General features: G+C 52.0%; 49 protein-coding genes and 1 pseudogene (1 of these 50 running past the window's edge). 15 read left to right on the forward strand and 35 right to left on the reverse strand.

Going from position 1 to position 57,671, the window contains the following annotated elements; translation table 11 throughout:
* Positions 1-226: 226 nt before the first annotated feature.
* The gene (locus F3J38_RS04635) at positions 227-1,306 is read left to right on the forward strand and encodes an alpha/beta hydrolase family protein (RefSeq protein ID WP_167135627.1); all 1,080 of its coding nucleotides are present in this window, start codon (positions 227-229) and stop codon (positions 1,304-1,306) included.
* On the opposite strand, the gene F3J38_RS04640 is transcribed toward F3J38_RS04635, so the two are convergent.
* From F3J38_RS04640 to F3J38_RS04675, 8 genes are all read right to left on the reverse strand, one after another.
* A complete protein-coding gene (locus F3J38_RS04640) occupies positions 1,218-2,237 on the reverse strand; it encodes a helix-turn-helix domain-containing protein (RefSeq protein ID WP_167135628.1) in 1,020 nt (339 codons plus the stop codon). The two genes, F3J38_RS04635 and F3J38_RS04640, sit on opposite strands and share 89 nt — an antisense overlap.
* Before the next feature lie 85 nt (positions 2,238-2,322).
* A complete protein-coding gene (locus F3J38_RS04645; protein WP_167135630.1) occupies positions 2,323-3,759 on the reverse strand; it encodes a YchO/YchP family invasin in 1,437 nt (478 codons plus the stop codon).
* A gap of 211 nt (positions 3,760-3,970) precedes the next feature.
* A complete protein-coding gene (locus tag F3J38_RS04650; protein WP_167135632.1) occupies positions 3,971-4,768 on the reverse strand; it encodes a glucose 1-dehydrogenase in 798 nt (265 codons plus the stop codon).
* A gap of 11 nt (positions 4,769-4,779) precedes the next feature.
* Complete coding sequence (locus F3J38_RS04655) at positions 4,780-5,847, reverse strand: ABC transporter permease (protein WP_167135634.1); 1,068 nt, start codon at positions 5,845-5,847, stop codon at positions 4,780-4,782.
* Between the two features lie 19 nt (positions 5,848-5,866).
* Positions 5,867-7,387, reverse strand: a complete 1,521-nt coding sequence (locus tag F3J38_RS04660) for a sugar ABC transporter ATP-binding protein (RefSeq protein WP_167135636.1) — start codon at positions 7,385-7,387, stop codon at positions 5,867-5,869.
* 9 nt (positions 7,388-7,396) lie between these two features.
* Positions 7,397-8,008: a DUF2291 family protein gene (locus tag F3J38_RS04665; protein ID WP_167135637.1), complete on the reverse strand. Its 612-nt coding sequence runs from the start codon at positions 8,006-8,008 to the stop codon at positions 7,397-7,399.
* Between the two features lie 44 nt (positions 8,009-8,052).
* Positions 8,053-8,988 (reverse strand): D-ribose ABC transporter substrate-binding protein, encoded by a 936-nt coding sequence (locus F3J38_RS04670; protein WP_167135639.1) that lies wholly within the window; start codon positions 8,986-8,988, stop codon positions 8,053-8,055.
* 65 nt (positions 8,989-9,053) lie between these two features.
* Positions 9,054-9,851, reverse strand: coding sequence for a GolD/DthD family dehydrogenase (locus tag F3J38_RS04675; RefSeq protein ID WP_167135641.1), 798 nt, complete (start codon positions 9,849-9,851; stop codon positions 9,054-9,056).
* 376 nt (positions 9,852-10,227) lie between these two features.
* Between F3J38_RS04675 and F3J38_RS04680 the strand changes: the two genes are divergently transcribed.
* The gene (locus tag F3J38_RS04680; RefSeq protein ID WP_167135643.1) at positions 10,228-11,049 is read left to right on the forward strand and encodes a DeoR/GlpR family DNA-binding transcription regulator; all 822 of its coding nucleotides are present in this window, start codon (positions 10,228-10,230) and stop codon (positions 11,047-11,049) included.
* A gap of 45 nt (positions 11,050-11,094) precedes the next feature.
* On the opposite strand, the gene cheZ is transcribed toward F3J38_RS04680, so the two are convergent.
* The 15 genes and pseudogenes from cheZ to otsB form a co-directional block, all read right to left on the reverse strand.
* Positions 11,095-11,736 carry a protein phosphatase CheZ gene (cheZ, locus tag F3J38_RS04685; RefSeq protein WP_167135645.1) on the reverse strand — a complete coding sequence of 214 codons (642 nt, stop codon included), beginning with the start codon at positions 11,734-11,736 and terminating at the stop codon, positions 11,095-11,097.
* A gap of 9 nt (positions 11,737-11,745) precedes the next feature.
* Positions 11,746-12,135, reverse strand: a complete 390-nt coding sequence (gene cheY / locus F3J38_RS04690) for a chemotaxis response regulator CheY (protein WP_007892562.1) — start codon at positions 12,133-12,135, stop codon at positions 11,746-11,748.
* Between the two features lie 39 nt (positions 12,136-12,174).
* Positions 12,175-13,224 (reverse strand): protein-glutamate methylesterase/protein-glutamine glutaminase, encoded by a 1,050-nt coding sequence (locus F3J38_RS04695; protein ID WP_167135647.1) that lies wholly within the window; start codon positions 13,222-13,224, stop codon positions 12,175-12,177.
* Positions 13,221-14,096 carry a protein-glutamate O-methyltransferase CheR gene (cheR, locus tag F3J38_RS04700; RefSeq protein WP_167135650.1) on the reverse strand — a complete coding sequence of 292 codons (876 nt, stop codon included), beginning with the start codon at positions 14,094-14,096 and terminating at the stop codon, positions 13,221-13,223. The genes F3J38_RS04695 and cheR overlap by 4 nt, the downstream gene beginning before the upstream one ends.
* A 90-nt stretch (positions 14,097-14,186) precedes the next feature.
* The gene (locus F3J38_RS04705) at positions 14,187-15,866 is read right to left on the reverse strand and encodes a methyl-accepting chemotaxis protein (RefSeq protein WP_167135652.1); all 1,680 of its coding nucleotides are present in this window, start codon (positions 15,864-15,866) and stop codon (positions 14,187-14,189) included.
* Positions 15,867-16,110: 244 nt separating this feature from the next.
* Positions 16,111-17,781 carry a methyl-accepting chemotaxis protein gene (locus tag F3J38_RS04710; protein ID WP_167135654.1) on the reverse strand — a complete coding sequence of 557 codons (1,671 nt, stop codon included), beginning with the start codon at positions 17,779-17,781 and terminating at the stop codon, positions 16,111-16,113.
* A 247-nt stretch (positions 17,782-18,028) separates the two neighbouring features.
* Positions 18,029-19,705 (reverse strand): methyl-accepting chemotaxis protein, encoded by a 1,677-nt coding sequence (locus F3J38_RS04715; protein WP_167135656.1) that lies wholly within the window; start codon positions 19,703-19,705, stop codon positions 18,029-18,031.
* A gap of 169 nt (positions 19,706-19,874) precedes the next feature.
* Complete coding sequence (cheW, locus tag F3J38_RS04720; protein ID WP_039337364.1) at positions 19,875-20,372, reverse strand: chemotaxis protein CheW; 498 nt, start codon at positions 20,370-20,372, stop codon at positions 19,875-19,877.
* Positions 20,373-20,394: 22 nt separating this feature from the next.
* Positions 20,395-22,362, reverse strand: coding sequence for a chemotaxis protein CheA (gene cheA / locus F3J38_RS04725; RefSeq protein WP_205298151.1), 1,968 nt, complete (start codon positions 22,360-22,362; stop codon positions 20,395-20,397).
* A gap of 10 nt (positions 22,363-22,372) precedes the next feature.
* Entirely contained in the window at positions 22,373-23,404 is a 1,032-nt protein-coding gene (motB, locus tag F3J38_RS04730) for a flagellar motor protein MotB (protein ID WP_167135660.1), read from the reverse strand.
* The gene (motA, locus tag F3J38_RS04735) at positions 23,401-24,288 is read right to left on the reverse strand and encodes a flagellar motor stator protein MotA (RefSeq protein WP_084938206.1); all 888 of its coding nucleotides are present in this window, start codon (positions 24,286-24,288) and stop codon (positions 23,401-23,403) included. The genes motB and motA overlap by 4 nt, the downstream gene beginning before the upstream one ends.
* 132 nt (positions 24,289-24,420) lie before the next feature.
* Positions 24,421-24,999 (reverse strand): flagellar transcriptional regulator FlhC, encoded by a 579-nt coding sequence (gene flhC, locus F3J38_RS04740; protein ID WP_167135662.1) that lies wholly within the window; start codon positions 24,997-24,999, stop codon positions 24,421-24,423.
* Complete coding sequence (gene flhD, locus F3J38_RS04745) at positions 24,999-25,349, reverse strand: flagellar transcriptional regulator FlhD (RefSeq protein ID WP_167135664.1); 351 nt, start codon at positions 25,347-25,349, stop codon at positions 24,999-25,001. The genes flhC and flhD overlap by 1 nt, the downstream gene beginning before the upstream one ends.
* A gap of 953 nt (positions 25,350-26,302) precedes the next feature.
* Complete coding sequence (otsA, locus tag F3J38_RS04750) at positions 26,303-27,739, reverse strand: alpha,alpha-trehalose-phosphate synthase (protein ID WP_167135666.1); 1,437 nt, start codon at positions 27,737-27,739, stop codon at positions 26,303-26,305.
* Positions 27,736-28,525 (reverse strand): annotated as a pseudogene (gene otsB, locus F3J38_RS04755) (trehalose-phosphatase). Before otsB ends, otsA begins: the two are co-directional and overlap by 4 nt.
* 513 nt (positions 28,526-29,038) lie before the next feature.
* On the opposite strand from otsB, the gene F3J38_RS04760 reads away from it, so the two are divergent.
* From F3J38_RS04760 to F3J38_RS04770, 3 genes are all read left to right on the forward strand, one after another.
* Positions 29,039-29,332, forward strand: a complete 294-nt coding sequence (locus F3J38_RS04760; RefSeq protein ID WP_205298137.1) for a hypothetical protein — start codon at positions 29,039-29,041, stop codon at positions 29,330-29,332.
* A gap of 189 nt (positions 29,333-29,521) precedes the next feature.
* On the forward strand, positions 29,522-30,034 hold the full coding sequence (locus F3J38_RS04765) for a GNAT family N-acetyltransferase (RefSeq protein ID WP_167135670.1): 513 nt from the start codon (positions 29,522-29,524) through the stop codon (positions 30,032-30,034).
* 153 nt (positions 30,035-30,187) lie between these two features.
* Positions 30,188-31,246, forward strand: coding sequence for a YeiH family putative sulfate export transporter (locus tag F3J38_RS04770; protein WP_167135672.1), 1,059 nt, complete (start codon positions 30,188-30,190; stop codon positions 31,244-31,246).
* A gap of 33 nt (positions 31,247-31,279) precedes the next feature.
* Here F3J38_RS04770 and F3J38_RS04775 read toward each other — a convergent pair whose 3' ends face one another.
* The 4 genes from F3J38_RS04775 to umuD form a co-directional block, all read right to left on the reverse strand.
* Positions 31,280-31,591 (reverse strand): hypothetical protein, encoded by a 312-nt coding sequence (locus tag F3J38_RS04775; RefSeq protein ID WP_167135674.1) that lies wholly within the window; start codon positions 31,589-31,591, stop codon positions 31,280-31,282.
* 307 nt (positions 31,592-31,898) lie between these two features.
* Complete coding sequence (locus F3J38_RS04780; protein WP_167135676.1) at positions 31,899-32,159, reverse strand: hypothetical protein; 261 nt, start codon at positions 32,157-32,159, stop codon at positions 31,899-31,901.
* Between the two features lie 261 nt (positions 32,160-32,420).
* On the reverse strand, positions 32,421-33,683 hold the full coding sequence (gene umuC, locus F3J38_RS04785; protein WP_167135678.1) for a translesion error-prone DNA polymerase V subunit UmuC: 1,263 nt from the start codon (positions 33,681-33,683) through the stop codon (positions 32,421-32,423).
* A complete protein-coding gene (gene umuD, locus F3J38_RS04790; RefSeq protein ID WP_167135680.1) occupies positions 33,683-34,105 on the reverse strand; it encodes a translesion error-prone DNA polymerase V autoproteolytic subunit in 423 nt (140 codons plus the stop codon). The genes umuC and umuD overlap by 1 nt, the downstream gene beginning before the upstream one ends.
* A gap of 330 nt (positions 34,106-34,435) precedes the next feature.
* Between umuD and F3J38_RS04795 the strand changes: the two genes are divergently transcribed.
* On the forward strand, positions 34,436-34,951 hold the full coding sequence (locus F3J38_RS04795; protein ID WP_167135682.1) for a GNAT family N-acetyltransferase: 516 nt from the start codon (positions 34,436-34,438) through the stop codon (positions 34,949-34,951).
* A gap of 105 nt (positions 34,952-35,056) precedes the next feature.
* On the opposite strand, the gene F3J38_RS04800 is transcribed toward F3J38_RS04795, so the two are convergent.
* A complete protein-coding gene (locus F3J38_RS04800) occupies positions 35,057-35,845 on the reverse strand; it encodes a death domain-containing protein (protein ID WP_167135684.1) in 789 nt (262 codons plus the stop codon).
* A 294-nt stretch (positions 35,846-36,139) separates the two neighbouring features.
* A complete protein-coding gene (locus F3J38_RS04805) occupies positions 36,140-37,039 on the reverse strand; it encodes a LysR family transcriptional regulator (protein WP_167135686.1) in 900 nt (299 codons plus the stop codon).
* 105 nt (positions 37,040-37,144) lie between these two features.
* On the opposite strand from F3J38_RS04805, the gene F3J38_RS04810 reads away from it, so the two are divergent.
* The 3 genes from F3J38_RS04810 (at position 37,145) to proP (ending at position 41,887) form a co-directional block, all read left to right on the forward strand.
* Positions 37,145-38,305, forward strand: coding sequence for an L-talarate/galactarate dehydratase (locus F3J38_RS04810; RefSeq protein WP_167135688.1), 1,161 nt, complete (start codon positions 37,145-37,147; stop codon positions 38,303-38,305).
* Between the two features lie 188 nt (positions 38,306-38,493).
* Positions 38,494-39,822, forward strand: a complete 1,329-nt coding sequence (locus F3J38_RS04815; RefSeq protein ID WP_167135690.1) for an MFS transporter — start codon at positions 38,494-38,496, stop codon at positions 39,820-39,822.
* A gap of 556 nt (positions 39,823-40,378) precedes the next feature.
* On the forward strand, positions 40,379-41,887 hold the full coding sequence (gene proP, locus F3J38_RS04820; RefSeq protein WP_167135692.1) for a glycine betaine/L-proline transporter ProP: 1,509 nt from the start codon (positions 40,379-40,381) through the stop codon (positions 41,885-41,887).
* Between the two features lie 955 nt (positions 41,888-42,842).
* On the opposite strand, the gene F3J38_RS04825 is transcribed toward proP, so the two are convergent.
* Entirely contained in the window at positions 42,843-43,346 is a 504-nt protein-coding gene (locus F3J38_RS04825) for a P-loop nucleotide/nucleoside kinase family protein (protein WP_167135694.1), read from the reverse strand.
* 104 nt (positions 43,347-43,450) lie between these two features.
* Here F3J38_RS04825 and F3J38_RS04830 point away from each other — a divergent pair, with 104 nt between their 5' ends.
* The 4 genes from F3J38_RS04830 to dcuR all read left to right on the forward strand — a co-directional run bounded on the left by F3J38_RS04830 (position 43,451) and on the right by dcuR (position 47,195).
* Entirely contained in the window at positions 43,451-44,017 is a 567-nt protein-coding gene (locus F3J38_RS04830; protein ID WP_205298154.1) for a flavin reductase family protein, read from the forward strand.
* 64 nt (positions 44,018-44,081) lie between these two features.
* Positions 44,082-44,618, forward strand: coding sequence for a peptide-methionine (S)-S-oxide reductase MsrA (gene msrA / locus F3J38_RS04835; protein ID WP_167135696.1), 537 nt, complete (start codon positions 44,082-44,084; stop codon positions 44,616-44,618).
* Between the two features lie 229 nt (positions 44,619-44,847).
* A complete protein-coding gene (locus F3J38_RS04840; protein ID WP_167137027.1) occupies positions 44,848-46,479 on the forward strand; it encodes a sensor histidine kinase in 1,632 nt (543 codons plus the stop codon).
* On the forward strand, positions 46,476-47,195 hold the full coding sequence (gene dcuR, locus F3J38_RS04845; RefSeq protein ID WP_167135698.1) for a two-component system response regulator DcuR: 720 nt from the start codon (positions 46,476-46,478) through the stop codon (positions 47,193-47,195). Before F3J38_RS04840 ends, dcuR begins: the two co-directional genes overlap by 4 nt.
* On the opposite strand, the gene F3J38_RS04850 is transcribed toward dcuR, so the two are convergent.
* Together F3J38_RS04850 and F3J38_RS04855 are read right to left on the reverse strand one after the other, a co-directional pair.
* Positions 47,189-48,148: an FAD:protein FMN transferase gene (locus tag F3J38_RS04850; protein WP_167137030.1), complete on the reverse strand. Its 960-nt coding sequence runs from the start codon at positions 48,146-48,148 to the stop codon at positions 47,189-47,191. The genes dcuR and F3J38_RS04850 overlap by 7 nt on opposite strands.
* 132 nt (positions 48,149-48,280) lie before the next feature.
* Positions 48,281-51,061, reverse strand: a complete 2,781-nt coding sequence (locus F3J38_RS04855; RefSeq protein ID WP_167135700.1) for a flavocytochrome c — start codon at positions 51,059-51,061, stop codon at positions 48,281-48,283.
* A gap of 607 nt (positions 51,062-51,668) precedes the next feature.
* Here F3J38_RS04855 and F3J38_RS04860 point away from each other — a divergent pair.
* Positions 51,669-53,180: an anion permease gene (locus F3J38_RS04860; protein WP_167135702.1), complete on the forward strand. Its 1,512-nt coding sequence runs from the start codon at positions 51,669-51,671 to the stop codon at positions 53,178-53,180.
* A 164-nt stretch (positions 53,181-53,344) separates the two neighbouring features.
* Positions 53,345-54,988 (forward strand): class I fumarate hydratase FumA, encoded by a 1,644-nt coding sequence (gene fumA, locus F3J38_RS04865; RefSeq protein ID WP_167135704.1) that lies wholly within the window; start codon positions 53,345-53,347, stop codon positions 54,986-54,988.
* 79 nt (positions 54,989-55,067) lie between these two features.
* Here fumA and F3J38_RS04870 read toward each other — a convergent pair whose 3' ends face one another.
* From F3J38_RS04870 to exaC, 3 genes are all read right to left on the reverse strand, one after another.
* Positions 55,068-55,232, reverse strand: coding sequence for a hypothetical protein (locus F3J38_RS04870; RefSeq protein ID WP_240155912.1), 165 nt, complete (start codon positions 55,230-55,232; stop codon positions 55,068-55,070).
* Between the two features lie 141 nt (positions 55,233-55,373).
* Positions 55,374-56,717, reverse strand: coding sequence for an aryl-sulfate sulfotransferase (locus F3J38_RS04875; protein ID WP_167135705.1), 1,344 nt, complete (start codon positions 56,715-56,717; stop codon positions 55,374-55,376).
* Between the two features lie 122 nt (positions 56,718-56,839).
* Positions 56,840-57,671 carry the 3' portion of an acetaldehyde dehydrogenase ExaC gene (gene exaC, locus F3J38_RS04880; RefSeq protein ID WP_160832521.1) on the reverse strand. It continues 689 nt past the right edge of the window, so 832 of the gene's 1,521 nt are visible here — the last part of the coding sequence; the start codon falls outside the window, past its right edge — the gene reads right to left on this strand; its stop codon occupies positions 56,840-56,842.

Here is a 57,671-nt window from a genome sequence, read left to right on the forward strand (position 1 = left end):
GGTTCCACAGGTGCGAACTTCATCGTGGCGCGGGACAATATCCCATCAGACGCCGTATAGATTTAAGCAAGCCTCTCGTCATTAATCAAAATCAGGGTTGCAAAAATGGAGGTGACCATAGATTTTTTATTGTCGTTATACAGGTACTCAATCGTGATTGAGGACGCGATAACTGACTGTTTCCGTTATTACTCTTCATGATTTTACACTCATGGAGACAACGCTAATGATTCGATTTTGTATTTGTGCACTTATGCTGATGATGTGTGCGTCGCTTGTACAGGCCGCAACGGGTTTTCGTCAGATAACACTTGATAGTCAGGGCAATCGTCCGCTCAATGTTGCGTTTTGGTATCCCACTGCCGGCACGGGCGTCTTTAAAGATGTGGGTGAGAACCCCGTGTTCTATGGTGAGTCGATGTTACGCAATGCAACGCCTCGTCCAGGACAGCATCCTTTAGTCCTTCTGTCTCACGGCTATGGCGGTAGCTGGCGTAACCTCAACTGGTTGGCGCATGCACTCACTGTGCGGGGATATATCGTCGCTGCTCCCAATCATCCCGGTACAACAACTGAGAATCGCGATCCTGCTACTGCCCGGAAACTTTGGCTGCGTCCAGATGATATCAGCCGGGTAGTGGATCGGTTATTGGCAGACGAACACCTGGCAGGAAAGGTCGATTCGTTGCGCATCGCCGCCATCGGCCACTCACTCGGAGGGTGGACAGTAATGGAGTTAATTGGTGCCCGGTTTTCGTCGAACAGATTTGTTCAGGATTGTCAGAACCACGCGCAACTAGCAGACTGTCAATTAATCGAGACTTTGGGTATCAGCAATACAAATACCGCTTCTTTATTAGATGCTCAATTACGTAATCCACGTATTAAAGCGGCCGTATCGCTTGATCTTGGTCTGGCGCGCGGATTCACACCTGAGAGCCTGGCAAGGGTTTCTGTGCCAGTGCTGGTGTTATCCGCAGAACAAGACAGTGTTGAACTTCCCGCCTCACTGGTATCCGGCTATCTGGCGCAGTATCTTCCGCCGCAACAGACATCGTTTTCACGTATAAGAGGCGCAACCCACTTTAGTTTTATGCAGCGCTGTAAACCCCATGGTGCTGAGTTAATCGAACAATCTTCCCCTGGTGAGGGCTTCGTTTGCCGGGATCAAGGCAGCCGCACCCGCGCCGATATTCATCAGGAGTTAATCGCCCGTATCACTCGCTTTCTGACAGCGGCATTGAACCCGCCTGCTGACGAAATGCACTCGGCGTCTGTCCGCAAATGCGTAAAAACTCGCGATTGAAATTTGATTTAGTGGTGAATCCTGACGCCAGCATCACCTCCGTAACCGGCAGTGAACTGCTTCGAAGCAACTGCTGCGCATGAGCGATGCGAAAACCATTTATCCACTGAGAAACATTGCAGTGGTAAGTCGCATTGATCGCACGTGAGATGTGACGCGAGGGAATACCGGATTTGCGTGCTAACAGATTCAACGTGAGTTGTGTATTAAGGAACAGGTCATCCTGCCGCAGTCGATTTTCCAGTTGCAGGCACAAGGCTGCCTGCTCAGGCGTCTGCAACGGAGAAGAATCGGACAGTACTGTCTCAATACTCACTTCCCGGGGCCGGGTCCGTGCTGCAAGTACAATCGCCAGACTAAGCAAAGGCAGCATTAAACTTTGCAGTATCGCGATGATTTGCGGCACAAGCTTGCCCTGATGCAAAGTGAATTCGAGCGCCACCAGCAAATCTGTCATACCAGAGAAGCAAAGAAAAACACCGGCGGTAAGAGCCATTCTTGCCGCCAGCCCGACTTCACCGATGCGCGCATCGCTAAATCGATCCCCACCGCTTAAGCCCATAAGAATCAATGTCGCCCCGTATCCGATATAAAGCACAAATAGCGCGCTATCAATGGCTTCTGGCCAGCACTGCATAATGATGATGGCCAGCGTGGGCGGGACGATTTTCCAGCGTGAATATTGATGAGTCGTATGCGGGCTGAAACAGTGCCAGGCCAGCGCCGGGATTAGCGTTGCTAATAACACGCGCAAAGCCATGAGTGGTGTTGACGGCCAGATCCAACGTAATGCTCCCACCGCCAGTAACAGTGAGCAGACGACCAGAAATAGCAGCGTGGTTTGGTGGCGTTGCTTATCGTTCGCCGCTAAGGTCACGATTAAAATTAGCAGCACCAGTAGCGTCACCAGCGGAACCGGAATTGAAGGCATGCAGTAAGAATCCATTCTTGACAATAAGCCGGTATCTTACCAGGTTCATGCACTGAAGTGGCGGGAATTTCTTCGATGGCCGTGACTAAGGCGCCATCAGATCGAAACGATTATCCTCACCGGAATCGATGCTAAAAGGTTCCTGAATTTGCAGCGTAATCCAGTTGGAGGTCACCCGACCGCCCTTGCTGTCTTCCAGTGTCACAGACAGACGGTAGCTGTTGGTGGCGTCAGATGCGCTATTCCACGCGGGCATGATGATGCTCCATCCTTGCGGATCGTTAGGATTCGCACCCGGCGTGAGGCTCAGGGCTTGGGTGTCGCCCTGCCAAACCACTTTGGTTATCGGATTCGCATTACGGATTTGCAATTTCAGCGGCAGGCTTTCACCGCCGTTTAATTGCCATGGCGGTGTGGCGAGGAACACCGACAAGGTTTTGCGCTGACGATACTCCACCACCGGCGTATTGTTGCGCGTCACCATGTCGTAACGGCTGCCGCGCAGCGAACGCGCTTCGGCCACGTTATCGGCACTCAACTGCTGGCTCAACGGCACGCCGAAACGATAGTTGAGATGCAAACCCAGCTGATCCTGACTTTCACCTTCATTACTGGTTTTGTGGCTGGCAGAAAATGTTACCAGCGGTACCGGCGTGTAGGAGACACCAAAAGTCAGTGCCGAAGGATTGTGATAGGTATTGCCGCTGCTAAACAGATCGACATCATTACCAAGATACTGCTCCCAACTCACCGACATACCAAGCTGGCGATAAAACGGCAGATAGCCCTGAGTGGTAAAATCGTAGCCGCGTGCTAAACGCTGCTGCTGGAAGGGATCGTGGTTTTGCCAGCCCGATAGCGGCGTGTAGTAGTTAGCCGAAAAACGCAGGTAATCGCCCCAGGCTTCGGTGCCCACCGAAGCGCGCTGCAATCCGCTGTTGAACATACGATCGACAAAACCGTTGTAACCGAGCAGCCATTTGCCCGCCGTCCAGCGTTGTCCCAAGCCGATATTGCCCACCAGCCCATCATCCGTTTGATGGAAGCCCACCTCACTAAACGTCAGATATTGATAGCGATCGGCCCACGGCGTAAGCAGAGAAGCGCCACTGCCGGTGAAGTTACCATCCATATCGACGTTAAAATCGATCTGCGCTTTACCGTAGGGAGAAAGCAGAGATTGGCCCTCATCCACCACGCGGTTTGCCACTTCATCGCGGAAATGATTAAACGCCCAGATACCCGCCTGATGACCAAAAGTGTTGTCACTGGTGCTGTCCTGACTGGCTTCACCAATGCTCTTGGCGATGGTCGCCAGATTTTTGCTGAAGGCTGCGTTCTCGTCTTCATAGCCGAGTGCGGGGAGATCGCTGGCCATTTTCTGGAAACGTTCGGGATCGCTAAAGGGCGCATCAGCAACATGCGTGTCAGTCACCAGCGCGAGAGCAGGCGCGGTGAAAAGCAGCCCCGTTGCAGCGGGCAGCATGCGTAGTGATTTGAAAGCAGAGAAAACAGATGTCATAGCAAAAACAGGCTTTTATCCAGTTTAGAATTTGAAGTGGCTCACAAAACTGTACTGGAATACCCTAACACATTCTGCCGATTTTGCAGAAAAGGCCGGGCTGAATTAGGACATTGCCTGATTAGCAAAAGGCATCATTTTCTCTTGATCACCAAATCGCTCCGCAGAGCGCCCTGCGTACAGCCCCGCAAGACGCTCACGGCTGCTGCTATTAGGAGAATATCAGCCCACCATCCACATTGATGGTTTGACCGGTAATGTAGCGCGCATCATCCGAGGCGAGGAACGCCACCAACCCGGCGACATCCTGCGGCTGTCCGGCGCGTTTCAGCGGGATATTTTCCACCCATTCCGCCATCAACTCGCCTTTGCCATACTGCTTTTTATCGCTGCTGAGGATTTCTCCCCACACGCGATCGTTGTAATCCCACATCTCACTTTCGATGATACCCGGACAGAAAGCGTTAACGGTGATGTGCCACGGCGCCAGCTCCAGAGCAAGACTCTGAGTAATACCGATAACACCCATTTTACTGGCCGCATAGTGTGGCGTGTAAATAAAGCCCTGCCGCCCTTGCCCCGAAGAGGTGTTAATCAGGCTGCCGCTGCCCTGCTTCACCATATATTTCGCCGCCTCGCGGCAGCACAGCCACACGGCCGTGGTGTTGACCGCCAAAATTTTTTCAAAGTCGCTCTTTGGCATTGAATCAAAGCGATCAATAGTGATCACCCCGGCATTTTGGATCGACACATCGATGGTGCCGAAGCGCTCCGCCGCCTGCTGGTATAGCTGCTGTACCGCCGTCTCATCGGTCACATCCACCTGCAGCGCCAGAATCTCGCTGCCATGCTGTTCTTCCAGCGCCCGCGCCGTGGTGAATACCCGGTCCGAATTGGACACCATCACTAACCGCGCACCATCGCGAGCAAATCGTGCAGCGATACCCGCACCAATACCCCGGCATGCGCCGGTAATCACCACCGTCTTACCACTAAAATCGCGTGTCATATTGCCTCCTGTTATCCATGTGTCGCTTCAGGCAGGGCGGCCGATTGCTGCTTTTTTTCATGTCTGCGCAGCAGCACCACCTTACTTTGTAATTTTTGCTGGAACTGGTCGATGACCACGGCGGTGACGATCACCAGCCCTTTAATCACCATTTGCCAGAAATCGCTGACGCCCATCATCACCATGCCATCGGCGAGGAACACGATGACAAAGGCACCGATGATCGAACCTGATACGCGCCCGCGCCCGCCCGCCAAGGCGGTCCCGCCCAACACCGTGGCACCGATAGCGTCCATCTCGAACATGTTGCCGGTCATCGGGTGTGCGGTTTGCAGTTGGGAGGCGACAATCAACCCCACCAGCGCGGCACATAAACCGGAGAAGGCATATACAAACACTTTGACCTTGATGATGGGCACCCCCGCCAGGCGCGCCGCCGATTCATTACCGCCGGTGGCATAGATATAGCGGCCTAACGGTGTTTTGCGTGTCAGGTAGAGCCCCAACAGCAAGAAGCCCACCATCAGCCAGATCGGGATATAAACGCCCAACAAGCTACCGGAGCCAAGAAACGCAAATCCGGTATTCCCGAGCGCTGGCATGCCGACCAGGTTGGCGTAAGTGCTGCCATCGTTGAACAGCAGTGCCGCGCCACGCGCTACATACATCATGCCGAGCGTGCAGATGAAAGGTGCCACACCCAGGCGCGTCACCACTGCGCCATTGACCAAGCCCAGCACAATGCCAAACAACGCCACCACCAGAATCACTTCAGGCACGTTAAAGAACAGCGTATTGCCCCCCCACAACGGCACACCGTTGGTCAGCAGCGCACCGGCCACCATGCCGCAAATCCCCGCCACCGCGCCCACCGACAGGTCAATGCCGCCAGTCAGAATCACCAGCGTCATACCAATCGCCAGTAATCCCGTGATGGCCACATGTTGCGTCATAATCAGCAAGTTTGAGGTGGTCAGGAAGTTCGGCACCATGAAGCTAAAAAAGCCCACCACAATCAATAAAGCGATAAAGGTGCGCGCCTTCAGCAAGTACATATAGAGCAGATATTTTTGATTCATTTATTTCTCTCCTGCGGGCTCAATCATGTGGTGTTGAGGCGCTGATCAACGCTTCACGTGTTGCCGCACTGCGCGGTAAATCAGCGGTAATACGGCCATCTGCCATCACCAAAATACGATCGGCCAGTGCCATTACCTCATCCAGTTCAGATGACGAGAACATCACCGCCAGGCCTTGTTGTGCCAAGTTACCAATTAGGTGATAGACATCCGTTTTTGCGCCCACATCGATGCCGCGCGTCGGCTCATCCAGCAGCACCACTTGCGGGCCGGTCATGAGTGCTTTACCTAACACCACCTTTTGCTGGTTACCGCCACTTAATGAGGTGATAGGCAATTCAGGATCGCTGACTTTAATCGCGAGATGACCAATCATTTCATCTACCCGGCGTTGCTCTTTTTGTGGATTGAGCAAACGTAAGGCACGGCGGAAACCGCGCAGACTAAGATCGCTTAAGGTCATGTTGGCGGTGATCGACATCAGCTGCACCACGCCTTCGGTTTGGCGGTCTTCCGGCACCAGCGCAATGCCCTTTTTGAGCCGTTGCTGGAAGCTGCTTTTATCCAGCACTTCGCCATTCAAACTGACGCTGCCAGACTGACAATGCATCATGCCAATTAGCCCTTTGAACAACTCCGTACGACCGGCCCCTAGCAGGCCATAAATGCCGATCACCTCGCCCTTACGTAATGAAAAGGAGACATCATTGAGTTTGTAACCGCCATTCTGATGCAACGCCGTTAATCCGTTGACGTTCAACACCGTTTCCCCTTGCGATGCCGGTTGGTAATCGAAATGTTTTTTCTTATCCCCCACCATCTGTTCGATGATCCACGGCACAGAAGCATCACGTACTTCGCGTTCGCTGATAAAGCGCCCGTCACGAAAAATGGTGATGTGATCCCCGATTTCCATCAGCTCTTCCAGCCGATGGGAGATATAGATGATAGTGACACCACGCCGTTTGAGCTGTTCGATCACGTTGAATAACACTTTCACTTCCGACTGGCTCAGGGCGCTGGTGGGTTCATCCATGATGAGTACACGCGTGTCTTTCGACAGAGCACGGGCGATCTCCACCAGCTGCTGATGACCAATACCCAACTCCCCCAAAGGGGCATAAGGGTCAACGTCCAACTCCAGTCGCTCGAGTAACGATTTCGCCAGCGCATACTGATATTTTTCGTTGATCACACCGCGCTGGAAAAACTCATTGGCGATGAAGATGTTGTCCATCACATTCATGTTGGGAAACAGGTTCAGCTCCTGGAAGATAATGCTGATCCCATGTTTCTCCGCCTGATGGGTGGAGTTGAGCGATACGACTTCGCCGTCCAGCAGAATTTCACCCGATGATGGCGTCTCGACGCCCGCCAGCATCTTCATCATGGTGGATTTGCCCGCGCCGTTTTCACCGATCAACACGTTGACTTGGTTACGGTAGACGCGGTAATTCACCTGATCGAGCGCCGTCACGCCGGGATAGATACGCGACACATTACGCGTTTCGATGATCACGTCACTTTGCGGATTTGCCATGTTCGCTCCTTATTGCCGCGTGATGGCAGCGGGCGTCACATTTGGCACCTGCTGTGGAATATCGAAACTGCTGAACACCCCTGAAAGCTGGACTTTATCGCCCACCTTCGGCTTGAAGGTGCTCATCATAGTGGCAGCCTGCTGGTTAATTGCGCGGCTGTAATCACCAAACAGCACCTGATCGTTGAAGTCTTGATAGCTGGCCCCTTTGTAGGCGTCACGCAATACCGTGCCGGGGAAGATCGGGCCAATCTGAATGATCACATCATCGCCGGAAACGTCTTTCACCGTCATGCGCCCGTTACGAGAATTGGTGTTCACTGCGGTGACTTCCCCACTCACCTTGACGCTGAAGACACAGGGATTTTCTTCCTGCGAACGGTATCCGTAGGTTTTGCAGGCACTGTCAAAATCCTTGGCAGATTTCAGGGCGTTAAGCAGTTCTGCTACCGGCTTCGCATCATGCTGGATTTGCGGCACCAGTTTTTGCTGCCAGGTCTGCGTGATATTGGCCATTTTCGGGTTGGGGGGATTTTTCAGGTCGGCGAGCTCCTGCTGCGACACAATGCGGCAACCGCTGAGGATCACGATAGGAAGCAGTAACCAGAGTCGTTTGTGCATCTCTTTCTCCTGGGCGCCCGTCACACGGGCGCACCGATTATCGATTACGACTTGAAGTTAAAGTCCTGCACACCTTTCGCATTGTCTGGCGTGATCAAAATGCCGCGGAACATCACGCGCTGTTTCTCCGGCTTCACCCCTTTCTGAATAAAGTTGTCGAGATCGGTCACCCCTTGGGCGGCAATCGCCTGCGCCTGCAGCATCACAGTGGCTTTCAGATCGCCTTTCTCAACCGCGTCACGTTCATCGTTACTGCCGTCGATACCCACCACAGTGACATCGGTACGCCCTGCGGCTTTCAACGCAGCAATCGCACCCAGCGCGACCGGGCCGTTACCACAGATCACGCCTTTCACATCAGGATGGGCCTGCAGGATGCTGTCCATGATGCGTTTACCGTCGATCAACGTGCCTTTGGCATCCTGGCGCGCCACGCTTTTCATGTCAGGGTATTGATCCAGTACCTGATGGAAGGATTTTGAGCGCGTCACGCAGTTATTGTCAGCGAGGTTACAGGTCAGTTCGGCATAGCTGCCCTTCTCACCCATTTTCTCCACAAACACGTTGGCGACATCGGAACCGGCCTGGAAGTTGTTATGGGTGATCTGCACCAGTGCCACGTCATCAACGGGAATTTCACGGTTGATCAGCACCACGGGAATACCGGCGGCTTTAGCTTTTTTAATGGCGGCGACGCTGGCGGTGGAGTCGGCGTTATCCAGCACGATGCCCTGTACTTTTTTACCGATAGCGGCATCAATCAGCTCGCTCTGTTTTTTCACATCTTCACCGTGCGACAGGACGCTGGTTTTATAGCCCAACTCTTGTGCTTTGAGGTTGGCACCTTTGGCTTCTGAAGCGTAATAAGGGTTATCGAGCGAATTGACCAGAATCATGATGGTGCCTTTATCGGCGGCGAAACTGGATTGGGCGATCAGGCAACTGGCAATGGCAGTGAACAACAGGGTACGTTTTTTCATGTTCGTGCTCTCTCATTGTTTTGTCGTTATTGCAGGGTTGAGGCCGTACTGGTGCTGGCGCGGCGTTACCAGATGGTGAAGCCGCCATCGATCATTAAATCTGCACCGGTGATCATGTCGCTGCCGTTACTGGCGAAGAACAGTACAGCGGCAGCAATTTCATCGGTGTAAGCAAAACGTCCTAAAGGAATGAGCTTTTTCATCTGCTCCCCCTTCTCACCACGCCAGGCTTTTTCGCCCATGGGTGTCAGTACCACGGTTGGAGACAAGGTATTGACGTTGATGCGGTGCGGGGCGAACTCTTTTGCCATTACTTTGGTCATGCCAAGCAGACCGGCTTTGGCAGAGGTATAAGCCACGTGGTTATCAATCGCGATCGAGGCGGCTTGCGAGGCGATGTTGATGATTTTGCCTCCCCTACCCGCACGCACCATGCGTTTGCCCGCCGCTTGTGAACACAGAAAGGGTCCGGTGAGGTTCACGGCAATTTGCTTCTGCCATTCGGCAAAATCGGTTTCCAGTACCGGTTGTAACATCACGTACCCAGCACAGTTCACCAGGATGTCAATCTGTCCGTAATGCTGCTCAACCTGGGTAAATGCCGCCTCAACTGAGGCGGCATTGGTGACATCACAGCACACCAGCAGCACGCTATCCGCGGGGAATTGATCCTGAACGGCGCTCACTTTGTCACTTTCGAAAGGAGGATACAGCAGAGCCAGACGGGCCCCTTTTTCCAGCAACATCGTATTGCTGGCCATCGCAATACCGCCGAGCCCCCCGGTGACGACCGCCACTTTGCCGGTTAAATCCAGATCGGTGTTTACGCCGTAGCGCAGGTTGACATCGTATTCCCCACTCATCCTTTCTCTCCTGTGTGCTGATTCGGCGGCTCTGGTTTTAAATGGCCGGGTTATCGCTTAGCAATAATGATTTTCGAACAAAAATATAAGCTATCGTTTCGCAACGGTTTGTGGGTGAGATCAAATTTCATACAAATCACAAAAACATTTTTTAATTTGTTGTTTTTATTATAAATAATGATTTTATGGTTTTTCCTCTATAGAGAGAGCTGCTACGGGGTCGGTGTAAAATCAATCACGTGGCTTTATCTTATTTTCATTCGAAAATGCATCTTTGTGCGGGCTACCTCGCAAATCCTTAACTCGCAGAGTAAAATCATCCCGGGTTTTCTTATCGGCAGAATCAGACCGTGATTGGAAAGAGGGAGCATTTCGATTGAAAAGCAAAACTGAGCAGCTGGCGGATATGCAGCAGCGCCGCGAGAAGATCCTGGAGATGATCCGCGAAGACGGCACCGTCACGGTGAAAGCCCTGACCGATACCTTTGGCCTGACCGAAGCGACGATCCGTACTGATTTGCGTATGCTGCAAAAAGAGGGGCACGTTCAGCGTTATCACGGCGGTGCCACCTTGATGACCGGTAAGCAGAATACCGGTGCACTGCTGCTGGAACGTCAAACCCATTTAGAGGAGAAAGAAGCCATTGGTCGTCTGGCGGCACAGCATGTGGAAAACGGCGACACGGTGATTTTCGATTCCGGGACCACCACCACGGCAATTGCCGAGGCCATTGGTCACATTCGGCGCTTATCGGTGATTACCACTGCGGTGAATATTGCACTGAAACTGGGTGGAGAACCGGGGATCAATATTCTGCTGACCGGCGGAACCTTTAAGTTTCCCACCCTCTCCACATCGGGTGAAAAAGCGGCTTCTTTTTTTGAGAATGTCCTGGCCGAGAAACTGTTTCTGGCGACCGCCTGCATCTCGCCACGTCTGGGTTTAAGCTTCCCGAGTGAGACGGATATCAAAGTGAAGATGGCGATGATTAACTCAGCCAGTACGGTTTATGTGGTAGCCGACTCCAGTAAAATCGATAAAGTGTCGATGTTTGCCTTACCCTGCGAATGGAGCAAAATTCACTATTTGATCACCGACAGCGGGATTACTTCGGCGCAAATTACGGCCTTCGAAGCCTTAGGCGTACAGGTGTTGGTGGCAGGTGTTGAAGAAGTGAAAAAGCGGGCATTTATTTAATTAAAGCGTAAAAGGCGGCCCGAGGGCCGCTCTCTACTCAGCGTATTAGAAGCCGAGGCTATCTAACAGATCATCAACCTGATCCTGGTTCGCCACGACGCCCGGTGCATTAGCATGGATCTGCGGACCATTCAGCAGGCTGCTGCCCTCTTTACGTGCTGCAGCACTGGCTTCTGGCATATTTTCCAGCAATACCATCAGAAGCTGACGTTCGATCTCCTGGATCACATCCATCATGCGCTTGATCACCTGACCGGTGAGGTCCTGGAAATCCTGCGCCATCATGATTTCCAACAGTTGCTTGTTGGTGTAGGAAGTGTGCCCCGGTACGTCGCTCAAAAATTGACGCGTATCCGAAACCAACTCACGCGCATCAGTCAGTTCAATCGGATTTTCAAACCACGCATCCCAACGGCCTTTCAGTTGGTTGGCGCTGGATTCCATTTGGTCCTGGTGTGGCTGCGCGGCTTCCACGCAGTTCAGCGCGCGTTCTGCCGCTTGCGCCGTCATTTGCACTACGTAATCCAGACGATCTCGCGCGTCAGGAATCGCTTCCGCCGCTTCCGCAATCGCCTGGTCTAACCCCAATTCGCGCAGGCTGTCGCGCAACATACGCGTCAGCGAGCCGATACGGGTAATAATGTCGTGTGCCGAGGCTTCTTCGGTTGGTTTCGGAAGTTCGCTCATCACATCTCCTTACATACCCAGTTTTTCGAAAATTTTACCCAGTTTTTCTTCCAGAGTGGCGGCAGTGAACGGTTTCACCACGTAGCCGCTGGCACCGGCTTGTGCTGCTGCGATGATGTTCTCTTTCTTCGCTTCTGCAGTCACCATCAGCACGGGCAGTTTGCTCAAAGCAGCATCAGCACGAATAGTCTGCAGCAGTTCCAGGCCGTCCATGTTTGGCATGTTCCAGTCAGAAACCACGAAATCAAAGCCACCGGCGCGCAGTTTGGTCAGTGCATCGACACCGTCTTCTGCTTCTTCGACATTATTGAATCCCAACTCTTTCAGCAGGTTACGAACAATACGACGCATCGTGTTGAAATCGTCCACTACCAAAAAGCGCATGTTTTTATCAGCCATATCTACTCCTGTGTTGTCTCGTCCGGCAGGACGGGCTCGTTAAATTCGCAATGCCTGTCCGGCGCTAATTTTTGCCAGCATATGCTGGCTGATGTGTCCTAAATCGACCACTTCACTGGCACCGCCCATCGCGATAGCTTCGCGCGGCATACCAAAAACGACGCAGCTGGCTTCATCCTGGGCGATGGTCCAGGCCCCCGCGCGATGCATTTCCAGCATCCCGGCAGCACCGTCATTGCCCATGCCCGTTAAGATGACGCCAACCGCATTTCGTCCTGCGTGTACCGCCACGGAACGGAACAGCACGTCAACGGACGGCTTGTGTCGGTTCACAGGCGGTCCATCATTGAGTTTCACCACGTAGTTGGCGCCACTGCGGCCCAACTCCATGTGCATAGCACCCGGTGCGATATAAGCATGACCAGGCAAAATACGTTCGCCATCTTCCGCTTCTTTCACGGTAATCTGGCACAGCTTGTTCAGGCGCTCAGCGAAGGAGCGAGTGAAACCAGGCGGCATATGTTGCGTAATCAACAGCGCGGGGCTGGTCGCAGGTAACGGCTGCAAGACGTGACGAATCGCCTCCGTTCCCCCCGTCGAAGAACCAATAGCAATCAACTTCTCACTGCTCAGCAGTGGGCCCGCTTTCAACATGACAGGTGCAGAAGGCACCGCACGCGCGTGCAGCTTGGCGCGGGCAGCCGCGCGGATTTTATCGGCAATCATTTGGCTATACGCCAACATGCCTTCGCGAATACCTAACTGGGGTTTGGTGACAAAATCGACCGCACCTAACTCCAGTGCGCGCAGGGTAACTTCAGAACCCTTGCCGGTGAGCGATGAAACCATCACCACCGGCATCGGACGCAGTCGCATCAACTTCTCCAGGAAGTCGAGGCCATCCATACGCGGCATTTCCACATCCAGCGTGAGCACCTGTGGGTTGTATTGCTTGATTAAATCCCGCGCCACCAACGGATCCGGCGCAGTCGCGACCATCTCCATATCGGCGTGGCTATTGATGATTTCCGTCATCAACTGTCGCATCAGCGCAGAGTCATCCACGCACATCACGGTGATCTTGCTCATCGTCTTTCCTTGGTCAATCCATAGACTGTCTGTCCACGCAGCCAGAACTCTTTACTGATCTGACTGAAGTTCTCCGAATGCCCAGCAAACAACAGGCCGCCTGGCTTCAGCAGGGGAACGAAACGGCGCAGGATTTTTTCCTGTGTCTCTTTATCGAAGTAGATCATCACGTTGCGACAGAAAATCGCGTCGAACGGACCTGGCAACGCCCAGTCGTTGGCCAGTAGATTCAGCTGTGAGTAATTCACCATGCTGGCAAGTTCCGATCGCACTCGCACCATGCCCTCGTGCGGACCTGTGCCGCGCAGGAAGAAGCGCTGCAGCTGTGATTGCGATAAGGTGCGTAGCTCTTCCTGGCGATACACACCCGCCACGGCTTTTTCCAGCACCTGCGTATCAATGTCGCTGGCATGGACCTGGAACTTGCCCGGTCCGGTGCCCAAGGTTTCTGCCAGCGTCATGGCAATGGAGTAAGGCTCTTCCCCGGTCGAGGCGGCGGTACTCCAGACGCTATAACTGCCACTGCGCTTGCGCGCGTGATCCGCGAGGATAGGAAAATGGTGCGCCTCGCGGAAGAATGAGGTCAGGTTGGTGGTCAAGGCGTTAATAAACGCCTGCCACTCGGCACTGTTCTGGTCTTGCTCCAGCAACGCCAGATAGCGACCAAAATCATCAATATTCAGCGTGCGTAAACGGCGCACTAAGCGGTTGTAAACCATCTCCCGCTTATGATCGGCCAGCACGATCCCTGCACGCTGATAGATCAGCTGGCTGATACGACGAAAATGAGTATCTGAGAGCGGCAAGCGCTGCACCATTTGCGAAAGCAGCGTTGTCGCTTCACTTTGATCCAATAACGTCGTTTTCTTCATTTCAGGTCACCCGGCAACAAACTGATTAAATTGTGATACTGCGGTTACTGCTGTGCTGCCAGTTAGGCCGCCTTGCGGCGGCCACACGGATTAAAAGGTTTCCCAGTTATCATCCGAGCTACGTGCACCTGCCGGCTGCGCCAGCGCTTTTGGCGCGGCTGGGCGCAGAATTTTTGGCGCTGTAGTTACGTTAACGGCCTGAGCGACAAATTCTTTACCAATATTGAACACCGCAACCGACTGTTTCAGTCGACTGGCCTGATCCTCCAGCGCGGCCGCCGCCGTGGCTGACTCCTCGACCAGTGCGGCGTTCTGCTGTGTCACGCGATCCATTTCGTTGACGGCGAGGCCAACCTGGTCGATACCGCGACTCTGTTCATCCGACGCCGAGGCGATTTCGCCCATGATGTCGGTGACGCGCGTCACGGCATTTACGATATTGGTCATGGTTTCCCCGGCGCTCTCCACCAGCACAGAACCGGTGTTAACGCGGCTAACCGAATCCTCAATCAGACCTTTGATCTCTTTGGCGGCTTGGGCGCTGCGCTGGGCCAGACTGCGTACTTCACCTGCCACCACCGCAAAACCACGGCCCTGCTCACCGGCGCGTGCAGCTTCAACCGCCGCGTTCAGTGCCAGAATGTTGGTCTGGAAGGCAATGCCATCGATCACACTGATGATGTCGGCGATTTTCTTCGAGCTGCCAGTGATCTCTTTCATGGTCGTCACCACACCATCCACCACTTTGCCGCCGTGCTGCGCGGTTTCAGAGGCAGTCAATGCCAGCTGTGAAGCCTGGCGGGCGTTTTCGGCGTTTTGCTTCACCGTCGCGGTTAACTGCTCCATGCTGGCCGCCGTTTCCTCCAGCGACGCCGCCTGCTGCTCAGTACGCGATGAGAGATCGTTGTTACCCATGGCGATTTCGCTGGCACCGGTGTAGATCGCATCTGACCCATCGCGCACGGTACGCACGGTGTTGGCTAACTCCTGCTGCATATGCTGCAAGGTGCTGAGCAATTCACCCATTTCGTTACGCATGCTGACATCAATCTGCTGCGTGAGATCGCCGCGAGCAATATGACGGATGTGCTCAATACTCTGCTTCAGCGGACGGATCAGCACGTTACGCATGCCGTTCCATACCAGCAGAATCACCAGCAAGGTCACCAACAACGTACCGAGCACCAGCATAATCGAGTGTTGATAGGCACTCTCGTTGGCATCAACACCTTGCTTGGCCAAAACGATGTTGTAATTCAGCCACGCGGTGTAATCCTTCTCGAACTTATCCTGCATACCTTGCGTAGGTTGATCGACAAAGCCTTTGAAATTCCCGCTCCCCAGGAAGTCAATCAGCTCGGCCAGTCCGCTACGGAAAGTATTGTAGTTGGCTTGCAGGACCTTTACGTTTTCAGCACTTTTGCCTTTCTCAGACAAATTCGCGTTAAAATCTGCAAATGCCTGGTCAGCAGTTTTTAACTCCTCACCCGCCAGCGCCACCAGATCTTTCACGGTCGCGCCCGAGCCGGCCTGTTGGCTATCTAAGAGATAGCGAATCCCTGCGCGGTTCAGCGTGTTACGCGCCTGAACCAGCGATACCCAAGAGGTGCCCATCGCCCGTTGCAGCGTGCTAAGACGCTGGTTATAAGCAAAATTCTCTTTATCGGCTTTCACCGTGGTAAAAAACATCCCACCGGAAAACAGCTGCAGTAAGGCAAACAGCGCCAGTACACACAGCAGACCGGAAACGACACGAACACGACTAAACATAAACACCTCATTGGTTGGCGGATCGCTCCTGTTATCGGCGCTTGCGGGGGGATCTTTATGTGGAATCGTAGGGGTTGGACCAGCGGGAATTAATCAGGAACAGGGATAATTAGCGTCAGGATTTTCGTACAGCCGTCACACTCTGCTGCAGCGCGGTGCATCGCGCAAATCCGCAACAGCGCTGCTGCGACATGACGAGCCATGCACCGCGCCGCTGCGGATCTCTACGAAAGGTTAATAACGCTTAAAACGTTTCCCAGTGGCTATCGCTCACCGGTGCCGCTACGGCTTTACGCGCCGCGCTGACTTTTGGTGCACGAGTTTGTGGTTGACGGACCACCGCGTTGACCTGCTCCGCTCGTGGCACGCGGAATACCGCCACCGACTGACTGAGACGGCTGGCTTGCTCCTCCAGTGAAGCCGCTGCCGCAGCGGACTCTTCCACCAGTGACGCGTTTTGCTGCGTCACGCGGTCCATTTCAGTCACCGCCAGGCCGACCTGATCGATACCGCGACTCTGCTCATCTGACGCCGAGGCGATCTCGCCCATAATGTCGGTAACCCGCGTAACGGCTCCGACGATATCGTTCATGGTCTCACCGGCCGTACCGACTAATTGCGAACCACTGTTAACGCGATTAACGGAGTCTTCAATGAGTCCTTTGATCTCCTTCGCGGCCTGCGCGCTACGCTGTGCCAGGTTGCGTACTTCACCCGCCACCACGGCAAATCCGCGCCCCTGCTCGCCTGCGCGCGCGGCTTCCACCGCTGCGTTCAAAGCCAGGATATTGGTTTGGAAGGCAATACCGTCGATCACGCTGATAATATCGGCAATCTTCTTAGAACTGCCGGCAATGTCGTGCATGGTGCGCACCACGCCATCCACCACCTCGCCGCCTTTACTTGCGGTGTCGGAAGCCGTTAACGCCAGTTGTGATGCCTGACGGGCGTTTTCCGCATTCTGTTTCACGGTCGCAGTAAGCTGCTCCATGCTGGCCGCCGTCTGCTCAAGTGAAGCCGCTTGTTCTTCAGTACGCGCCGAGAGATCGTTATTACCTGCTGAGATTTCGCTGGCACCGGTGAAAATGGCATCCGATCCATCGCGGACATTGCTCACGGTTCGTACGAGCGACTGCTGCATCTCATGCAGGCTCGACGCCAATTGACTCATCTCATTGCGTCCCTCAACCGCAATATTCTGGGTGAGATCGCCAGAAGCAATGTGGCGGATGTGGGCCAACAACTGATGCAACGGTTGAATCAGTACGGCACGCAGGCCAAACCAGCAGCCCACAATCACCAACACCACCACCAGCGCAACCACCGCCAGCAGCCACATCATGGTGTGGAACGCCTGTTGATTTTGCGCCACACCTTCTGCCGCCAGCGCGCCCTGCGCGGTGCGCCACTCCGCATAAGTGGCCTTCATCTTCACCTGTTTCGCCTCAATGTTCTGCGCAAACATGCCCTGCAGATCGTTGGCTTTCAACCGCTCCAGCATGGCTTTAAGGCCATCGTTGAAGGCCGCATAATCGCTTTCCAGCCGGTCACGCAGTGCATCGGGTAATCCCGGCGTGCCAGGCAGATCGTAGTAACGCTGATAATGTCCTGCGGCAACGTCTAATTGCTTCTCCGTCTGTGCAATCAGCGCCTGTAGCTGACCACCGTTAGCCTGTGCGGCTGCGGTACCCTGCATACGTAACATCGCGCGGTTTAGCACGGTCCGCGTTTGGTTGAGTTCAATCCAGGCATCGGACATGGCACCAACGTTATTGGTCGACGTTTGTGCCACCGCAAACGCCTCTTTATCTTTTTGTAAGGCAGACCAGAACAGCCCACCGGATAGTAATTGTAAAGCTCCAAATACCAGCAGCACGGCGATCAGGCTGGTGACGACATTAATGCGTTTTAACATGGGTTCTCCAAAGAGTGATGCGTTTCGGCTCCCGCTGTTATCGACCGCAGTTGTTAAATTTTGAGGGGCTTTAACGGATTTTACGAAATATAATTCTGCCAATAACTTTCTTTACAGTGTTTTATAACTAAAGAAATTAACATTAAAAAAAATGCGCCTTTATCGATTCCGCGATAAAGGCGCATTAAGATCATTGAAATAATGGGATTTTAAGGTGCTGGGTGCTAAAACACACCCGTACTAACGATTAAAACGTTTCCCAGTTGCTGTCACTGACTGGTGCGGTGACGGCTTTACGCGGCGTACTCTGTACGGGTGGCGCAATCTGCGGATGCCGCACCACCGCACTGGTAACAGCAGGTTGTGCGTTACGCGCCACGCGGAACACCGCGACAGACTGGCTCAGACGGCTGGCCTGCTCTTCCAGCGATGCCGCCGCAGCGGCAGATTCTTCGACTAGTGAAGCGTTCTGTTGCGTGACACGATCCATCTCAGTGACCGCCTGACCGACCTGGTCGATACCTCGGCTCTGCTCATCCGATGCCGAGGCAATTTCGCCCATAATATCGGTTACGCGTGTCACTGCACTGACGATTTCGCTCATGGTTTCGCCAGCGGTTCCCACTAGCTCAGAACCACTGTTCACTCGGCTCACAGAGTCTTCAATCAGGCTTTTGATCTCTTTCGCAGCCTGGGCGCTACGCTGCGCCAGGCTGCGTACTTCTCCAGCCACGACGGCAAATCCACGCCCCTGTTCACCGGCACGTGCCGCTTCAACTGCCGCGTTAAGCGCCAGAATATTGGTCTGGAAAGCAATACCATCGATCACACTGATGATATCGGCGATCTTCTTTGAGCTTCCGGCAATATCGCTCATGGTGCGAACCACACCCTGCACGACGTCGCCACCCTTCTGTGCTGTTTCCGATGCACTCAACGCCAGTTGTGAAGCCTGACGTGCGTTCTCCGCGTTCTGCTTCACCGTGGCCGTCAATTGCTCCATGCTGGCCGCAGTCTGCTCCAGTGAAGCCGCTTGCTCTTCGGTACGTGCGGAAAGATCGTTATTACCGGCAGAAATTTCACTGGCACCCGTGAAGATGGCGTCAGAGCCATCACGCACGTTGCTGACAGTACGCACCAGTGACTGCTGCATATCATGCAGGCTACTCGCCAGTTGACTCATCTCATTGCGGCCTTCAATGGCAATGTTCTGCGTCAGATCGCCTTGGGCGATATGTTGGATATGCTGGATGTTGTCATTCAGCGGCTTGATCAACACCTTGCGCAGTCCAACCCAGCACAGCGCAATCACGGCAATCACTACTACCATGACCACACCCAGCAACCACATCATGCGCTCATAGGCCGCCACGTTGGCTGCCACACCCACTTCAGTCAAACGATCCTGGTCGCTACGCCACTGGCTGTAGTCCTTCAGGAAAGCACTCTGGCTCGGTGCAACGGGCAACTTACCCGCCTGGACCAGATCGTTCGCTTGTAACGCTGCTTGCATCTGGCTCAGCGCACTGGCATACGCGGTGTAGGTCGCATCCAGATGCTTATTCAGTTCGGCATCCTGCCCCGGTGTATCTGCAATCTCTTTAAACAGCTGATAGTGATCTGCGGCACTCTTTTGGAAGGCTTTGCTGTCGTCATACAAACCGGCAATGTCCGGTTCAGAGCCGGCCAGCTTGCTGGTTGCCATGCGCAGTTGAATACGGGTCAACACTACACGGCTCTGGTTGAGACTCATGTAGGCATCGTTGATGGCGGCGGTATTTTTACTCGCCAGTTGTGAAACGGTGAAACTGGTTTTGTCATCACTCAGCGCTTTGAAAAACAGCGACCCGGATGCCAGTTGCAGAAAACCAAAGACCAATAGCACCAGTAATAAACTGGTGACAACGCGGATTCTCGTAAACATAGTTTGCCCTGGAAAATGAAGAAAAATGATGCAGAGCAGTTATCGACTCATCGCGAGGAATATTGAGAGAGAATGTAGGGTTTTTGAGGATTTTCTTGTTAATTTACAAGCAATTGATTTACTTGAGTGATGATAACGGGCCGCTGTGATGCGGCCCGTTTAAAGGTTATTACGCGCTACGCAGGGTATCCACCAGTGCCATCTCTTCACTGCTTAACAGCTTCTCGATGTCGACCAGAATCAGCATACGCTCACCCAACGCACCCAGACCGGTCAGGTACTCGGTAGACATGGTGACAGCGAACTCAGGCGCCGGGCGAATCTGATCTTGTGTCAGTGACAGCACATCAGACACACCATCCACCACAATACCCACAACGCGATGTTCAAGATTCAGCACAATCACCACGGTGTTTTCGTTATATTCCACATCCTGCTGCGCGAATTTCACGCGCAGGTCGATGATCGGCACAATCACACCGCGCAGGTTGGTCACGCCCTTGATGAATTCTGGGGTGTTGGCGATGCGGGTGACCTGATCGTAGCCACGAATCTCCTGCACTTTCAGAATGTCGATGCCGTACTCTTCATCACCCAGAGTGAAAACTAAGAACTCCTGGCCCACGGTTTCGCCAGCGATTTTGGTCACGGTTGCCATGTCAGTCATTTTTTTGCCCTTTCATTATCTATTACGCTGCGGCACCGGCCACACGCTTTTCACGGTTCAACGATTGCAGTGCTGAGACATCCACAATCAGTGCCACGCTGCCATCGCCGAGGATGGTGGCAGCAGAAATACCCGGCACTTTGCGGTAGTTGCTTTCCAGATTCTTCACCACCACCTGATGCTGACCAATGAGCTGGTCCACCAACAGGGCATAACGACGGCCTGCACTTTGCAGAATCACCACGATGCCTTGTGTCGCATCAGTCTTGGCATTCTGGACCTCAAATACATTCCACAACTCGACCAGCGGCAGATATTCACCACGCACTTCTAATACCCGCTCGCCGCCGGCCAGCGGCTTCAGCTCTTCGGCAGTGGGTTGCAACGATTCCATGACCGCGTTCAGCGGCAGAATGAACACCTCGTCTGCCACACGGACGGACATGCCATCAAGGATCGCCAGCGTCAGCGGCAGCAGAATACGGATGGTGGTGCCTTTACCCTGCTTCGAAGAGATTTCAACGTGGCCACCCATCTCTTGGATGTTACGTTTCACCACGTCCATGCCTACGCCACGACCGGATACATCGGTAACCTGTTCAGCCGTGGAGAACCCTGGCGCGAAGATCAACATGCCGACTTCTTCATCGCTCATGCTGTCGCTGACAGGCAAGCCAGAGGACAAGGCTTTCGCCAGAATACGTTCACGGTTCAAACCTGCACCGTCATCAATGACTTCGATGCAGATGTTACCGCCCTGGTGCTCCGCCGACAGCGTCAGATTACCTACGCCTGTTTTGTTCGCCGCCAGACGTTTTTCTGGCGTTTCGATACCGTGGTCAAGGCTGTTACGCACCAGGTGCGTTAACGGATCGATGATGCGTTCAATCAGGCTCTTATCCAGCTCAGTTGAACTCCCCAGCAGTGTCAGCTCGACCTCTTTGCCCAGCTTGCTGGCCAAATCACGCACCAGACGCGGGAAGCGACTGAACACGTATTCCATCGGCATCATACGAATCGACATCACCGATTCTTGCAGGTCACGAGCGTTACGTTCTAACTGCCCCATGCTATTCAGCAAGTCGCCGTGTGCAACGGGATCCAGCGCACCGGAACGCTGTGCGAGCATGGATTGGGTGATAACTAACTCGCCTACCAGGTTGATCAGCTGATCGACCTTCTCCACCGCAACACGAATGCTGCTGGATTCACTGGCTTTTGCCGGTGCTGCGACACGCTTGGTCTCGCGCTTAGCAGGTGGTGTAATGTCGGTCACCGTGGCGGTTTGCATGGATGCCGTTTCGATTTCAGCCACTGCCGGGACGTCCACCGCTGCGGCTTCAGGGAAGTGAATCTGCGCTTCTTCAATAACAAAACAGAGCACCGCGACGATGTCGTCTTTCCCGACGCCATCAATGGTCACTTCCAGCGTATTCGCGCCTTTTACCACGTTGCTGACGGAGCCCAGATTGCCGAGCTCTTCGAGCATCAGCTCAGGCTCTTTCTCTTTCAGATCGACCAGTTGCACACGCAGGCCTGCTGCGGCAACCGGTGCGGCAATCTCTACCACTTCAGCAGCCTTTGGCGCTTCTGGGGCTATACCTTTGGCTTCCAGCGCCAACTGGCGCAGTGCTTCGCAGATATATTTAAAGCTTTCTGCGTTCGGTTCCTGCGCCGTTTTATAGGCATCGAGCTGTTCTTGCATAATATCTTTGGTTTCCAAAAACAGGTTGATGATGTCGGTGCTGAGCTGCATTTCGCCGCGGCGCGCACCATCCAGAATGTTTTCCAGGATGTGGGTGGTTTCCTGTAAAACCGTAAAGCCAAACGTACCGGCCCCGCCCTTAATAGAGTGGGCAGCGCGGAAAATGGCATTCAACTGCTCGGAATCGGGCTCCTGGGGATCCAATCCCAACAGGTGTTGCTCCATATCCGCTAACAGCTCATCGGCTTCATCGAAAAACGTCTGGTAAAAATCGCTGATGTCCATGCTCACGGGATCACCTCGGCTGTGAGGGTTGGTCTGGTGTCACCGCGCCTGCCGCTGGCTGCGCTGCTGGTGCAGGCGCCACCGCACTGGCCGGCGAGGCCGGAGTAGCGGTAGAACTTGCGGGTGCAGCAGATGCAGCAGGACCGGTCGGTGCGGTAATGTCGGGAATAATTTGTGCCGGGTCAGTTATCTGCGCGGCATCGCTCTCAGAGTTCTCTTTCTCTATCGCAGCCTGGGTGTCATGGTTCAACACCAGCAGACTGATACGACGGTTTACAGCATCGTTCGAACCACGATTTTTCAACTTCATGGTGTCAGCCATGCCGACTACGCGCAGCATTTTGCCCCCATCCAGCCCGCCAATTACCAGTTCACGACGTGAGGCATTGGCGCGGTCGGCTGAGAGTTCCCAGTTACTGTAGCCGCGATCGCCCGTCGCATACTGGAAGTCATCCGTATGGCCAGCCAGACTGATTTTGTTCGGAATATCATTCAGAACCGGCGCAATGGCGCGCAGAATGTCACGCATGTACGGTTCGACTTCGGCGCTACCGGTTTTGAACATCGGACGGTTCTGGCTATCAATAATCTGGATGCGCAGCCCCTCCTCTACCATGTTGATGATCAAGTGCGGACGCAGCGCTTTCAGGCGCGGATCGGCTTCAATCAACTGGTCGAGCTTTTCACGCAGACGATTCAACCGAATCTCCTCCAGTTTTTTCTTCTGCGCGTCCATATCCACCACTTTTTTCACTTCACCGTCTTTACGCGTGGGGTCGTCTCCCCCACCCGGAATCGGGCTTTCGCTATCGCTGCTACGCTGCCCGCCGGTTAACGCGACTTTAAGCGGCGTACGGAAGTACTCTGCAATCTGGATCAACTCTTTGGGGCTGGCGGTAGAGAGCAGCCACATCACCATAAAGAACGCCATCATTGCCGTCATAAAGTCGGCATAAGCAATCTTCCACGACCCGTGGCTGCCATGATGACCTTTATGTTTTCGCTTCTTAACCACCACAATGGGGCGATTACCCGCTTTCATGAAGTTTGATCCGACGTCTGTTTCGCTGGGTTTTTGGCGTTACGTACGTGTTCTTCCAGTTCAGAGAAGGACGGACGCTCGCTGGAGTAAAGCGTTTTACGGCCGAACTCAACGGCGATCTGCGGTGCGTAACCATTGAGGCTTGAGAGCAGCGTCACTTTCACGCACTGCATCATCTTGGTGGTTTCTGCACATTTCTGACGCAACACAGACGCCAGCGGCGAAATGAAACCGTAGGCCAACAAAATACCGAGGAAGGTTCCCACCATGGCGTGGGCAACCAGTGCGCCCAGTTCTGCCGCCGGACGGTCCGCAGAGGCCAGCGCATGGACCACACCCATCACCGCCGCAACGATACCGAAAGCCGGTAAACCATCACCCATGGCCGATAAACTTTGTGCTGGTACTTCACACTCGTGTTCGTAGGTCTCGATCTCTTCGTCCATTAGCGCTTCAATTTCAAACGCATTCATATTTCCGCTCACCATCAACCGCAAATAGTCGGTAATAAAATCAACCAACTGTTTATCGGACAAAATACGTGGATAGTTAGCGAAAATTTCACTCTGACTGGGATCTTCAATATCACGTTCTAATGACAACATCCCTTGCTGACGTGATTTCGCCATCAGGCGGTAAAGGAGTGCCATTAAATCCATGTATACAGATTTGTTATATTTCGAGCCGCGCATTAACAAAGGCAGCGCTTTTAACGTTTTCTTGATCGACTTGCCATTGTTGCCCACCAAAAATGCGCCAATACCGGCACCACCGATAATGATCAGTTCGGCAGGCTGATAAAGTGCTCCCAGATGGCCACCGACCATCATATAGCCGCCCAACACGGAGCCGACGACCACGATATAACCCAGAATAATCAGCACAAAAAATCCTTACGTCCGTAACGTGTTGGTGGAAGTTAAGCCAGAAAGCCGCAGGTGTTATTCGTAAATCGTGGATAAAAAAAAAGCAGCGGGATTAACCGCTGCTGGATGTATTCCACGATGCGAACAAACTTAAACGGCGCGTTTAACCTGTTCATCCAGCAGTTGTGGAAAGGTATCGGCAGAATCTGCAGAAAGTTTACGTCTTTTTACGGCACGTGATGGCGGCTGGCAAAGGCTACAAACAAAGCTGCCTACTGGCTGATGTGCGTGGTTAATAAAGCTTCCACCACAGCATTTGCACTCAGACAGTTCCAGCATCCCGCTTTCAACGAATCGCACCAGGGTCCATGCACGCGTCAGCGCCAACAGCGGGCCCTCGTCCGATTGCGGACACTGCTCAAGATATAAGCGATAGGCTTTAATAACGGCTTCCACACCATTGCTCAGCCCGGTTTTCAACAAGAACTGCCAGGCATTACAGAACATTGAGGAGTGGATATTTTGTTCCCAGGTCATGAACCAGTCCGTAGAGAATGGCAGCATGCCTTTCGGTGGTGGTGCACCACGCAGCTCTTTGTACAGCTTAATCAGGCGACCACGACTCAACTGGGTTTCGCTTTCCAGCATCTGCAGTCGTGCGCCCAATGAAATCAGCTCCATGGCCAGCTGAATATCGCGCGCTTCCTGAACAATACTTTTTTCAGTCATTACACCGCCCTCTTCTTCGCAGAGGCATCATCTTTTGACGCGTTCCGCAGTAAACGGCTGGATAATAAAATACCGGTGTGGATTTGCTGCAAGTCATCCACGCGTGATTCTTGGGTCAAACGGTTAATATGATTGTGGTCAGTAAAGCGGAACTGACAAACCAGCTGATTGGTTTCCGCTAATTTTACCATTTCAGGCAAGGTTAATTGCGACAATGCATCTGCCATCGGTTCATCGATGCCTAAACGAAACATTGCTGAAGCTTTTTCCTGGTTAATTAAACGCTGAGCAAGAAGCAAATATGACAGATTGATGTCATATATATGTTTTAGTAATTCTGATGTACCCATTTTTTCCATCCTGATAGACGCGACACATATACGGCCACAGAATTAAAATTTCTATGGTTCGGGTTGCTGGTTGGTAAATCTAAAGATGGCAAAAAATAATCAGGCAAAGCCAACGTGTACTGAACTGTTTCACTTCCCTCAGGGGACATTGATCAGTAGTAGTCAAAACTCCAGGCCATTCTTTTCTTGAGTTGTAACCATCTTCCGTGACGTCTGCTTACAGTTTTTTAAGACTAATCCGAAAACAAGGCAAATCTATATCGTCTGATTTCTACATACAACGTGAGTGGCGCGAAATTTTAGATAAAGTGTGATCCACATCACACTTTTAAGGCAAATTTTTTCCTGGAAGCTTCAGAATTGCTTTTCTGTTGTCTGTTTTTTGACCAATTTTGAATTGTTTCGCTAATATTTCACTGACTATGCGTTGGATTTACGCTCTGCGGCAGATTGTCATTACAATGCGATCTTTAATCTGAACTATTGCACTTAACTCACAACAACAAACCACTATTTTTCTCAAAGGCAGCATAAAACACCAAAACCTAGGTTTATTATTTGTATTTAAATTAATCACTTACAGGGAATATTGCTTACGGACATTAAACCCGTGCTGATAGAGAAGCGTGAATACTGGTGGGAGTGCGCTTGGGAACTGTCAGGTCTTTGTAGGAAGTGTTTAGCGAACAGCAGCGGATGTAACAGAGGGTTACATTAGAATTATGAATGAATTGCAGATTTTACGTATTGATGTGAGGAAACTATCGGCCTGACCACTCAAATCTTTAGGGTTAGCCCTAAAAAAAAGCTTTATGGACGTCTGAATGAGCAATTTTTAACCAAAATGTGCTTTTTTGATTGAGGTGTCAGGCAGTTACCACTTAACCAAATGAGAAGGATTTCATCGTGTAATGGAGGGTGTAAAACGGATGCGCCTCCCTGCGCACCGTTTATTAAGCCAGTTTTGGAAAAGTAGCGACCTTATGCGCCGTGCCGTGGTCATCGCTGCGGACAGGCAGCCCATTTAAATCCTGTAGAAAACATTCACGCCAGTGGGAAATATCCTGCTTACGCAGCACAGCCATCATGTCGTTATAACGCGAGATACGTTCAGTGCGCGGCATCGTAAGTGCACGATCAAGCGCCGCAGCCACTTCATCGCGATCGTAAGGATTAACGATCAAGGCAGATGTCAGTTCATTCGCCGCACCCGCAAAGCGCGAGAGCACTAAAACGCCGGGATCGTCTGGGTCTTGGGCGGCGACATACTCTTTCGCCACCAGATTCATGCCGTCGCGCAGCGGCGTAACCAAACCGACATCTGTCAGACGGAATATTTTCATCAACAGACGGCGATCAAAGTGCTGGTTCAGGTAGTAGAGTGGCGTCCAACCCAGGGTGCCATATTTTCCGTTGATTCGCCCAGCCTCTGTCTCTAGCTGATGTCGGATATCCTGATACGCTTGGACATCCCCTCTTGAGGTAGGCGCAATTTGCGAATAACGGATTTTGCCGCGATGCTGTGGGAAATTCTCCAGTAGCGCTTCATAGGCCAGAAAACGTTCAGGTAGGCCTTTAGAGTAATCGAGACGCTCACTGGCGATAATATTCTGTAAATCTCCCAGCTCACGTTTCATCGCCGCCATTTTCGGCGGTAAGTGCCCTTCCGCCATTTCTTTAATGCTGTCCGGCTCAATACCAATTGGATACACCTCTGTCATAAAGGTATTACCAAAGGCACGGTGTTTCTTCTCGCCTTTATTCTGCAACTGCGTCAACTGGCTCAGGCTGTCGAGAAAGGCCACACGATCGGATTCTGTCTGGAAACCCAGTAAGTCGTAATCGCAAAGCATTTCCAGCAGTTCCTGATGTGGCGGCAGGGCATTAAATATCTCTGGCGTCGGGAACGGGATATGCAGAAAGAATCCGATACGGTTATTAATACCCAGTTTGCGCAACTCGGCGGCAAACGGCAGCAGATGGTAATCATGGATCCATAAAATATCGTCTGGCTGTAATAACGGTTTTAAACGTTGAGCCAGCAAGGTATTTACACGGCGATAGCCTTCCCAGGCTTCACGCTGGTATTGGACCAAATCAAGACGATAATGGAAGGCAGGCCAGATTACCGTATTAGAAAACTGGCAGTAATATTGATCATAATCGTTCTGATTGAGAGGCAGTGACGCATAAGTGATACCGTCATGTTCAATCTGGGTGAGTTCTTCTTGCTCTTCGCCAGAGAACTCACTGATCTCTCCATTCCAGCCAAACCATAGCCCACCGGTATTTTGCAGCGCATCCAGAATCCCCACCGCGAGACCACCGGCGCTGGCCTTACTTCCATCCGGAATAGCAATGCGGTTAGATACGACGACTAAACGACTCATAACCTTGACTCCTTACCGACGATTGTCATGTTCTAATTGTAATAATAGTTGCTCAAGCCAGCGCCAGACCGCTTCAACGTCGCTAAGACGGTAGCGCGCATGGCTTGAACCTTCACCGACCTTCACTGAGATGCCTTGCATGGCATTGACGGCGAGAAATCCTTTTTCATCGGTGAGATCGTCACCCACAAATACCGGAATGCGACCGATAAAGGGTGCTTCTTGCATAAATTCACGCACGGCGGCACCTTTATCGATGCCTTGCGGTTTCAACTCCACCACGCACTTTCCGGGCTGTAACGCCAAAGCGGGAAAGCGCATGACGGCATCCTCAGCCAGTTGCATGATCGATGTTTCATACTCCGGTGCGTTGCGATAATGCAGCGCAAATGCCATCCCTTTGACTTCCAGCAGAGTGCCGGGCCATTGGTCCAGAGTTTGCTGCAACTCGGTTTGAAGGGTTTGCGCAACGTCACTCGGCAGCGTTTGCTTATGCATCAGCCCCCTCGCATCCCGCCGTTCCGCACCGTGTACACCTGCGGCTGGTGCTTCCATCGGATTCACTAGCGCATCAAGCTGCGCAATAGGGCGACCTGAAACCAGCGCTAGCGCACCATGACTTAGATTGGAGAGTTGTTGCAGATGCTGGCGCACCGTTGCGGGGATAGAAACCCATTCAGGTTGTGACTGGATGGTTGCCAGCGTGCCATCAACATCAAAAAAGAAGGCATAAAGCCCGCCGCTTAACGACGGCAAGGTGCTGTTCTCATTAACCGCAGGGGTCACATCTCCTCCTGTTATCCGGGTTAAAACTGCATAGGATGTTCGGAGGCAGATTGGTGCGAGGAGGTTTTGCCGTCAGGACAGCATTTCGTGGGGTAACGCTCCAAAAACAAACGACTTTTTCGTCAACACAGCAACCAGACTGCGAACATCGGCATCATTAAGTGTAGACAACAATTGACGTTTTGCCAGACGGGCGCAGATTAAGCCCCGCCAAGAGTGCCATTTTTAAGCCTTTGCAACCAAAAACAGAGAATCATTTCGTTTTTTCGACGCTTCGCTTGGTCGCAGCTTTATGCGTGTCGAGCCGTGCGAACTCTGCCGCTATTCCCAGATTTTCCTCACTTGCATACGCGCCACCGATTGGCTTATGGTGCGGTTACCGCTGCTTTTAAGGCGGGGATAAGGCCAGAAAAGGCCCATACCTGCGTCGTTTGACGCCTTCAGGCAGGCATTCAGGAAGATGAGAAACCGATCTAGTTCACACTTTAGCGATGTTATGGCAGGTGACTGCGCATGATCCCTCAAAGCTACAGTCAACGTGTTCACTTCTATTACTGCATTCTGGTCGCGTTGAAAATCAATGCTAAAACCCGCAAATCTGGCGGCATACGCGGCAAGAATAACTTTCTGCTCAAATGGTTGCGCAACGCGCAAAATAACACCATTTTCCACCCCGACATCACCAGTGAAATCGAGTGGTTGCGCGGCAAGATTATCAGCTCAGGTCCCGATGCAGATTTGGAACCTATGTTGCAGTACGTCTATGAAACCGCTAAGCGTGCCGAAACCATGCGTTTGGGATCCTGAATACCTGACGTACTCAAAGCGGGTGTTCGCTGTTCAACGGCTAGCACGAACGCCTCCCGTCACTATTCTGATTCCACACTTAGCATGTGTCAGAACATCATCTCCCTGTTAAAGTAACCTGCTGAAAAGTCAGCGAAGGAACGTTCGGCTGCTCGATCATTAACAAGGATGAATAACAGGATATCGGAAATGAATTTCACCATACGCAAGGCTCAGGCCGAGGATGCGGAATTGCTTCATCAACTGGGACGCATGACCTACAGCGCCCATTTCAAACATATGTGGGTGTCCACCGACGAGATGGATGCCTTTATCGACAAAGAGTATGGCTTAACAGTATTGCAAAGTAGCCTCGCCGCAGAGAATGAGAGCTGGTTAATTGCAGAGACCGATCACCCCGTGGGTTTTGCCAAAGTCACCTGGAATACCCCGGTGCCTGATTCCGGCATGACTGGGGCGATGCTCAACAAGCTTTACCTCAACCCAGACCAGACCGGTAAAAACTACGGCAAAATCATGTTTGAGAGCATCATTAATGAGGCCCGTGATAAGCGAGAAGGCTACATGTGGCTGGAAGTGATGGCTGAAAATGTGCGCGCTCGTAAGTTTTGGGAAGCCTTCGGGATGCAGCACATTAAAGACATTCCGTTTGTGACGGCCTCGCAGCGCAGCACGCTGCAAATTCTGGGTATGGTCATTTAATCGGCTTTTGGCGCAGCGACCGCTGTTCTCGCCGCGCCCGCTTTACCGGCACTTATCCGCGCTCTTACCACTTATTCAGATTTGATATAACGATATAATCAGTTTTTCTTTCGCGCCATCCCTCCGCATCATAGCTGCAACACAGGAGGCGTTATGGCTGATATCTCTCTTCAAAAACATTCACACCCCATCGCACACTTTGCGCCGGGTTTGCTGATGACGGCGGTTATCGCCCTGGCAACAGCCTGGCTGGGTAACGTGCCTTCAGTGGCACAACTGGGGCTGGGCGCACTGACGCTGGCGATTATCGGCGGGATTATTCTGGGAAACACGATCTATCCCAACCTGCAGGGCTACTGCGGCGCTGGCGTACACTTCGCAAAGCAGAAGCTGCTGCGCCTCGGTATCATTCTTTACGGTTTCCGACTGACCTTTCAGCAAGTGCTGGATGTCGGCGTGAGCGGCGTGGTCATTGATATCCTGATGCTGACCAGCACTTTCGCCCTCGCCTGCTGGCTAGGACATAAAATCTTAAAGCTGGATCGAGAAACCGCATGGTTGATTGGTGCTGGCAGTAGCATTTGTGGTGCCGCCGCCGTGCTTGCCACTGAGCCTGTCATCAAAGCAGAATCGTCCAAAGTCGCGGTTGCCGTCGCCACGGTGGTGATTTTCGGTACGGTAGCCATTTTCCTTTATCCCCTCATCTGGCACAGTGTTTCCCCTCTGTTACCGGGTGTTAGCCTGAGCGAGTTTGGTATTTACACGGGTTCAACCATGCATGAAGTTGCACAGGTTGTTGCTGCTGGACATGCCATCAGTGGGGAAACTGAAAACGCCGCCGTGATTGCTAAAATGCTGCGGGTGATGATGCTTGCACCCTTCCTCGTGGTGGTCGGCGTGATGATGCGCCGCAGTTCACCGGCAACAGGTAGTCAAAAGCAGCGTATTACGTTTCCATGGTTTGCGCTGGCGTTTATCCTGGTCGCGCTGTTCAACTCAGCACACCTTGTTCCCAGCGCAGCAATTGCGGTGATTAACCAATTGGATAGCGTCTTGCTGGCGATGGCGATGGCGGCTCTGGGTCTCACAACACATATCAGCCAACTTAAAAAAGCGGGCCTCCGTCCTCTGCTGCTGGGACTGATGCTGTTCATCTGGCTGATTGTGGGGGGTGGCGCGATTAACCTCACGATACATCATTTACTTGGTTGACGTGTTTGCCGCCCGACTGGGCGGCAACGCTGTTTAAGAACGGAAGTGTTTGCGGGCATAGACGGCAGTTTGCCGGCGGCTTTTAATCCGGAATTTGGCATGCGAAATCACCGTCATCCACCTTGGGTCAACCTTATTCGTCAGGTAAACATTTAACTCGCTGAGCAACTCTTCCCATTTTTCCGCTTGCCAGGTTTTATCACTCCCCAATGTTTCTTTCATCGATTGGATAAGAAGATCCACCTTCGCTTTAACCTCACCCAGTGGTTTCCCTGCCTGGTGAACAGCGGCTAATTTCCGAATTTCAGTGGCGTAATAATGGATATCGACCTCATTGTTGTGCAATCGCACCTCTGCTTATTATTGGCCCATTTCTTACAATACCCCAGGTTATAAGAAGGACATAATCGGAAAAACCTTATACCGTTTCGCTTTTATCACATCATTATCAATTTGGTTCTATCGCAGCGAGGTTATTTATTCAAAACAGAGAATAAAAATCACCGCCCATTGGCGGTGAAAACGATTTCACAGATTCGGTTTCACAATGAGGCTTGAATACCCTTTCGGTTTCTTTACTTATTTAAGTCTCAACGAAACTCACCGTATAGGCCGATTACTCCAGGAGGAAATAAGTCTATGCTCGGCCTGGTTAGCGTTTAATCACAAACTCTAACTCACTAAGTTTTTGATATTCCTTAGCCAATTTTTTAAGCTGCGTGGCTCGCATCTTATCAGCGCGCGCCAGCGCCTCTTCCTCTGTCAACTGGAACTCTTTCTTCTTAAAAAATTGTTCAAAGTTATACTCACGATCGCGCTGCTGGACAAATATTTCGCCGTCGTTTTTAAGCTCACCTTCCGCGATGTAGATTCCTCGGGTTAATGCATATTTTGTTATATAAGCTTTTATCATGCGTTCCTCTTACCTTGCTAAGTTCACCTATTAAAGCAAAATAAAGGTGATTTTTACAGCACTGAGTGATAAATGCGCTTATAACGGATTTTTATTCACCTTGATTTACTTCACATTTTCATAAAATACTGCATAGAGAACAATTCGATAAAGCACGGCGGCGATGTTGATAATTAAAAGCGAAGCGGGAAGTTTCGGATTTCACTATCCTGAATGATTCCATTCAAAACTTAAGGCCCAGCTGGAGTTGGAACAGCAGCATTACCTCGCAATCGGCAGGTCGGCATAGCGAGTGGTGTACGCTGGTGACAACATCTCACGCTTCATCGCCCATGGTTTCTGAATCCCTTGTCCGGCAAACCATAATTTTCCTTTCCCGCTTTGATTAATGCCATCCATCACCCGCATCAGGGATTCACTGTTCGCCTGCGGCTGGATCTCATCGAACAGATTCAGTTGCGCAACGCCTTGGCTAAAGAAGTCGCCTAACATCACACCTGCTTTCATATATCGACACTCTTCGCGCCAGATACGATCCAGAGCGACCGTGGCAACACGAATAATATCGCGCGTGTCGTTGGTCGGAGTCATCACTTGGATCATCGCCTGGTTACCGTAAAAAGGTTCTCCTTCAGCATGCGGGCTGGTGCGAATAAACACACCGATTTGTCGGCAATACTGCCGCTCGGCACGCAACTTTTCGGCAGCGCGAAAGGCATAGTTGCATACGGCCTCTCGCATGTCGGCATAGTCAGTGATGCGTCCCGCAAACGAGCGTGAGCAGATAATTTGCTGCTTCACTGGCGCAAACTCTTCCAGTTCGAGACAGGGTTCACCGCGCAACTCGCGCACGGTGCGTTCCAGCACCACATTGAAGTGCTTGCGGATCACCCAAGTGCTCTGCTCCGACAAATCCAGCGCGGTCGTGATACCCATGGCATTCAGCTTTTTGCTGATGCGTCGCCCTACGCCCCACACATCTGCCACATCGACTAACGCCATTAACTTCTTTTGTCGCTCAAGGTTGGAGAGATCCAGCACGCCGCCGGTCTTGCTCCATTTTTTGGCGGCATGGTTGGCCAGCTTGGCCAGTGTTTTGGTGGGCGCGATCCCCACCCCCACCGCCAAATGCGTTTCGCGTTTCACCCGCTGCTGGATGTCCCGTCCGAACTCTTCCAGCACGCGGCAGTTACGTACGCCCGTGAGGTTCATAAACGCCTCATCGATGGAGTAGATCTCAACGGAGGGCGCCATCTCTTCCAGTATCGTCATCACGCGCAGGCTCATGTCGGCGTAGAGCGCATAGTTAGAGCTGAACACATGCACGTTATGGCGTCGCAACTCATCTTTGATTTTGAAATAGGGGCCGCCCATGCCGATATCCAGCTTCTTGGCCTCAGCCGAACGCGCGATGACGCAGCCATCGTTGTTGCTTAACACAATCACCGGCTTACCTTTGAGATCGGGCCTGAACACCGTCTCGCACGAGGCATAAAATGAGTTCACATCCACCAGCGCAAACATCACTTTCTCAGCGTCTTGATGACATGTTTAACCACACCGAAGATCTCAAACTGATCCGGGTCGGGAATAGGAATGATGGCGTGCGCCGCATTCATCGGTTTGAGGTGCAGGCAGGGCTTCAGCATCAGCTGCTTCACTGTGAATTCCCCTGCGATGGCGGCCACCACCACATCACCCTGCTCGGGTTTCACTGCACTATCGACGATCAACATATCGCCATCGCTGATTCCACCTTCGATCATCGAGTCACCGCTGACTTTGATGAAGTAAGTGGCGCTGGGATGCGTGACGCAAAAATCATTGAGGTCAATGCGCTGCTCAATGTAGTCCTGAGCCGGTGACGGAAAACCACAGGGCACGCGACTGATAAACAAGGGCAAGCTGAGAATGGCACGGAGTTCCGCCGGTTGATAAAACACCATAATGATGGCCTATAAGAATACTGTATATAAACACAGTATCACCAATCCCCCTTGTTTGATCAAGCCCGCCCCTGAGCCGTTTTCCAAAATGACTGGAAGGAAAGGAGATTTAGTTTTGGCTATCTTTAACGGCAGAATGGATACGCTCATGATCTTCACTTTGGGTGCAATCCGCAGGCTGTTTAGCTTGCCGCCGTGTGGGGAAATTCGATGTCGCTGGGGGGTAGCAGGTGATATGTGCCAAGAGCGGATACGGCTTACGACATGGCAGGTTGATTTATGGAGATTTGCCCCCTAAAAGTTATACCCTCTCGTAAGAAGGAATGTCAGATGGATTTAGAAACCGAACGTTTACGGCTTGAACCCTTTCAAGACTCACACTACGAAGGTCTAAGAGTCATGGATAGCGATCCCGGCGTGATGCGCTATATCAACCAAGGGAGGGTTAAAACACCCGAAGAAACCAGGGAAAGTATCAGCCGTGTTCATGACCGCTGGGAGAAATACGGGTTCTCGTGGTGGGCGATCAAAGAGAAGACTTCCGCGGCCATCGTTGGCGCTGCGTGCCTCCAGTACCTGGCAAATGTGGAGGGTGCGCCATTAGAAATAGGCTGGCGGCTCATCCCCGGACATCATGGTAAAGGTTATGCGACGGAAGCCGCGAAAGCGATTATAACTTTTGCGGCCGAACGAATCGGTGCCACTTACTTAGTGGCTGTTGCCGATCCAGAAAATATCCCCTCACAGCGCGTGATGCAGCGCTTAGGCATGACTTACAAAGCAATAGAACAGCACTACGATGTGCCATGTGTCGTTTATGAACTTAGCATTTGTAGAGCTGATTGAGTGTTTGAGCTGGAGATGCGTGAATGATTTCCGCAGTGTGCTAACAGCTGACGTTGCTAATAAATTCACACCAATATGCTGTCCCGGCTTTGAAACATGAATTATCTAGTCAAACTGATGACTGAGTTCTGGAAAATGGATGATTTTATCGATATCACACTCTTTGCCAGACAGATTCGACAGGTTCAGATATGGGACCATCGTAGGCTCTTTGAGATTCGCCAGGAACCAGTCTTGCTGAAAGCGTTCCCCCTTCTGCATGGAGCTGTTACCACCTGTCGTCAGAGGCAGGATGAAGCTGATTTCATCCTCATCAAGATTGATTTTAAGCGTCATCCTGACGGCTGAATGAGGACCGTAACGATCAGCCATGATGGCATTCAGAGTCTGAATGTAGCCGGCATTCATAATGGTCATGGGCATCTGCGGCGCTGAATCGAAGACCACTATATTTTCAAACCCAGTGCCTGCGAGGGATTTAAGTAGCCCTTTAAATCTCAGCGCCATAGCTGCCGCCACCCATTTGGTCTGACCAGGATCAATTATCACAGGGGAACGGTTTGTATTCGGATCGGCTGCCAGCATGCAGTACCCTCCTCCTGTTGAGCCCCTGGTGGATATATCGTGGCTGTTTAAGAGCATGAGTTCAGCGGAGGTCAGCTGCACTGGCGACTTACCATAATTCCTCAGCTGCAATGCCACAAAGGCATCATTATCCATGGGTGTTGAAATATCAGCACGAGGGCGCACAGGCACGAGGCGCGCATTGACCGCAGATATCTTTAGGTCATTTGCGGAAAACAGACGATCATATATGCGACTAAAGAAGTCGGTCGCGCTGTTTAGGTTACTTAAAAAGGTTACACTTGCAGTAATGCCTACTGCCAGCGCCACAATTATTCTTTTCGAACTTCCTGCTCTCACGGTTCGCTTAATTCTCAGTTGGTTTATATTGTGGTCCACACTTCGCAAAGAAATATCCCTACAGCCATGGTATCTCTTCATTAAAACTTAACGCGAAGTCAGATGGAAATGTCGTGCTTTGTTTGGTGAGTGGGCACACGAGTGAAAAAGATAACGTTTCAGGTGCTTACTGTAATCTTCTCTGCACACAGTTACAGAATATAAGGCGTCTTTGTGCCAAAAGTGGACAGGATAGCATCGTTTTATGTTTTTATCGGTAGTATATCACTTCATCTTTGGAGCTAATGATAGCTTAATTAGCTCAAGCATCACTTTAAAGGCAGGATTATCATTGTCCTCGCGCCAGGCAAGATACAGCAGACTTTCAATCCCTGCGGGCAAGGTAATATGGCGATAGACGATATCATCAAACAAAATACGCGCAGCACTTTCCGGGACAAACGCCATACCCATACCGGCGTTTACAAGTGAGAGTATTGTCAGCGTTGAGCCAATATATTGCACATAATCCGGTTGAATATTATTCGAACGAAACATCCCTGTCAGCAGTTCATAAAATGGCTGCCAGGTGGATAATGCATACATAATAAACGGCTGCTTATCAAGATGGGTAATTGTAATATCCGACAGTGTCGCCAGTTCATGCTGACGTGGGACCGCCAGCACAAACGGCTCATTCACCAGAATTTCACTGTTCACGCCGGTCAAAGCTGAAGGTGCACGCACAAGGCCAATATCGCTTTGCCGCAGGCGCAGAGCTTCGAATTGTTCACCGGTTGTCATCTCCCTGAGCGAGATATCAATGTGGGGATAAATCTCTTTGCCTCTGGCAACGACCATCGGTAAAAACGCATAAACTGCGCTCGCCACAAAGCTGATATTTACCGAGCCGATATTTCCTTGCGACATCTTCTGCGTGTTCAGCATCGCCACATGCGCGCGCTGCAGTAAATCCTGCGCCTCGATAAAAAATCTCCTGCCAGCAGCCGTTAGCACCACTGTTCGAGTTGTACGTTCAAAAAGCTCAACCCCCAATTGATGTTCCAGCAGTTGGATCTGCCGGCTGAGTGGAGGTTGCGTCATATTTAACCGTTTTGCTGCGCGTGAAAAATTCAGCTCGGTAGCAACGGCAAGAAAAAACCTCAGTTGACTTAGCTCAAACATTTATACAATTCCGGCATGAATCAATTCTTTGATTGGATTAGACAGTATGAGTCCACAGGCGCAATCTGGTAAAGCCCTCAACAATATCAAATACAAGGTACGTCTATGCCTACACCAAATACTCTTGCCCAGACAGGCGATTTTGACCATATCAGCTGGATTAAACTCTCTTCTGTTAATGTCCCTCTGAGCACGGCGGTGAGTGATGCAAAAGTCCTGACCGGCCGCCAGAGTGCGCTGAAAGACGTGGCGCTGCTGATTGCGGAAATCGAAACCGAACAGGGTTATCGCGGCTTGGGTTTTTCCTACACACTGCGTAACGGCGGCCCGGCACAATTCAGCCACGCCAAAGAGATGGCACCACTGCTGATTGGCGAAGATCCGAACGACATTTCCCGCCTATGGAGCAAACTGGTTTGGGCAGGCGCATCTGTCGGCCGTAGCGGCCTGGCGACGCAAGCCATTGCCGCGTTCGATACAGCCCTGTGGGATCTGAAAGCCAAACGCGCCAACCTGTCGTTGGCAAAATTACTGGGCGCTCAGCGTAACGAAGTGCGTTGCTACAACACCTCCGGCGGATATCTGCAGGCATCAGTGGACGAAATCATCGACAAATCCAAAGATTCTTTGGCGCGTGGTATTGGCGGCATCAAAATGAAAGTCGGCCACCCGGATCGTCGTCAGGATCTTCAACGCGTTGATGCCATTCGCAAAGCGCTGGGCGACGACACGCCGCTGATGGTCGACGTTAACCAACAGTGGGACCGCACCACCGCACGGCGGATGGGCATGGCGATGGAACAGTACAACCTGCAATGGATTGAAGAGCCCCTGGATGCCTACGATGTGGAAGGCCACCGTATACTCTCTTCCAGTCTGGTGACGCCGGTTGGTACCGGTGAGATGCTCACCAGCGCGGGCGAAGTAGCTGAATACATCCGTCAGGGTGCGGTAGATTTGGTGATGCATGACGCTCCACGCGTTGGCGGTATCACTCCGTTCCTGAAAGTGCAGCAGATGGCAGAAGACCACGGTCTGATGATGGCACCGCACTTCGTCATGGAAATTCACTTACATCTGGCTGCCGCCTACGCCCACGAAACCTGGGTGGAACATTTCGAGTGGCTGGAGCCGGTCTTTAATGAGCGTCTGGAAATTCGCGATGGCCAGATGATAGTGCCGACACGCCCGGGTCTTGGCCTTTCGCTGCACGACCAAACCACCGCCTGGACGGTGGCAAGTTTTGAAACTGGCAAAGGTCATTAATAAAATTTCTGTGTAATAACCTGACGCTTTTATACAGATTGAACCTTATTGAGTACCTCAGGAATATTCCCTCGACAGGGCGCGCCTGAAAACGCGCTCTGTTTTTTCTTTTCGTCATTTTTTATCTGTATTGGCGCGGGATGTCTTAAAAAATAAATATAACACTGTACCCTGCAAAGAGGTTTTCAATGACCACTAATAAATCATCATTACGAAAACAAAAAAGTCACGTACGTTACATTATATTAGTCATCGTCTTTATCATAACCAGCGTCAACTATGCCGATCGCGCAACTTTATCCATTGCCGGAAGTTCCCTCGCCAAAGAATTAGGACTTGATCCTGCCGACATGGGCCTGATTTTCTCCGCCTTTGGTTGGGCATATTTGATTATGCAAATCCCCGGAGGTTGGCTACTGGATAGATATGGCTCGAAAAGGGTCTACACCTGGAGCCTGTTCTTCTGGTCATTTTTCACCTTCCTGCAGGGCTTTATTGAGTTTATGCCGCTCGCCTGGACAGTGGTCAGCCTGTGTTTCCTGCGCTTTATGCTGGGTTTCTCTGAAGCTCCATCTTTCCCGGCGAACGCCCGTATTGTTGCCGCTTGGTTCCCGAGCAATGAACGCGCCACCGCCACAGCCTGTTTTAACGCCGGTCAGTATTTCGCACTCGCGCTCTTTTCCCCACTGCTGGGTTGGCTGACCTTTGCCTGGGGTTGGCAGCATGTCTTCAGCGTGATGGGTATTATCGGCTTTATTCTCACCTTTATATGGGTTCGCTACGTTCATAACCCGAGCGAGCACCCGATGATTTCCCAGCAGGAGCTGGCATATATCACCGACGGTGGCGCCATTATTGATATGGACACCAAATCGGCAGCGAAGAAAACCTCCGGCGGATGGACTTCCGTTAAGCAGATGCTGACCAACCGCATGTTAATGGGCGTGTTCCTCGGGCAGTATTTTATAAACTCCATTACCTGGTTCTTCCTGACCTGGTTCCCGATTTATCTGGTTCAGCAGCGCGGGATGTCAATTCTGAACGTCGGGTTTATCGCCTCAATTCCAGCTATTTGTGGTTTCGCTGGGGGGATTCTGGGTGGCGTATGTTCAGACTGGCTGCTGAAAAAAGGAATGAGTCTCACCGCCTCGCGCAAAATTCCTATCGTTCTCGGCATGCTGCTGGCAACCTCGTTAATCCTGTGTAACTACACTGAAAGCCACGTGGTGGTAGTGTCTCTGATGGCGCTGGCCTTTTTCGGCAAGGGCTTCGGCGCGCTGGGCTGGACGGTGGTCTCCGATGTGGCCCCGAAAGAAGCGGCAGGCTTGTGTGGAGGTCTCTTTAACGCGTTCGGCAACGTGGCCTCCATCGTGACGCCACTGGTGATTGGCTATCTGGTTAAAGAGATGAATTCGTTCAACAGCGCCCTGATCTTCGTTGGCGCGTCGGCTATAGCTGCCATGCTCTGCTATCTACTGGTGGTAGGCAAAATCAGCAGAATGGAGTTGAAGATGTAAAATCATTCCGCCCGGTAAATTCTACTTACCGGGCATCTAATAAATTACAAGAAAAGAAAGATTGTTATGGTAGATAACTGCCTGTTGTTGCATTCATTGCATCAATCGAAGTTTAAAAGTCAGCGTTAACATTCATAGTTGACTGACCCCGAACTGATAGGTGATCCCGCCCTATAGTTGTTTAATTGATTGTCCGATTCTCGTTCACAGCGCTCCATAATGTACTTCCGCTTTGTGCTGTGAGTTCAATGGCTCGAGCACCGCTTTCATTATCCTGACTCCCGACGCATTTGCGCCTTCCGTCCCGTCATAACCGAAATCGACCAACGATAAAAACCACACGATGGGCAGCCACTCACCTTTATCCAGCATCCTTATCATCAGTGATCACCCCACCCAACAAGAAATAACGGCAACAATCCACGGTTCTCAGGCAGTTTGTAAATTTGTGTCTATCCTTAATCCGTTCAAACAGGTACAGAGGCAAGTAAGCACTCTGCAACCTGTTTTAATTGTTGGATTTTAACCAAGGGTCTTAGATTTCAAAGGAACAAAAATGCTAGGCATTAGACGTAAAAAAGTTAAACCCATGCGCCTGAAGGACGTCACCATTATTGATGACGCACGTTTAAAGAAAGCCATTACCGCCGCCGCGCTAGGCAATGCCATGGAGTGGTTTGATTTTGGTGTTTATGGCTATGTGGCAGCCGTACTGGGTAAGGTTTTCTTCCCCGATGCTTCACCGGGCATTCAGATCATCGCTGCATTAGGCACCTTCTCTGTTCCCTTCATCATTCGACCTTTAGGTGGCATGTTCTTTGGGGCGTTAGGTGACAAATATGGTCGCCAAAAAATTCTGGCCATCACCATTATTCTGATGACACTCAGCACTTTCTGCATTGGTCTTATCCCGTCTTATGCAACCATCGGCTTCTGGGCGCCGGTTCTGCTGCTCATCGCGAAAATGGTCCAGGGCTTTTCAGTCGGTGGAGAATATACCGGCGCTTCTATCTTCGTTGCGGAGTACTCTCCTGACAGGAAACGAGGCTTTTTGGGGAGCTGGTTGGATTTCGGCTCACTGGTCGGTTTCGTGTGTGGTGCTGGGATTGTTGTCTTACTGACGGCGATATTGGGCCAGGAAAACTTTAATGACTGGGGCTGGCGAATTCCCTTCTTTATGGCGCTGCCATTGGGATTAGTGGGGCTGTATCTGCGTCATGCGCTAGAAGAAACACCCGCGTTCCAAAAACATGTTGATTCACTTGAACAGGGATCCAAGCAAGGCCTTAGCGAAGGGCCTTCAGTTCCGTTTAAAGAGATTGCACGTAAACACTGGCGCAATCTGATCTCCTGCATCGGTATCGTGATCACCACCAATGTAGCTTATTACATGTTGCTCACTTATGTACCGAGTTACCTGACACATAACCTGCATTATTCTGAGGACCGCGGTGTCCTGATTATTGTGGTGATTATGCTGGCCATGCTATTTGTTCAACCCGTGATGGGGTTGCTCAGTGATAAATTTGGACGTCGTCCCTTTATCATTATTGGCAGCACGGCAATGGTTTTATTTTCAATTCCGTCGTTTATGCTAATAACCCATCACAGCATCGTGGCCCTTTTCTTCGGGTTGTTGATTCAGGCCGTTATTCTGAACTGCCTGATAGGTGTGATGGCTTCAACGCTACCGGCGCTGTTCCCTACCGAGGTACGTTACAGTGCATTAGCGAGCACTTATAACATTTCTATTTTGGTGGCAGGCATTACCCCGACATTTACAGCCTGGCTAGTTGAGGCAACAGGCAATCTGTACATGCCAGCCTGGTATCTGATGGTGGTGGGCGTGATTGGTGTCGTGACAGGTATCACAGTGAGAGAAACGGCGAATAAGCCTCTGTTTGGTGATACTCCTGCAGCCTCCTCTCTTGAAGAAGCGAAAGAGTTATTACAAGAGCATCATGATGGTATTGAACAGCGTATCGAGGACATTGATGAGGAAATTGAAGCGCTCAAAAATAAGCGCCGAGATTTAGTCGCTCAGCATCCTGATATCGTAAAGTAATAAAACTCACCGCTACCTCATAGGTAGCGGTTTTTCTCAGTCGTATAATCACAACTTTAAATGTGCCTGTTCAACCTAAAAAATCATCAAGGGAGTCCTCAATTCGAGGAGAACACACCCATAATCAAACACAGCAATAAAGACTTAAATTCTGCATGGATATAAAACCCATGCAGAATATCCCATTTTCATTATCGCCAAATAATGATACGTTTATGAGGAGAATAGGCTAGGCCATATGACTAAGGAGGGTAATTCCCATGCCGAAATTATCAAGTCGGGTAATCAAAATCATTGCTGCCTTTCCCATCTCTCTGTATGTCTGTAATGCGATTGTTCAGACATCCGATGTGCTCTCTAGCACAAAGCCTCACGCTTACTGGCACCTTGTCTCAGTTTATTTTCAAGCAGTCTTCTTCAGTTATCTCTTCTATAAGTATTTAGTGAAAAAATAGATTTAGAAACCATCGTTCGCGGGACACTCCAAGAGAATGTTTTGAAAGGAGTTCAAAATTGAAGCTCAACTATTCAATTCACAGACTTAACCTGAAAGCTCAATGGCAGAAAGATAGCTTTAGAGTTTTATTTTTTTATTCACCATGATGCTATTTTCAGTCATCATTAAATGGATTTTACCGCTATTTTTTCATGGTAATGTTACCGGCGGATTTTCTGGCATGATTAGCGGACTTCTCGTTAGCTTTTGGCTTACCAACATATCGGAACTCACCATTAAATCATCCATTCACACAGACGAATTAGTCACCGTCTTAAATAAATATAAGTACAGGCAAACGGACCATGGCTACTATGAGCTTCAGGGAGCGAAATTGACACGCTTTAAGTCTCAGCGCATTTATATCCGCAACAATGGCAATAACATGATTCTCGAAGGTCCTTACAACACCCTCAAGAAAATCATCAATCAACTCAATAAATAGCCAGCGCCATCCGCTTATCCGTGCACCACCACATTAAAGCCTTCATCCGCATGTGGTGCGACAAAGTAACTGCTGATCACTTCAAACTGCGCATCCGTCGCCGCGAAATCGTGACTGCACGAGGCATTGCGCGCATGCAAACGGCTCTTGCACACGGCATCTGGCACATCGAGGAAATGCAGTTGATGTTCAGCCTGAGCACTCTGGATCACCGCTGTCATCCACTGCCGTTGGTTGACGGTATTGGCTGGGAAGTCCAGCACCACGGACACGCCACGTTGCAATAAAGCGATTAAGTGTGGCGTCATCGCATTGCGCAGTTTACCCGCGCAGCGCACATAATCGCTGACATCCTGCATCTCTTCCGCAAACAAATGTGACAGCCAAGCGTCTTCGCTAATGATCACAGCTCCGGTTTGTTGCGCCAACTGATGTGCCAGCGTCGATTTTCCCGCGGCAATTTTGCCGCACAACAGATGCAAGACAGGACGAGATGTGGGCACAGACGCAGATTCCATTAGCCAGCTCCAGATAAAATGACGCTCTACCATGCCGTGAAATGCCGAATCAGTAAAGCCTGCATCTACACTTAATTATCACGGTAAAAATGAGGAGACGCATGATGAGCCAACGCCTGCACAAGATTGACTTTCCCGTGAGCAAGGCGCGGAAATATCTGGAGCCCGGCCCGGTGGTGTTACTAAGTTCTCACTTTGAAGATCACCACGACATCATGACCCTTGGCTGGCATACCGTACTGGAATTTTCACCCTCGCTGATCGGCTGTATGATCGCTGGCGGTAACTACAGCCATGAGCTGATTCGGCAAAGCGGACAGTGCGTGATTAACATTCCCTCGGCGGATTTAGTGGATCGCGTGGTGGCGATTGGTAACTGCCATGGCGATCGTATCGATAAGTTCGATGCCTTTAAACTCACGCCTGAACCCGCCAACGTAGTGAATGCGCCACTGATCGACGAATGCTTTGCCAGTTTTGAGTGCCAGCTGTATGACGATTCAATGGTGAACAACTACAGCTTCTTCATCTTCGAAATTGTTAAAGCACATGTTGCCGACCAACCGGAATTTCCGCCCACCCTGCACTACACTGGCGAAGGGCGCTTTACCGTTATGAGCAATAGCGTGCTCGATAAACATCAAGACTTTAAGCCAGAAATGTTAATTTGAGCGGCTTGAATTCGCCTTCGAGTGCCCTCACAGTAACGCTTTCGACCTGACAGGAGTAATAACAATGGCAACCGAATATGCGGTGATCGCCGGTGGCTGTTTCTGGTGTACCGAAGCAGTGTTCAAAGATGTGATTGGCGTAGAGTCAGTCGAAAGTGGGTATACCGGCGGGGAACGTCCGAACCCAACCTATGAGCAAGTGTGCAGCGGTGCCACCGGCCATGCTGAGGCGATCCGTGTCGGTTTCGACCCCGAGCAAGTGAAGTATGGCGATTTGCTGGATATCAGCTTTGCCACGCACGATCCAACCCAGTTAAACCGCCAGGGTAACGATATTGGTACGCAGTATCGTTCAGCGATTTTCCCCGCCAACCCAGAGCAGGAAGCCGAAGCGATTGCCGCGATTGCGCGTGCACAAGCCGATCTGAACGTGCCGGTAGTGACCACCATTGAGCCGCTGAAAGAGTGGTATCCGGCGGAAGATTATCATCAGGATTACTGGGATGGTGCCGGTCAACGTAACGGTTATTGCATGGCGGTGATCCCACCGAAGTTGCAAAAACTGCGCAAGAGCTTTGCGAATCGCGTGAAATCTTCCTAATTTAGCGCGATAAGTAGGGATGCCCTGATGCACCGTCAGTCGCGGCGTTATTCATAGCACAATGAGTCGCTGTATTGCCCTACAATTGAACCAAAATGGCATTTGCATCGAAGTGCGCATCAGCGCGCCCCCTACAAACCCGCACTGAACCCTCATAAGGTCGTCATTTATGACGACCTTTTTACATTTAACCGTCATAATAGCGCCCTCTTCTTTTCCGGGAGCGATGATGAGCACGCCACAACCCGCAATCCCCGCGCGCAAGCGCCCTATGAAACTCAACACGCTGGTGACGCTGATGCTCAGCGCGGTGATCGTCATGGTGCTGCTCAGCGTGCACATGTTCTATTTCTTCCAGATTGGTGCCTCAACACGCGCTCAGTTAGAAGATAAAGCGATGGCGGTGGCCCGCACGTTGGCCAAGTCGCCAGAAATTCAGCATGCGCTCACCCTGCCAGCCGAGACGGCGAACGTCCAGCCCATCGCGAAAGCCGTTGAAGAGAGCAACAATCTGCTGTTCATTACCGTCACCAACATGGATGGCATCCGCTATTCACACCGCAATCCTGAATTGGTCGGTAAACACTTTATTGGTGAAGATATCGGACCTGCCCTGCGCGGACATGAAAACGTCTCCGTTAATCAGGGATCGCTGGCAAAAGCACTGCGCGTATTCACACCGGTGTATAACGCCGAGGATCGGCAGATCGGCGTGGTGGCCATCGGTATCTCTCTGGACGCCGTCACCGATCAAATTAACGAAAGTCGCTGGAGTATTCTCTGGACCATTCTGATCGGCACACTGGCAGGCGCCATTGGCACCTTGGTGCTGGTACGCGTATTGAAACGCATTTTGTTTGGCCTTGAGCCCTATGAGATTTCCACGCTATTTGAACAGCGCCAGGCGATTCTCAACTCGGTGAAAGAAGGCGTGGTGGCGATGGACGATCAGGCTCAGGTGACACTGGTTAATCAGGCCGCGCGTACGTTGCTTAACGACTCGCTATCGGACGGCATGTTCGATTCTGACCGTATCAATGATGCCTCCGTCATCAACCATCATCTGCAAGATGTGCTGCACAGCGGTCGCGCACGCCGTGATGAAGAGCTGAATGTGAATGGCCGTTTGCTGTTGAGTAATACGGTGCCGGTGCGCAGTCAGGGGCGGATTATCGGCGCGGTGTGCACCTTCAGGGACAAGACCGAAATCAGCCGACTAATGCAGCGTCTGACGGGCATGGTAAACTACGTCGATGCATTGCGTGAGCGCTCGCACGAGTTCATGAACAAGCTGCACGTGATTCTTGGCCTGCTGCACATGAAAAACTATGCGCAGGTGGAAACCTATATTCTGAAAACGGCTAATAATTACCAGACTGAGATTGGTTATTTGCTGGATAAAATCAAGTCGCCAGTGATCGCCGGTTTTCTGCTGAGCAAGATTAACCGCGCCTCGGATTGCGGTCATCGCCTCACCATCAGCGATGCCAGTTTCGTGCCAGACAGTGGCAATGAAGACCAGATGGCCGCGCTGATCACCGTGATTGGTAATCTGGTGGAAAACGCCATTGATGCGCTGAGCGAGCAGACCGAAGGTGAAATTCACGTGATGCTGCACTACCAAAATGGCTGGCTGGCCTGTGAAGTGAGCGATGATGGCCCCGGAATCGAGCCAGAGAATCTCGCCACCATCTTCGACAAAGGTTTCTCGACCAAAGGCGAAAACCGCGGCGTAGGTCTGTTCCTGCTGAAACAGCAGACGGAAAACCTGGGCGGCGGTGTCAGTGTCGAGTCAGAGCCCGGCGTATTTACACAATTTTTAGTACAACTTCCCTGGGATGGAGGAAACCAATCCGCATGATCAACGTGTTAGTGGTCGACGATGACGCCATGGTCGCCGAGCTGAACCGCTCTTTTATCGGTCAGGTGCAAGGCTTTAACTGCTGTGGTACGGCTTCAACCCTGCAACAAGCGAAAGAGTTCCTGTTTAACAGCGATACACCCATAGATTTGGTGCTGCTGGATATTTACATGCAGCAGGAGAATGGCCTCGACCTGCTACCTGAGTTGCGTCAAGCCCAGAGTCCGGTAGAAGTGATCATCATCTCTTCGGCGGCAGATGCGGAGAACATTAAAACCTCACTGCATTACGGCGTGGTCGATTACCTGATCAAACCGTTCCAGTTCCCGCGTTTTGAAGAAGCGCTCACCAGCTGGCGGCAGAAGAAATCGCTGATGGACAATCAGCACTACTATCAGCAGTCGGATGTGGACTTGCTCATTCACGGCAGCCCAGCCACTCAGCATGATAATAAACGTCTGCCAAAAGGCTTAACGCCGCAAACGCTGCGTACGCTGTGTCAGTGGATCGACGCCCACCCAGGCCATGAGTTCTCCACCGATGAGCTGGCAGCCGAAGTGAATATTTCACGCGTCTCTTGCCGCAAGTACCTGATTTGGCTGGCACAGATTAATATTTTGTTCACCAGTATTCACTACGGCGCCACCGGTCGCCCGGTGTATCGCTATCGCTTACAGCCAGAATACCATTCGCTGCTGCAGCAATACTGTCAATAACGCAGGTGCCAGTGAAAATCGCGCTGCTGAAAGTGGAAGTGGCGCGGTGAAGAACAGATGATCTGCTGGTCGCGCGTCACGAATACCGCATCAAGATCGGGCTGGTCGGCCAGATAAGCCAGCCCCTGCTCCACGCCCATGCCATACAGCAACGTCGTGTAGATGTCGCCATCCAGTGAGCGGTCTGAAATCACCGTCACGCTCAGCAACTCGTTATCCAGCGGATAGCCGGTGTGCGGGTCGAAGATATGGTGCCAGCACTTGCCGTCCAGCTCGAAATAGCGCTCGTAAATCCCCGATGTCACCACCGATTTGCCCTGTACCTGCAGCACGCCCAGCAGTTCATCATCACGCCCAAACGGCTTTTTCAGGCCAATGCTCCAGCCTTGTGGCTCATGCGGCGGCGCGCCGAGCGTTTGCACATTGCCCCCGAGATTGATCAGCGCCTGCGACACGCCCTGCTGGCGTAAGAACGCCTGCACCACATCAGCGATATAGCCTTTGGCGATGGCTCCGAGATCGATCTCCATGCCCGGCTGTTGCAGGAACACCGAACAGTCCTCCGGATTGAGGATCACCTGATGTGGATCGGTGAGCGGCAACAGTGCGGCAATCTCAGTAGCGGGTGGCACGGCACGGCCCTGAAAACCAATCTTCCAGCGTTTGACCACCGGGCCGATAGTGAAGTTAAAAGCGCTGCCGGGTGACACACTGACGGCATGCGCCACGCTGATCAGCCGGAACACCGCCTCACTGACGCGCACTGCATGGCGACCCGCAGCCTGGTTGATCGACATCACTTCGGATTTAGCGCGGTTCACCGTGAACAGGTTTTCCTGTTGCTTGATCAGTTGGAATACCTGGCGAGCTAAGGTGGGATTGTCATCAAACAGTTTGAGCAGAATGGGCGAGCCCATCAGAACAGCAGAGTAGGAGTAGAAGCCTTCGGTCATAGAGCCTCGTTTACCCGCCATACTGCGCGCCAGTGGGTTGTGTCGGTAACCCGGTGACCAACTGCTATAGTCACCGGGATTCACCCTTAACGCTTTACTCTGGTACGCAATATTTGGGGCAATTAACGTTAATTAGTTTCCTAACGCCAGCTTAGCCGCATTATGGCCAGCTTTAATACCGAAGATAATGATATCCGCCACCGCGTTACCGCCGATACGGTTCGCACCGTGGATACCGCCGACCACTTCACCGGCAGCCCAGGCACCTGGAATTACCTGTTTCTGTGCATCCAGCACCGCTGTATCGGTGTTGATGGTGACGCCGCCCATGGTGTGGTGCACCCCTGGGGCGATACGGATCGCGAAGTACGGGCCTTTATTCAGCGGATGACGCAGCGCCGTTTTACGTCCGAAGTCTTCATCATCCTGCTTCGCCACAAACTCGTTATAGCGTCCAAGCGTGGTTTGCAGCGCTTCCTGGTCCATGTTGAGTTTCACTGCCAGCTCGTGCGGTGTCGGCGCGCTGATCACAAAGCCCTTGGCGATATACTCGTCAGCCGCTTTGTTGTTGGCGCGTACCTGCTCATCAAACACGATCCACGCGCTTTTCTCTGGCAGCGCAATGATTTCAGCAGAGACTTTGTCGCGGGTTTCCATCTCATTGTAGAAGCGATGACCGGCCTGACTGACCAGAATGGCACCGCCGCCTCGCATCGCCTCAGAGATCAGGTAAGAAGTGGTCTGCTCAACCGTTGGGTGAATCTGGATCTCGCCCATGTCCACGGTATCCGCACCAATTTTTTGCAGCATAGCGATACCGCTACCGGTGGCACCTTTGTGGTTGGTGGTGACGAAGCCATCCAGCTCAGGGCGGTATTTCACTACCATTTCACGGTTAGCACTGAAACCACCGGTGGCGACAATCACACTTTTGGCATTGAGAATGCGGCTGTCGTTGTACTCATCGACCACCTTCACGCCGGTCACGGCACCGTTCTCTACCAGGATTTCCGCCACCGAGGTTTCCAGCAACACTTCAATCTCGCGCTGGTTAACGTTCTTCACCAGGCCGCTGATCAGGAAGCCCCCTACCGCTGAACGATCTTCCGGGCGGTGTGTGCGGTCGATGCTCATACCACCCGTGATGGTGATGTCGCACAGCTCGATATTTTTCGCCGCCAGCCACTCAATCGCTTCTGGCGCCTGCTCAACAAACTCGCGCAATAGCACCGGGTTGTTTTTGAATTTACCGCCTTTCAGCGTCTCTTCGTAGAACAGCTCTTTGCTGTCTTCGATGCCTTTCAGTTTCTGATAGCGGGTTTCGGCGGCGTTCATGCCCACCGAGGCTTTAATGGTGTTACCGCCGATGGTCGGCATCTTCTCGATGATCACCACGCGTGCACCGTCATCGTGCGCCTGAATCGCTGCCGCCAGACCGGCACCGCCAGTACCCACCACCACCACGTCATAATTGACCGGTGCGTTCGGGTTACCGCCCTCTTCAATCACGTACTCTTTGCTTGAGGTAGTCAGCGCGCGGGAAACCGCTTTTTTCAGCGCCTCACTCTGCGTCGTCGCACCCGTGATGGCATCGACGTGAGGGCTGTTGGCCACCAGAATGCGTTCACGCAGGCTCTCGAAGGTGCTGGTGAAATCGACGTCCAAACTGGGATCCGGCACCAGCGAGATATCGGTAATACGGTCGGTGTCGAGCGTCACGTTGATTTTCAGTTTCAGCGCTTCGGCTTCGACTTTCGCCTGGTAAACACCGGCTTTGTATTTGCGATGACCATCACTGACGTCGCGGATCATCGCATCCACCAGCGAGAAGCGCCACAGCGGCTCTGGAATCGTCAGCGCTTCACGCTTGGTGCTGTCGATGTACAGATCCATGTGCTCATTTTTGATGATGCGGTCAGCCCAGTCGGGATAAGCGATACAAGCTTTGCCCACCGCCACCAAATCAAAGCCGTGCGCCAGTGCATTCTCAGCATCTTCTTTGTTCACCACACCGCCCACACCAATCACCGGCACTTTCGCCAGCGTGGCAGAGCGCTCGGCAAGGTATTTGGTGATCAGTGGCGTCGGATCTTGGGTATCGACAATCGATGGACGCAGCAGTTGGCCAACGGAGAAGTGCACGTAATCGAGACCACGCGCCGCCAGTTTTTCCAGCAGGTACATCGTGTCATCCCAACGGATGCCGGGGACTTCCAGCTCTTCCGGTGAGAAGCGATAGCCGATGATGAAGTCAGCCGCCGCAAAGCGGTCAGCCATTTTGTGGGTGATTTCCAGCACTTCCATGGGGAAGCGTGCGCGGTTGTCGCGGCTGCCGCCCCATTTGTCGTCGCGCTGGTTGGAGTTAGGTGAGTAGAACTGCTGAATCAGATAGGTGTTCGCGCCGTGGATCTCAACGCCATCGAAACCGGCTTTGATCGCACGGTTCACTGCATCACCAAATTTGGTGATCATCACATCGACTTCTTCAGCGGTCAGCGCTTGCGGCTTAGTGGCACCGTCACGTGGGGCAGCAATGGCACTCGGTGCCACAGGGGTTTTACCGCCAATCAGCGCCGGTTCCACCATACGGCCACCGTGGTAAATCTGCAGAATGGCTTTTGAACCTTCAGATTTGATGGCATGCGCGATTTTTGCCAGGCCGGCAATTTTGTTGTCGCTGTCGATACCCAACGCGCCAGGGAAAGCCGGGCCACGGTTATCAATAAAGCAGCATTCAACAATCACGGTACCGATACTGCCGGCACGTACGCGGTAATACTCGACAAGATCACTGGTGACGCCACCATCAAAATAGCCGGTACAGGTGGTCATCGGTGCCATCACCAGACGGTTTTTCAGCACCGCACCTTTCGGCAGCGTAAGCGGGTTAAGGATCGGGGTGAGCTTATTCATAATGAGCAACTCCAGAATTAAGAAATTGTGTATTCAATTCTTTGGCGGTTCGGAGCGGATTTATAATAATTAAAGTGGTCCGATTTCATGGCACAAATATACCATTTTATTTAGTTACATAACCCAGATTGTTAGTTATATAAGTTTTACGTTTAAAATTAATATTTGATGCTCATTGCTGGAATTGGCGCTCCGCTAAGTTTTGACCAAGACTTGACAAAAATCAACTTTTTCCTTACCTTTAAAAAAAATGCAGTACTATCATAAAGATAAAATCTCTCCTCCTTCCTCATTTCACTTGATTTTTTGCGTTTCGTTAAAGTGCGACGCTTAATCCACAGCAGACATAATGATAAATAAAAAGCAAAGATTAAAAATTAAAAAAGAGTGCATGTTTTTTATTGATCTAGATCAAAATAGATATTTTAATTAATCGCATCATAGCTGCATTCAATTGATAATTCGCGTATCGAATTTGCAAAGCAAAGATTCATTTAAGAGCAAAGTTTAAATTGTCACGGCTCATCTGCTGCACGCATGTTGAAAGTAAAAAAACAGTGTGTCCGTGACGATCAATCGCATTCTTCCTAACTTGCAGACCAAAACTATGAACACACAAACAACCCAGAGTGCCTCCCCCGCAGTGCCTCCTGCGGCGCCGGGGAAAAAGAATCGCCTGATAATGTTGTGCCTGCCAATCATTGTGGCGGTGCTGTTGCTGCTGGTCCCTACCCCTGCGGGGTTGGAACCTTATGCATGGCACTTCTTTGCCATCTTTGTGGGCGTGATTGTGGGACTGATCTTTGAACCGCTGCCAGGTGCTGTTATCGGCCTGACCGGTGTGGTGGTGATTTCCCTGTTCAGCCAATGGGTGCTGTTTAGCCCGGCGGAGTTGGCCGATCCCAAGTTTAAAACGGCGGCGCAGTCGTTCAAATGGGCAGTGAGTGGCTTCGGCAACTCCACTGTCTGGCTGATCTTCGGTGCCTTTATGTTTGCTGCTGGCTACGACAAAACCCAGTTCGGTCGCCGTCTGGCGCTGATTCTGGTGAAGTATCTCGGCCGCCGCAGCCTGACGCTTGGCTACGCCATCACTTTCGCTGACCTGTTGCTGGCACCGTTTACACCGTCCAACACCGCACGCAGCGGCGGGACTATCTATCCAATTATCGCCAACCTGCCGCCACTGTACGGTTCGAAACCCAACGACCCAAGCGCCCGTAAAATCGGCTCTTATCTGATGTGGGTTGCAATCACCGCCGCCTGTATCACCAGTTCGATGTTCCTCTCTGCGTTAGCCCCTAACCTGCTGGCACTGGCGCTGGTGAAAAGTATCGTGGGTTTTGAAATCTCTTGGGGCATGTGGTTTATCGCCTTCCTGCCACTCGGCGTATTGTTGATTCTCACCATGCCGCTGCTGGCCTACTGGCTCTATCCACCGGAAGTGAAGTTCAATGACGAAGTACCGCGTTGGGCCACCGCTGAACTGGCAAAACTGGGCAAACTGTCACGCAATGAAATCCTGCTGCTGGTGTTTGTGATCTCAGCACTGATGATGTGGATCTTCGCTGCATCATGGATTGAACCGGCGATGGCTGCTCTGCTTGTCATCGTGTTGATGCTGTGGACCGGCGTACTCAACTGGAACGATATCACCAGTAATAAAGCTGCGTGGAACACCTTTGCATGGTTCGCCACGCTGGTAGCGCTGGCGGATGGCCTGGCACGTGTCGGCTTTATCGCTTGGCTGGGTAAAGAAGGTGCGGTGCTGTTGCAGGGTTATGACCCACAGGTGTCAGCGGTGGTGTTGCTTGTCGCCTTCTACCTGCTGCACTACCTGTTCGCCAGTACCACGGCGCACACCACTGCACTGTTGCCCGCCATGCTGACTATTGCCGCTTCCATTCCGGGCATTAACATGCCGGTATTCTGTTTGATGATGTGTGTGTCCTTGGGTGTGATGGGCATTATCACCCCGTACGGCACCGGCCCAAGCCCGATTTACTACGGTAGCGGCTACCTGCCAACCAAAGACTACTGGCGTCTCGGTACTATCTTTGGTGCCCTGTTCCTGGTTGCACTGATGGTTATCGCCTATCCATGGATGGTGATGATCTTCTAATGATGTTGCTCCGATGTTAAAAACGGAGCCGCACCTCACCGTGAAGTGTTATGATGCTCGCCAGTCAGCCCCTGTGGAGGGCTGGCGAGAGAAAAATCTAAAAACAGATCGCATAATTTGTCGCCAGCCACCCTGACGGGCGACACGAAGCTAAGTGAGCCAACATGTCGAACAAACCCTTCTATTATCAGAATCCCTTTCCTCTCGCCAAAGATGATACCGAATACTATCTGCTGAGCCGTGATTACGTCTCAGTAGCGAACTTCGATGGCGAAGAGGTCCTGAAAGTTGATCCTAAAGCGCTGACGCTGCTGGCCAAGCAAGCGTTCCATGATGCTTCTTTCATGCTGCGCGCCTCACATCAGGCCCAGGTTGCCGCGATTCTGGCCGATGATGAAGCCAGCAAGAACGACAAATACGTTGCCCTGCAGTTCCTGCGCAACTCGGAAATCGCCGCCAAAGGCGTGCTGCCGACCTGTCAGGATACCGGCACCGCCATCATTATGGGCAAGAAAGGCCAACGTGTCTGGACCGGCGGTGGCGACGAAGCTGCGCTGTCACAAGGCGTCTATAACACCTTTATCGAAGACAACCTGCGTTACTCACAGAACGCGGCGCTGGATATGTATAAAGAGGTCAACACCGGTACTAACCTGCCGGCGCAGATCGACCTTTATAGCGTGGATGGTGACGAATATAAGTTCCTGTGCATTGCAAAAGGCGGCGGTTCAGCCAACAAAACCTATCTGTATCAGGAAACCAAAGCACTGATAACCCCGGCTAAGCTGAAGAACTATCTGGTCGATAAAATGATGTCGCTCGGTACAGCAGCCTGTCCTCCATACCATATCGCCTTTGTCATCGGCGGTACCTCAGCAGAAAGCACGCTGAAAACCGTTAAGCTGGCATCCACCCACTACTATGATTCCCTGCCGACCGAAGGTAACGAACACGGTCAGGCCTTCCGTGATGTCGCGCTGGAGCAGGAACTGCTGAAAGCCTCACAAGAGTTAGGCCTCGGCGCACAGTTCGGTGGTAAATACTTCGCGCATGATATCCGTGTGGTGCGTCTGCCGCGTCACGGCGCATCCTGCCCGGTAGGTATGGGCGTATCCTGCTCCGCTGACCGTAACATCAAAGCCAAGATCAACCGCGAAGGTATCTGGATTGAGAAGATGGAAGATAATCCAGGCCGCTACATCCCGGAAGAACTGCGTCAGCAGGGCGAAGGTGAAGTGGTTCATGTCGATCTGAACCAACCGATGAGCGAAATCTTGGCGCTGCTGTCGGCCTATCCGGTTTCTACCCGTCTTTCACTGAATGGCACTATCATCGTGGCGCGTGATATCGCTCATGCCAAATTGAAAGAACGCATTGATAACGGCGAAGGTCTGCCACAGTACATCAAAGATCACCCGGTGTATTACGCAGGCCCAGCGAAAACGCCTGAAGGCTATGCTTCTGGTTCACTCGGTCCCACCACCGCTGGCCGCATGGACTCCTACGTGGATCTGTTACAGGAACACGGCGGCAGCATGGTGATGCTGGCGAAAGGTAACCGTAGTAAGCAAGTCACTGATGCGTGCCACAAACACGGCGGCTTCTACCTCGGCAGTATCGGTGGTCCAGCAGCCGTCCTCGCGCAGCAGAGCATCAAGAGCCTGGAGTGCGTGGAGTATGCAGAACTGGGAATGGAAGCGATCTGGAAAATTGAGGTGGAGAACTTCCCTGCATTCATCCTGGTGGATGACAAGGGTAATGACTTCTTCCAGCAGATCCACAATCAGTGTTCTGCCTGCGTGAAGTAAGCCTTTAGGCAGTATTAAAAACAAAAATCCGCGGCTAGCTGGCTGCGGATTTTTTTATGGGTGGGGACCTGCGCGGTAGTTACAATCCACCGAGTTGCACGTCTAACAGCATATCGGCATCGTCATCATTCTGACCGATCACGTAGATCGCCTGACGACCCGGCAAATTGACGGTAATGATATGTTGGTCATCCGCATCCAGCACGTCGTCATGCTGTTCCTGAAAGTTATACAGTGTGTTCATATTTTTTCCTTAAAAGTCAGTGTCCACAGTGCTTAATATCGGCAATTTAGGGCGTAAATGTAGCGGAATATTCTGCTTTCGTGATGCAGGCACTGTGGCACGGCTAAATGACAGTCAGATTAAAGAAGTAACGCACATTTCTTACGGCGATGATGACAGCGCAGGACAACTCGGCAGCGCCAGATAGCGCGTGCAATCGGCCGTCACCGCTTTTTCGCTGTGCGGGGTGCCTTCAGGAGCCCAGCGATAATCCACCATATAGGCGCGATACACCGTGTTACCGCTGTAATGATCTCGCGGCATCGCTTTGCCGTAATAAGGGCTGACGTACTCCCAGACTATCGCGCCCTGCGGCGTGACCTGAAACAGCCGTCCACTCTGCCCTTCGTTGATCAAGGTGTTACCGTTCGGCAGACGCTGGGCGTTGCTGATATAAGCACTGTAGAAGGTGGAGATCGCCTGGCCCGACTTCTCACCGGTGTATTCCCAAACAATCTGTTTGGTCTGCGGGTTCACCTCAATGACACGTGACGCGGAGAAGAAACCCTGTCGTGTGGGCGGAAAACCGGCGTTGCCTTGATTATCAAAAATCAGAATATTGCCAGCCCCTGGTAAACCGGGACCAATCATGTGCACATCATGCTCGCCAATTAGCTGATCAAGTGGCCTTGGCAGCGGCGTATCCAGCTTAAGCGCCGGATAATCAGGCCCGATACGCCACACCACCTTGCCGCTCTGACGATCGACAATCACTGCCACGTTACCGTTGCGCGAGTTAAACAGGATATTATCCGGTGCAAAACGCTGATCGCCTTGATCGAACCAATGATTGGGACCTAGCGGCGCGGCGGTGTTCATGTGCAGGAAATCGGCGTCCTGGCTATCACGGATCATCGCCAACTGTGCAGCGGAGAAACCCAATTCATGCAGATGATCGGCCACCGACCAGCTCCACAGCTTTTCCCCCCGCGGTGACACTTCCTCCAGGGTGTTATCAATGATGCGATAGTCATAACCGGGTAACTGGCGTAGCGCCGCACCCAGCACCAACGTGTTGCCATCTGGCAAGCGCTGGATCTCATGATGCTGATGAACCGGCTGCTGCTGGCTGCCATATTGCCACTGCACATGACCGTTCCAGTCCACTTCCGCCACGCTGGCATTCACCATGCCGTTACCGGGGCTGGCTTCTTTAGCCAGATCCTTCTGCCGTTCGAGCTGTACCAGCAGATGCCCCTTCTGGCCGTTCACGCGATCGGTGGGGATAGGCCAACTGGGAAACCCCTCATAGGCCCAGCGATGCACCTCTTGCCCCGTCATATCTACCAGATGGGTCTGGTTATCACTGCCGGGGATCACCACATAACCGTTCCATGCCCGCGCGGGATCGTAATAGGTTACGCCGGTTGGAAATGCACTGGGAATAGCTGAAGCGCCAAAGGAGAGGGAAAGCAGGCAGACAGACAGCGTTGCCGCGATACGCATGGTTCACCATCCTGTTAGAGGGAAGAAGCCCTTAAAGCGTAGAAGTGAATGGCGGCAGGATTAGTCTGAATGAGGCATACGACAAAAAAAAATGGCAGCGGCATGACCCGCTGCCCGCTGACTTAGAAGAAACCGAGGGGCTGGGTGCTGTAGCTCACCAGCAAGTTTTTGGTTTGCTGGTAATGATCGAGCATCATTTTGTGGGTTTCGCGACCAATCCCGGACTTTTTGTAACCACCAAACGCCGCATGCGCTGGATAAAGGTGATAACAGTTGGTCCAGACACGCCCTGCTTTGATCGCACGGCCCATGCGATAGGCGCGGTTGATATCACGGGTCCAGACGCCAGCGCCCAGTCCGTAGATCGAGTCATTGGCGATGGCAAGGGCTTCCGCTTCATCTTTGAAGGTCAGCACACCGACCACCGGTCCAAAGATCTCCTCCTGGAAGACACGCATGCTGTTGTCGCCTTTCAGCAGCGTGGGCTGGATGTAGTAGCCGCTATCGAAAGCTTCACCGATTTTCTCCACGCCGCCACCGTGCAGCACCTGTGCACCCTCTTTCTGCGCGATTTCCAGATAAGAGAGGATTTTGTCGAACTGCTGCTGCGACGCCTGAGCGCCAATCATGGTTTCGGTATCCAGCGGATCGCCGCGCTTGATGGTTTTAATACGTTTCATGACGGCCGCCATAAACGGCTCAAAGATCGATTCCTGTACCAGCGCACGGGACGGACAGGTACAGACCTCACCTTGGTTAAGGAAACCGAGCACCACGCCTTCTGCCGCTTTCTCGATAAAGCTCTCTTCCGCATCCATGATGTCTTCAAAGAAGATATTCGGCGATTTACCGCCCAACTCGACGGTGGATGGAATCAGGCTTTTCGCCGCCAGTTCGAGAATGTGACCACCCGTCGCAGTTGAACCAGTAAAGGCGATTTTGGCGATGCCCGGA

It is taken from the genome of Candidatus Pantoea formicae (assembly GCF_011752625.1).
GTDB lineage: Bacteria > Pseudomonadota > Gammaproteobacteria > Enterobacterales > Enterobacteriaceae > Pantoea > Pantoea formicae.

Excerpts from the sequence above, each read along its gene's own strand:
- F3J38_RS04635 (WP_167135627.1), top strand. The coding sequence starts at position 227 with ATGATTCGATTTTGTATTTGTGCACTTATGCTGATGATGTGTGCGTCG.
- F3J38_RS04640 (WP_167135628.1), bottom strand. The coding sequence starts at position 2,237 with ATGCCTTCAATTCCGGTTCCGCTGGTGACGCTACTGGTGCTGCTAATT.
- F3J38_RS04645 (WP_167135630.1), bottom strand. The coding sequence starts at position 3,759 with ATGACATCTGTTTTCTCTGCTTTCAAATCACTACGCATGCTGCCCGCT.
- F3J38_RS04650 (WP_167135632.1), bottom strand. The coding sequence starts at position 4,768 with ATGACACGCGATTTTAGTGGTAAGACGGTGGTGATTACCGGCGCATGC.
- F3J38_RS04655 (WP_167135634.1), bottom strand. The coding sequence starts at position 5,847 with ATGAATCAAAAATATCTGCTCTATATGTACTTGCTGAAGGCGCGCACC.
- F3J38_RS04660 (WP_167135636.1), bottom strand. The coding sequence starts at position 7,387 with ATGGCAAATCCGCAAAGTGACGTGATCATCGAAACGCGTAATGTGTCG.
- F3J38_RS04665 (WP_167135637.1), bottom strand. The coding sequence starts at position 8,008 with ATGCACAAACGACTCTGGTTACTGCTTCCTATCGTGATCCTCAGCGGT.
- F3J38_RS04670 (WP_167135639.1), bottom strand. The coding sequence starts at position 8,988 with ATGAAAAAACGTACCCTGTTGTTCACTGCCATTGCCAGTTGCCTGATC.
- F3J38_RS04675 (WP_167135641.1), bottom strand. The coding sequence starts at position 9,851 with ATGAGTGGGGAATACGATGTCAACCTGCGCTACGGCGTAAACACCGAT.
- cheZ (WP_167135645.1), bottom strand. The coding sequence starts at position 11,736 with ATGAGCGAACTTCCGAAACCAACCGAAGAAGCCTCGGCACACGACATT.
- cheY (WP_007892562.1), bottom strand. The coding sequence starts at position 12,135 with ATGGCTGATAAAAACATGCGCTTTTTGGTAGTGGACGATTTCAACACG.
- F3J38_RS04695 (WP_167135647.1), bottom strand. The coding sequence starts at position 13,224 with ATGAGCAAGATCACCGTGATGTGCGTGGATGACTCTGCGCTGATGCGA.
- cheR (WP_167135650.1), bottom strand. The coding sequence starts at position 14,096 with ATGAAGAAAACGACGTTATTGGATCAAAGTGAAGCGACAACGCTGCTT.
- F3J38_RS04705 (WP_167135652.1), bottom strand. The coding sequence starts at position 15,866 with ATGTTTAGTCGTGTTCGTGTCGTTTCCGGTCTGCTGTGTGTACTGGCG.
- F3J38_RS04710 (WP_167135654.1), bottom strand. The coding sequence starts at position 17,781 with ATGTTAAAACGCATTAATGTCGTCACCAGCCTGATCGCCGTGCTGCTG.
- F3J38_RS04715 (WP_167135656.1), bottom strand. The coding sequence starts at position 19,705 with ATGTTTACGAGAATCCGCGTTGTCACCAGTTTATTACTGGTGCTATTG.
- cheW (WP_039337364.1), bottom strand. The coding sequence starts at position 20,372 with ATGACTGACATGGCAACCGTGACCAAAATCGCTGGCGAAACCGTGGGC.
- cheA (WP_205298151.1), bottom strand. The coding sequence starts at position 22,362 with ATGGACATCAGCGATTTTTACCAGACGTTTTTCGATGAAGCCGATGAG.
- motB (WP_167135660.1), bottom strand. The coding sequence starts at position 23,404 with ATGAAAGCGGGTAATCGCCCCATTGTGGTGGTTAAGAAGCGAAAACAT.
- flhC (WP_167135662.1), bottom strand. The coding sequence starts at position 24,999 with ATGACTGAAAAAAGTATTGTTCAGGAAGCGCGCGATATTCAGCTGGCC.
- flhD (WP_167135664.1), bottom strand. The coding sequence starts at position 25,349 with ATGGGTACATCAGAATTACTAAAACATATATATGACATCAATCTGTCA.
- otsA (WP_167135666.1), bottom strand. The coding sequence starts at position 27,739 with ATGAGTCGTTTAGTCGTCGTATCTAACCGCATTGCTATTCCGGATGGA.
- F3J38_RS04760 (WP_205298137.1), top strand. The coding sequence starts at position 29,039 with ATGATCCCTCAAAGCTACAGTCAACGTGTTCACTTCTATTACTGCATT.
- F3J38_RS04765 (WP_167135670.1), top strand. The coding sequence starts at position 29,522 with ATGAATTTCACCATACGCAAGGCTCAGGCCGAGGATGCGGAATTGCTT.
- F3J38_RS04770 (WP_167135672.1), top strand. The coding sequence starts at position 30,188 with ATGGCTGATATCTCTCTTCAAAAACATTCACACCCCATCGCACACTTT.
- F3J38_RS04780 (WP_167135676.1), bottom strand. The coding sequence starts at position 32,159 with ATGATAAAAGCTTATATAACAAAATATGCATTAACCCGAGGAATCTAC.
- umuC (WP_167135678.1), bottom strand. The coding sequence starts at position 33,683 with ATGTTTGCGCTGGTGGATGTGAACTCATTTTATGCCTCGTGCGAGACG.
- umuD (WP_167135680.1), bottom strand. The coding sequence starts at position 34,105 with ATGGTGTTTTATCAACCGGCGGAACTCCGTGCCATTCTCAGCTTGCCC.
- F3J38_RS04795 (WP_167135682.1), top strand. The coding sequence starts at position 34,436 with ATGGATTTAGAAACCGAACGTTTACGGCTTGAACCCTTTCAAGACTCA.
- F3J38_RS04805 (WP_167135686.1), bottom strand. The coding sequence starts at position 37,039 with ATGTTTGAGCTAAGTCAACTGAGGTTTTTTCTTGCCGTTGCTACCGAG.
- F3J38_RS04810 (WP_167135688.1), top strand. The coding sequence starts at position 37,145 with ATGCCTACACCAAATACTCTTGCCCAGACAGGCGATTTTGACCATATC.
- F3J38_RS04815 (WP_167135690.1), top strand. The coding sequence starts at position 38,494 with ATGACCACTAATAAATCATCATTACGAAAACAAAAAAGTCACGTACGT.
- proP (WP_167135692.1), top strand. The coding sequence starts at position 40,379 with ATGCTAGGCATTAGACGTAAAAAAGTTAAACCCATGCGCCTGAAGGAC.
- F3J38_RS04825 (WP_167135694.1), bottom strand. The coding sequence starts at position 43,346 with ATGGAATCTGCGTCTGTGCCCACATCTCGTCCTGTCTTGCATCTGTTG.
- F3J38_RS04830 (WP_205298154.1), top strand. The coding sequence starts at position 43,451 with ATGAGCCAACGCCTGCACAAGATTGACTTTCCCGTGAGCAAGGCGCGG.
- msrA (WP_167135696.1), top strand. The coding sequence starts at position 44,082 with ATGGCAACCGAATATGCGGTGATCGCCGGTGGCTGTTTCTGGTGTACC.
- F3J38_RS04840 (WP_167137027.1), top strand. The coding sequence starts at position 44,848 with ATGAGCACGCCACAACCCGCAATCCCCGCGCGCAAGCGCCCTATGAAA.
- dcuR (WP_167135698.1), top strand. The coding sequence starts at position 46,476 with ATGATCAACGTGTTAGTGGTCGACGATGACGCCATGGTCGCCGAGCTG.
- F3J38_RS04850 (WP_167137030.1), bottom strand. The coding sequence starts at position 48,148 with ATGACCGAAGGCTTCTACTCCTACTCTGCTGTTCTGATGGGCTCGCCC.
- F3J38_RS04855 (WP_167135700.1), bottom strand. The coding sequence starts at position 51,061 with ATGAATAAGCTCACCCCGATCCTTAACCCGCTTACGCTGCCGAAAGGT.
- F3J38_RS04860 (WP_167135702.1), top strand. The coding sequence starts at position 51,669 with ATGAACACACAAACAACCCAGAGTGCCTCCCCCGCAGTGCCTCCTGCG.
- fumA (WP_167135704.1), top strand. The coding sequence starts at position 53,345 with ATGTCGAACAAACCCTTCTATTATCAGAATCCCTTTCCTCTCGCCAAA.
- F3J38_RS04870 (WP_240155912.1), bottom strand. The coding sequence starts at position 55,232 with ATGAACACACTGTATAACTTTCAGGAACAGCATGACGACGTGCTGGAT.
- F3J38_RS04875 (WP_167135705.1), bottom strand. The coding sequence starts at position 56,717 with ATGCGTATCGCGGCAACGCTGTCTGTCTGCCTGCTTTCCCTCTCCTTT.